The organism is Xenorhabdus griffiniae, assembly GCF_015163655.1.
GTDB lineage: Bacteria > Pseudomonadota > Gammaproteobacteria > Enterobacterales > Enterobacteriaceae > Xenorhabdus > Xenorhabdus griffiniae.
Map to the genome: position 1 here is coordinate 1 of NZ_JADEUF010000019.1, position 46555 is coordinate 46555.

Annotated in this window: 17 protein-coding genes; all 17 read left to right on the forward strand. The window is 44.3% G+C overall.

Annotation, left to right across the window (positions count from 1 at the left end; genetic code table 11):
- The first annotated feature begins 215 nt into the window (after positions 1-215).
- Complete coding sequence (locus tag IQ211_RS05030; protein ID WP_189759026.1) at positions 216-5342, forward strand: type I polyketide synthase; 5127 nt, start codon at positions 216-218, stop codon at positions 5340-5342.
- Between the two features lie 56 nt (positions 5343-5398).
- Positions 5399-5659, forward strand: coding sequence for a hypothetical protein (locus tag IQ211_RS05035; RefSeq protein WP_189759025.1), 261 nt, complete (start codon positions 5399-5401; stop codon positions 5657-5659).
- Position 5660: 1 nt separating this feature from the next.
- A complete protein-coding gene (locus IQ211_RS05040; RefSeq protein WP_189759024.1) occupies positions 5661-5915 on the forward strand; it encodes an acyl carrier protein in 255 nt (84 codons plus the stop codon).
- Positions 5912-6979, forward strand: coding sequence for a cupin-like domain-containing protein (locus IQ211_RS05045; RefSeq protein ID WP_189759023.1), 1068 nt, complete (start codon positions 5912-5914; stop codon positions 6977-6979). The genes IQ211_RS05040 and IQ211_RS05045 overlap by 4 nt, the downstream gene beginning before the upstream one ends.
- Before the next feature lie 129 nt (positions 6980-7108).
- Entirely contained in the window at positions 7109-7525 is a 417-nt protein-coding gene (locus IQ211_RS05050; RefSeq protein ID WP_189759022.1) for a DUF1801 domain-containing protein, read from the forward strand.
- Between the two features lie 17 nt (positions 7526-7542).
- Positions 7543-8433, forward strand: coding sequence for an ACP S-malonyltransferase (locus IQ211_RS05055; protein ID WP_189759021.1), 891 nt, complete (start codon positions 7543-7545; stop codon positions 8431-8433).
- A 205-nt stretch (positions 8434-8638) separates the two neighbouring features.
- A complete protein-coding gene (locus tag IQ211_RS05060; RefSeq protein ID WP_189759020.1) occupies positions 8639-18577 on the forward strand; it encodes an SDR family NAD(P)-dependent oxidoreductase in 9939 nt (3312 codons plus the stop codon).
- Entirely contained in the window at positions 18577-20505 is a 1929-nt protein-coding gene (locus IQ211_RS05065) for a phosphopantetheine-binding protein (protein ID WP_189759019.1), read from the forward strand. Before IQ211_RS05060 ends, IQ211_RS05065 begins: the two co-directional genes overlap by 1 nt.
- Positions 20506-20527: 22 nt before the next feature.
- Complete coding sequence (locus IQ211_RS05070; protein ID WP_189759018.1) at positions 20528-29533, forward strand: beta-ketoacyl synthase N-terminal-like domain-containing protein; 9006 nt, start codon at positions 20528-20530, stop codon at positions 29531-29533.
- Positions 29517-36839, forward strand: coding sequence for a non-ribosomal peptide synthetase (locus IQ211_RS05075; RefSeq protein ID WP_189759017.1), 7323 nt, complete (start codon positions 29517-29519; stop codon positions 36837-36839). The genes IQ211_RS05070 and IQ211_RS05075 overlap by 17 nt, the downstream gene beginning before the upstream one ends.
- A 36-nt stretch (positions 36840-36875) precedes the next feature.
- Positions 36876-37619 carry a DUF2306 domain-containing protein gene (locus IQ211_RS05080; protein WP_189759016.1) on the forward strand — a complete coding sequence of 248 codons (744 nt, stop codon included), beginning with the start codon at positions 36876-36878 and terminating at the stop codon, positions 37617-37619.
- 109 nt (positions 37620-37728) lie between these two features.
- Positions 37729-40080 carry an efflux RND transporter permease subunit gene (locus tag IQ211_RS05085; protein ID WP_189759015.1) on the forward strand — a complete coding sequence of 784 codons (2352 nt, stop codon included), beginning with the start codon at positions 37729-37731 and terminating at the stop codon, positions 40078-40080.
- 57 nt (positions 40081-40137) lie between these two features.
- Complete coding sequence (locus IQ211_RS05090; RefSeq protein ID WP_189759014.1) at positions 40138-40941, forward strand: outer membrane lipoprotein-sorting protein; 804 nt, start codon at positions 40138-40140, stop codon at positions 40939-40941.
- A gap of 19 nt (positions 40942-40960) precedes the next feature.
- Positions 40961-42190, forward strand: coding sequence for a hypothetical protein (locus IQ211_RS05095; protein WP_189759013.1), 1230 nt, complete (start codon positions 40961-40963; stop codon positions 42188-42190).
- Positions 42191-42303: 113 nt separating this feature from the next.
- Entirely contained in the window at positions 42304-43983 is a 1680-nt protein-coding gene (locus tag IQ211_RS05100; RefSeq protein ID WP_189759012.1) for an amino acid adenylation domain-containing protein, read from the forward strand.
- Between the two features lie 156 nt (positions 43984-44139).
- Positions 44140-44517, forward strand: a complete 378-nt coding sequence (locus IQ211_RS05105; RefSeq protein WP_189759011.1) for a VOC family protein — start codon at positions 44140-44142, stop codon at positions 44515-44517.
- A 523-nt stretch (positions 44518-45040) separates the two neighbouring features.
- The gene (locus IQ211_RS05110) at positions 45041-46357 is read left to right on the forward strand and encodes a cation:proton antiporter (protein WP_189759010.1); all 1317 of its coding nucleotides are present in this window, start codon (positions 45041-45043) and stop codon (positions 46355-46357) included.
- Positions 46358-46555: the final 198 nt, after the last annotated feature.

A 46555-nucleotide genomic window follows, 5' to 3' on the forward strand; every position in this document is an offset into this window, starting at 1 on the left:
ACATTAACCAATAATAAAAAGAAAATATCCATAAAAAATACAATCACTTGACTCATGGATTTCAACCAAAATTTGAATTTATCAGCTGAGTATAAATTATTTTATAATATGCTCACTTTTGAGCGTTTTTATTTTAAATAGAACTTATAGTCTCTTATGGATAGATGGTTCTTTATATTTGAGAGAGAAAAAGTTAAAGAAAGAGGGATACGTGCATGCATGACAGAGAAAAAATTGCTATTGTGGGGATATCTTGCCGTTTCCCTGGGTGTTATAACCAAGAGGAATTTTGGAAATTATATCAAGAAAAAAAATCAGCGATTGTTGAAATACCTGAATCCAGATGGTCGGTTAGTCAATATTACTCGCCCCATTTTGAAAAAAATAAATCTGCAAGCCGTTGGGCTGGCTTGGTAGAAAATTTTGACCGTTTTGACGCACCTTATTTTAATATCACGCCTCGTGAAGCGGAGTTAATGGACCCTCAGCAGCGCATTTCTTTGGAATTAGCGGTTGAATGTTTAGAAGACGCAGGATATGGCGTTTCTGATGTGAAATCCGCTGATATTGGTGTTTTTCTGGGGGTGTGTAATTTTGATTATAAAGAACGCCTGGAAAAATCCATTACGAATATTCAAGGGCATCTTTCAACCGGAACGTATACTACGCTCATTCCCAATAGAATCTCCTTCTATTTGGATCTAAAAGGTCCCAGTGTTCCTATTGATACCGCATGTTCAAGTTCTTTGGTGGCACTTTCTTACGCCGTGCAATCTATTCAGATGGGTGATTGTGAAGCGGCTTTTGTCGGGGGCGTGAGTTACCTATTTAGTCACACTTACTTTGTCGCCTTTTCCCAAGCCGGGATGTTGTCCAGAACCGGAAGTTTAAAAACGTTTGATAAACAAGCGAATGGTTATGTTCGCGGAGAAGGCGCAGGTATGCTCCTGATAAAACCGCTCGAAAAGGCGTTAGCGGATAACGATCGGATCTATGGTGTGATTGATGCAGTGGCCGTCAATCACGGTGGGAGTGTTGCGACGATCACTTCCCCCAATGCTTATGCTCAGGCGAATGTCATAAAAAAAGCACTTCAGAAAGCCAATATTTCTGCCAATTCAATTTCCTACATTGAATCTCATGGTACGGGAACACCAAAAGGCGATCCTATTGAGGTTAACGGATTAAAACGTGCATTCCGTGCCCATGCCAAAGAATGTGGAGAAACATTAGGTACAGCTTATTGTGTTTTGTCGGGTTCTAAGGCGAATGTTGGACATCTTGAGTCGGCTTCGGGCATGGTAGGTTTGATTAAGGGCTTGCTTTCTATTCAGAAGAAACGCTTGTTACCGATACTTAATTTCAGTGAATTAAACCCAAAAATCGCTTTGGAGGAAAGTCCCTTCCGTATCCTTACGGAAGAGTGTGATTGGCAACCAGCAGAAGGAGGAGTACGGCGCTTTGGTGTCAGTAGTTTTGGGTTTGGTGGTGTCAACGCTCATGCCATTGTTTCTGAATATCAGGATCAGAGAGTCTTTAAGCCTGAACCGACTACACATGTGTTTGCATTTTCAGCAGCCTCAGATAAGGCATTAAGAGCCTATGCTTTGTTAATTTCAACGTTTCTTCAAAACACACCTACCGCTTCAGTGAGTGATTGTGCTTACACCTTAGCCAGAAGAACAAATCTGCCATACCGTGTCGCTTTTATCTATCACACCCGGCAAGAGCTATTGGGGAAAATTATCTCTTTTGCCAATGGATTAGCGGCTGAAACACGCTCTGTCAGAGAAGATCCGGAATATGGAAAAGTGACTGCTTGGCTGAACGGAGAACAGGATAGCCTGAGAGATGTATTTTCAGCAGGTAATGACCGCATGACTTATGTTCCACCTTATCCTTTTCAGCACAACACGTATTTTCCTGCTGAGCTTGCAATGAAACAAAATGAAATAGTTGAAAATAAAATCATCAAGGATGAAAAACAGAATAACGTCAATCAGTTGTACCAGATTGAACCGTTATTTTCTTCCATGACATTATCTTATGATGCGCTAAATCATGAGAAAAACAGGGCGCCGATTATTTTTTCCATGCTGGATGAAAAACAATCTTCAGTATTGAGAAAACATGTTTCACCTGAACGATATTTTGAACTCCCCAAATTATCCAATGATGCGTCAGGAAGAGATTGGGTTAACTGGTATTTACATTTTCTGGGGCAACTGATCAGAGCCATCGAATTAACCAGACCTGGCTCATGGATACTATTATCTGACCAAGAAAACATCTGGACAAATACACTCTATGCACACGCCCTATCATTGGAAAAAGAATTCGGTTTGCCTTGTGGCTGGTATCAATTACACAATGTCACTGTTTCACAACATATAGAACAATGTTTAAAACTGTTACAAATGCCGGTATCGAGGTCTTTCTGCCGACGTTTGAACCGTGATGAAAAGGGATCATCGGCTCTTCGATTAGAAACTTTACACTATCACGTCAGTGCATTTCCGGCAGAATCAGCACAACACCGTGAAACGCTATTGGGTTTTAAACCGACTGTATTAATCAGCGGAGGCGCTGGCGGTCTCGGGCAAGTATTTGCCAAATATTTAGCCAATACGTTTGATGCAAATGTTGTGATCATGGGGCGGCGAAAGTGTGCTGAACTGCCTGCGGATTATAAGACATCAGAAAAAGGCACGATTGAATATATTCAGGCGGATTGTTGTGATCGTCAGGCACTCACCGCAGCCATTGAGCATATCGTCACACAATATAAAAACATCGATCTCATCATACACAGTGCAGGAAGTATTGATGATCGCAGTATGTTTTTAAAGACGGAACAACATGTCAGAAGCATTGTTGAAAGTAAGGTCATTGGGTGTCAATTGTTGGATGAACTTACCGCTTCACTTCCTGTTAAACAATTTATTGTGTTTTCCTCAATAACGGCGCTGTTCGGAAACCCCGGGCAAACGGATTATGCTGCTGCAAATCATTACCTTACTGCGTTTGCACATAACCGTAATAAGAAACAATCGGTAGGACTGCGAGCCGGACGAACGACGGTGATTTACTGGCCTTACTGGTTGGATGGCGGCATGAGAATCAATCAATCAGCCTTGTCCATGTTACAGGAAACAACGGGTACAGATCCTTTGTTAACCAATGATGGCATCCGAATTTTTAATCACGCGCTGATTCATCAGCCCGCAGAACTCTGCGTTGTGGCGGGAACGGGGAAGAAAATCGATGAAGTGCTTAATCGTCGACCTGTACATCAATCAAAATTAAAAGACAGGCAAGAGCGGGTTCCCGCTATTTTGTCGGTTATTACGGAGATAACCGGTTTACAGCCAGAAGATAAGGATTTCAAAACGCGTTTTTCTGATATGGGGATTGATTCTATTGCGATGCAGGGGATTTCGCGGGAACTCAGTCAGTTAACGGGGTTGACGATAAACAGCGTAGTTTTAGCGCAAAACCCTAGCATACATGCTTTGGCAGAATATCTGAGTCAATACGCTGAAAAACCGCATAATGACGACAATCTTCTAAAGAAGAAGCCTGAACTTCATACATCGTCACAAATAGATGTTGATAAAAAGGATGTGGGCGTCATTGGCATTGATTTACGTCTGTGTGGCGCTGAACACTGGCGTGATGTGTGGCCATTGTTCAGTCAGAAAATCCTGATGCCTGAAATTTACCCTGAATCACGCTGGCAGATGTTACCGGATGAATTAACCAGAAACATCGAAAGAGAAAAGATACAAGGGTATTTCATGAAGGACAGCCTGGCCTTCGACTATAAATTTTTTGGCCTATCCCGCCGGGAAGCCATGTTGATGGATCCTCAGCATAGAACACTGATAGAAAGTGTCTGGTCTGCCATCACTGATGCGGGTTATTCACCTGAACAATTTAACCAACGAAAGACGGCTGTTTTTGTTTGTATTGATGCGAATGATTACGCAGTAATCGCTGAATTTGATTCATCAATCGATGAGTTCTCAGTCGGCGCATCAACACCTTATTTGTCTGCCAATCGGTTATCCCATTTGTTTGATTTCAAAGGGCCAAGTGAAACGCTGAACGTTGCTTGTGCGAGTGTTTATTCCGCTGTCGAAAAGGCGAAAGCATTAATCAATTCAGGTGTCGTGGATCAAGCGGTTGTTGCTGCTGCGCAAATCAACTTATTACCTTCTCGTTTTACCGCATTGCAGAAAAGAAACCTGCTGAGTGTGGACGGTATGGTTAAGCCTTTTGATGAAGATGCACACGGGTTTGTTCGTAGTGAAGGGGTTGGCTGTATCTTGCTAAAAAATCTGAAATTAGCGGTGACGGATGGCGACGAGGTTTTAGTCAACGTAAAAAGTGCAGCAAGCTGGCACGGAGGGCAGGGAGATTCTTTTACTGCACCAAACGCCGCTACCCATATGAATGTCATGGAAAGCGCGTTTAGAACGGCACAGGCGGATATCGAAAAACTGCAATATATTGAAGCTCATGGTATTGCATCTTATGTCGGTGATCTCAGTGAAGCCGATGCCATTGCCGCATTTTTATCACAGTCAGCACGTGCATCCTGTGTGGTCAGTTCAATGAAGTCGAACGTGGGGCATCTTGAGGTCTGTTCCGGTATTGCAGGATTTGTACGGACAATACTAGCGATGAAACATCAACAAATACCGGGTATTTCTGAATTACATGAGTTGAGTGAAGATATTGATAGCAACCGGCTACACATCAAAAATACCAGTCAGCCTTTTAATCAGCCTGAAGGATTAGTGGGTTTACTCTCCTATGGATTAGGTGGCGTTTCAGCATTTGTCCTTTTAGAACCGGTTACCGCTCACGCTGAAAATCGAATGATTGAAGATAAAGAACAAGAGTATTGGTTCTGTCTGTCGGCCAATAATATTGAGTCATTAAAACGGTATGTGAATTCAGTCATAGAACAGATCCACCGGTATCGTCATATCACACCATTACCTCAGCTCATATCGACATTACGGTTTTATCGTAAACATTTAGATGTGCGATTGGTGGTGAAAGTCGGCAGTTATGAGGAACTGCTTGATAAATTGGCGGCATTTTTGGCGGGGCAGAGAGTGGATGAATTACAGACCTCTGTGAACGGTCAGGCTGATGTCATGCAGACAGCGTTGCCTGAAACATTACATAGGTGGTTAGCGAAAAAAAGCGGTGATGAAGCGATCACCCCCCCCATGAATAAACGGAGTTTCTGGCCGAAATATCCGTTTGATCACTCATCACCGCTTTATATTGTGTCAACGAGGGAAAATGCCGGACTGAATGAAAAATAAAATGATTCAGAAGAGCATATTATTAGCAATAAATAACTGTGTGGAGAACGTAAGTTATGGATAAAGTCGAAGACTCAGTCATAAATGCACTAAAAGAGATGATGGCAAAAGCTGTGATGTTCGGTTTGTCATGCTCTGAAAATAAAATGCAGATCAGCATCTTGGATGATCAGAATGTCGATATTGTATCGAAATTAATGTCGTTATATGAATCGACAAATTACTTTCTGGCCGTCTCGGGAATAGATAAATCAGTCGATGAAATACTCCCGTTGTATAAAGAAATCATATCTCAACTTCCGGAAGCGAGACTCTGATATGACGAAGTTAGAAGAAATTAAAGATTTTCTCAGCAGTGAAGTGATGACTGCAATGTATATGGCAGCCGATGAGTTAGATCAGGATGCTTTATTTTCAAGCTATGGTTTGGAGTCAATTACGTTGGCAAAAATAGTGGTGAATATAAATAAACAATTTCTGACCCACCTCGCTGTACAGGATATTTTACCTTATCAGAGCGTTAATAAGGCAGCTAACTTTATTTACTCCATACTTGAGGAGAAAGTATCATGACAACATCATATTCAAATTATGATTATGTGGATCTGCCTGAAAAAGAACGTCTGGAATATGAACGCATCTTTTTCTTAAGAAACTTTTTTTTACAGCCGGATTTGTTTCAGAACGAGTTGAAGCAAGCTGAACAAAATATGGTATTTGCATTACCGGTTTTAGAATCCGGCTATTCAGAAATAGAAACCTATGAACCAGGAGAACTGACCTGGCAGAAACTGGCGCAGATCTATGCGGAAGATATTCGTCCTGTAGTCATTAAAGGGTTTGCCTCCTCTTTCCCTTGCGGTCAGCTTTGGACACCAGAGTATTTCCGGGATAACTTCGGCGATTTTCAACTGTGGTATTCGACAACAGAAAAACTGTTTGAAGAAGATGGAACCTCGCTACGTGATTATATCAATGGTGTATTAAAGGGAGACATCAGCCGAGCCTATCTTGAAAACTTAAGTGATATCTTTAATAAATACCCGATCCTGCATCAACAAATTGGTATTGACCGTATTGGTAACTTCTTAGGTGATTTTGCCTCATATCACAAAATTGCCCAGCTTTTTATCGGTGGTCCGGGTACTGGTGCGGTTTACCATTGTGCTAATGAGCTGAATTGCTTCCTGAATATTTATGGCCGTAAAGAATGGATATTTGTTCACCCTAAATATTCTGCGGCTATGTATAGCTCCATGTTTAATAAAGGGATTTTTGTGGGTTCATTTGTCAAACACAATGCACCAGTAAGATATTTAGAAGAACATCAGCCGCTTTATAATCGAATTCCTAAACTGAGAATTACGTTAGAGCCGGGGGATATGTTAATTAATCCGCCGTGGTGGTGGCATGCAATTAATAATCAACCGCCTGTATCCATTGCTATTGCTTCCCGCTGGAAGATTGAAATGCCTTACCAACATCAGAATCCGCTCTATGAATTTGTTCAATCTCAAAGAATGGAAAGACTGACGCTGGAAGGAAAAAAAATGGCTGATAGTGATGTTGTTGTCCCTGACAGTGAATTACGTAAAAAATATGTCTCTTATAAAGAGATGGGATGGGTTGGTAATTGATTGCTAAAATTGATCTGTCTTTTGGATAAAATTCATAAATCGTAATACCATAAGGTTTATTTTTAATCTAAAGACCGTGTTGTGTGAGATAGCCACAACGTACAAATTAACGAATAAGGTAGCAATCTTATGAAAGAATTTCAGAATCAAGACGTTCACTCAGTATTTGATAATTATCCTGAACGATATCAAAAATTATTATTGACGATAAGAGAATTAATATTTGATGTCGCAGCAAAAACGGAAGGCGTTGGTTCAATTACTGAGACTCTGAAATGGGGGCAACCCAGCTACCTGACTCTTGAAACGGGATCGGGAACCACCGTCCGGTTAGATCGTTTCGGTCATTCGCATGTGGCTATCTTTTTTCACTGCCAAACCACACTGGTTGATACATTCAGAACCCTTTTTCCTGAACTGACTTATTCAAAGAATCGGGCCATTGTTTTAGACCCGGAAGACGATTTACCAACAAATGAGTTGAGGATATGCATTGAAATGTCACTTACTTATAAGTTGAGGAAAAAAAATAACCACTGCATTTAGAAAACAGGATGTGAACGATGAAAACATATACTGTCGCAATGTTTCCCGGACAGGGAGCCCAGTTTCAAGGCATGGGACGCAACCTGTTTGATAAATATGAATATCACATGAGGCTTGCACAACAGGTATTGGGATATTCACTCGTCCAGGTATGTGAAGGTGAACCCCACGTGCTTAACAGAACTGAATTCACTCAGCCTGCTCTGTTTGTCATTAACATTCTGCATTACTTAGACAACCTAGAAAAACACGGGACAGACGCTGAAATCTTTGTGGGCCATAGTTTGGGTGAATATTGTGCTTTGTTTGCCGCAGGGGCGTTTAGTTTTGAAACGGCGTTATCGATTGTTCAGGAACGAGGCCGGTGTATGGCCCTGTGCTCTGAGGGAGCGATGGCTGCCGTTATTGGCCTTAAATTGGCGCAGGTAGAATCTTTATTAGCGGATTCTGAATTGCATGATTTAACCATAGCCAATTTTAATTCACCCACTCAATTTATTATTTCAGGTGATCAATCCGAATTATCTCAATTTCAAGAAAAGGTATTAAAAGCGAAAGGTATTTTTCATCCTTTGCCGGTTAATGGTGCATTTCATTCGAAAAGAATGGCAAGTATTGCCAGAAAATTTAAAGATTTTCTTGAACGTGTTGAAATTTATTCACTGAAAGCTCCGGTGTTATCGAATGTGACAGCGGATTATTATCCAGTGAATAATCGGGAGCAACTCATCGATTTATTAGTTAAACAATTATCGTACCCTGTGCGTTGGCAACAATGTATGGAAAAGCTCTATTCCGATAAACCTATTTCCGATGAACCTATTATTGGTTTTGAATATGGCCCAAAACCGGTGGTAGGGCCATTAGCCAAGAAAACATTAGGTGAACATATTACATTGATGAATTAATGCATTGTTTTTTAATTAAATAAAATTAACTTAATTTAATTTTATCTGTGATAACGAATTAATTTGTTATCACGGTAACCGCTATTCTTAAATCTCTTATTTGCACGGAGAATTATATTTTTACTCTGTGCAAATGGGTTGGCTTTGTTCATTTAAAAGAAATTATTTTTTATTGTTTGCCAGAATACAAATAGGAGAGTTATTGATGGAATATTCTATCATCGGCGTAGCTGCACAATTCTGTGGAGGTTTGTCATTGTCTCATTATTGGCAGACGTTGGTTGAAGGCGGCTCTTTGATGAGGGTTATAAACGAAGAACGCTATCAACTTAATAATCGCCAAACGTCGGTTAAATGGGGGGGTAGGGAAAAGATACGCGGTATGTTTCTTGAAGATATTGATAGCTTCGACAGGCATATTTTTCCTCTCTCGGGTTCTGCCATTATGTTTGCAGACCCACGGCAGAGATTGTTTCTACAAACCTGCTGGCAACTTCTTGAAGATGCAGGGCTAGCCGCATCAACGCTATCAGGCAAGAAAGTCGGGGTATTTGTTGCTCAGGATGGCTGGTATTTAAATTCTTATGTCGACAGAATTCCAGATGAGCATAAGGAAAGTCAGGAGTTTATTGTGCCGGGAAACGATCCCTGTTTTCTGGCAAATCGGGTATCTTTCTTTTTTAACTTCAATGGCCCATCCATTGTTGTTGATACAACCTGTTCAAGTGCTTTTGTTGCTTTGGATATGGCCTGTCAGGCACTGGAATGCGGCGATTGTGACTACGCTATCGTGGGGGGTGTTTCGCTGTTTTTAAATCCCTGGAAAGCGGGAGAAACCACGGCGACACCGTTTGAAACTGGCGGAGAGGATATACACAGTTTTTCTGAAAAGGCTTCAGGATACAGAACCTCAGAAGGGTGCGCAGCTTTATTTTTGCAAAGAAACAGCGATGAAGTCAATCAACGCCACTATGTTTATGGTGTGGTGCAGGCCAGCGGCCATAATTCTGGCGGTAAAACTAATTCATTTGCCCAGCCCAATAAAGAACAACAAATCAACCTGTTTCAGACCGTATTAAAACGGGCGAACCTTTTACCTGAGCAGATTCACTATGTGGAAGCCCACGGCGTTGCTTCTCAAATGGGAGATGCGATTGAAGCGAATGCGTTGGTGGATGTTTTCGCCCGCTCACAGAATACTTCACCCTGCTATGTGAGTACGGTCAAACCCAATATTGGCCATAACCATGCCAGCTCAGGGTTTTACGCCATCATCAAGGGGCTTATGGCGTTCAGGTATAACCAGATCCCTCTGATTCGTGGGCTGAATAACGCGGAATTGAATGCCGACATTCCAGCCAATACTCAGGGAATTCAGTTCCTGACAGAAACAGTTGATTGGCCGCAATCTCAAGAAGGGGCACCCCGGCATATATTTTTCAGCAGTTATGGATTCAGTAACGTCAATGCGGCCATCGTCTTGCGGGAACCCGATAACCCTCCTGCCGCCAAAATAAGCCCTCTGGCGGAAACGGTAACAGAAAAGCCGGTACTTGTTTGTCTATCTGCAAGAAGTGATGAGCAGCTTTACCAACAGGCAGTCAACCTGTGTAAAACGGTCAGTGAGCCGGATTTTGCCGAGAATTTCAATCTGCATGAACTTGCCTGGACACTCAGTACAGGGCGAGAAGCGTTTACGCATCGTTGGGCAACGTTGGTTTCATCAATAGAACAGCTCAGATGCGCATTAGAAGTGTTTGTTGAATCCCCGGAAAAACAAAAAGCAACAATCTATCTGGGACAAAATGTACGGGAAACGGCACTAACGGCTCAACACGCTGAACTTGACGTGGCTGCAAACAATGGGTTCCCGACAGAGTCATTAGAAACCGTTGCGAAATGTTGGGTTGCCGGTGTTGATATTGATTGGATGCAGTATTGGGGCGGTGCGGAATGGCGGCGTATTCCTTTACCTGCCTATCCGCTTGCCAAAGCGCGTTATTGGGTGCCTGAAGGTGAAGTCAGTAGGCTATCGTCACAGGAAGTATCATCTCAGGAAGGGAGCAGCCAATTTATCCATCCGTTTGTTCACCAAAATACCTCTGATTTTGCAGAACAACGTTTTAGTACCACATTTTCCGGTGAGGAATTTTGTCTTAAGGGGCATGTAATTCATGGTATTCGCGTGCTGCCGGGAGTCGGGCATTTAGAACTGGCCCGTGTGGCTGCACATCACTCTTTCGGCACAACACCGAATTCCTCGTTAGCAGAGCAGGAAAAAACCGGGCTGACGCTGAAAAATGTCGTCTGGGCGCAGATTATCGGTGTTATTGATGAACCTCAGCGGATACATATTCGTTTTATCAATCATGGCAATGGCGAAGCAGGCTATCAGCTATACAGTCGTGCAGAAAAAGAGACGATCCATAACTCCGGCGTCGCGACACGAAAAGCACTCACACCGGCACCGGTCTATGATATCGACAGCCTGAAATCGCGCTATCTGCAAAACGCGTACTCTCCTAAGCAATACTATGACATGTATTACGTACTGGGCTTATACATGGCACCAGACTATCAGGGCATTGAAGAGCTTTATGTGGGAATGGACCACGTCCTGGCTAAACTGTCGCTGCCTGAATCTCTGGCGCCAACCAGAGAGCAGTTTGTTTTGCATCCTTGTTTAATGGATGGCGCGCTTCTTTCATCCGTCGGGCTTTTAATGCGTTTTGGTGATCTTAATCGTCCCATTCCACCTAAATGCTTAATCCCTTTTGCGCTTGATGAAATCGAATTTCATGATGAAGAATCCCAATTACACTGGGCGTGGATCAGTTATAGCGTGGACAGCAGCGCCTCAGATCCTTTCCCGAAAGTGGATGTCGATTGTTGTGATATTAACGGAAAGGTGTGTATCCGGTTTAAAGGTTTCAGTTGTCGGGGATTGGGGGCGCAGTCTGCGCCACCGGCAGAGACTGAACCTTATTTATTACAGCCTCAGTGGAAAAGTCAGGCATTGCCTTCGGATACTGTGTTACGTGTTTTCACAAAACGTATCGTGTTCCTGTGTGAATTAGAGCGTCTTCAATCTGAGTCGTTTATGTCAGATACCGACACATGTGAATATATTGTGTTACCAAAACTGAGCCGTGATGAAGTGCCGTTAAAAAGGCACCAGAACGTCATCACACTCTGCAAAAAAATTGATGAGATTATTAACCATTCTCCTGCAGAACCCATGTTTATTCAGTTGGTCTTGCCGGAAGCCCTTCCTGAATATGCCATCGTGACCGCGCGATTAAAAACAGCCTATCAGGATAATGCCAATCTGCTTAGCCAGACGATTTATTGTGATGATAAAGAGAGACTGGCTGAGAAATTGTCAGCGGAAACTTCACAGATAAAATATGACACAGTCCGGTGGCAATCGGAGGAACGTTGGGTTCCTCATTGGACTGTCTGGACGCCTGAAAACGGTTCTGCTGAAAATTTAACACCGCCGTGGAAAGAAAAGTCTGTTTACTTAATTATTGATGAAGACGGCAGTATGGGGCGCGTGATTGCCAGAGATATTACAACGCATACTGATTCAGCCATTGCTATTGTTTTGAATGAAACAGGTTTAAATGAAAGTGAAAAGAACCAATACCAAATCACAATAGCCTCAAAGACGACCACGATTAATGACGGCGTTATTTGTCTTGATGCCGCCACATTAGCGGCGCTTGTTAGCCGAATTGAGCAAAATTTTGGCGCACTGCGGGGGGGATTTTTCTGTGTGGGTAAACGTTCGCAACACGTGGAGAACGAAACCCTAAGTTCAATACTTGAACGTTATCAGGGACTGTCGCTGCTGGAGAAAGCAACTCAGGGTACGTTGCTTGATTTCTTTACAGTACTGACTTACCGGGATGGCGTATTAGGTTGTGCTGAGCATCCCCTGTTTTCTGCCTATTGCGCCGCGGCTAACAACTTTGTTCGTCACCATCAACAGCGTTCCCAAAGACAAACACTGTCATTGATACTGCCTCAATCTAGCGGAGCAAATGAGGAAGAATTTATTCGCCATAGGGCGCTTCAATCTTTGTATCAGGCACTGCATGAGAAATTTAGTGGTGAATTGATGCTAATGGAAGGAGGCGCGATAGAGCGTTTCAGAGCAGAAATGTTGGGTGTTCGTCCCTATTATGAACCCACCTTTCCGTCGAATTCAGAAAATAACGTCAACTCATTCGTCACTCAGGTCAGTCAGTCTCAGGCATCTTCCGACCTCAGATCCACCGCGGTAGATTTGATTAAGCGGGTTGTGAGCAAGGCGGTAAGCCTTCCCTTAGCCGAAATTGATGAAGATGCTGGTATGGAGAAATATGGAATAGATTCCATTTTATCCATCAAGATGACGGAAGCACTGGAGCAGAATTTCGGTGTCCTGCCAAAGACCCTGTTTTTTGAATATCTCACCATTCGGCAACTGGCGGCTTATTTTGTTAAGCATCATCATCTTGTTTTACTGGGACAGTCGCAAAATAATCCACAAAACATTCAGCCAACATCAACGATGGCTAGCTCTCGCCTGCCAGTACAACCGATTTCCGGCAGAACAGAAAGCCTTGCTGTTTCTCAGACAGGCAAGGCGAAGTATACCACAACCGAGTTAGATGACATCGCCATTGTAGGTTTGGCCGGACGTTTTCCTCAGGCAAGAAACATGCGTGATTTCTGGCAGCTCCTGAGAGAAGGGCAGGATTGCATTACCGAGATCCCTTCTCAACGCTGGGATAATTCACGCTATTTCGACATGGATAAAACCAAACGCGGCAAAACCTACGGCAAATGGGGCGGTTTTATTGAGGGTGTTGATGAATTTGATCCGCTATTTTTTAACCTATCACCCCGCGATGCGCGTGTGATGAGCCCGCAGGAACGGCTCTTTTTACAATGCGCCTACGAAACCATTGAGGATGCGGGATACAGCCACAGAACATTAGGCTCCCGTGACTGGACACGGCTACCGAAAAAGATGGGCGTGTATGTGGGGGTCATGTATGGAGAATATGAGTTTTATAGCATAGAGGAATTGGCAAAAGGGAATGTGCTTGAGCAGTCTATCGTGACCGGCAGTTTTGGCTCAATCGCCAATCGGGTATCGCATTTCTTTAATATCAATGGTCCCAGCCTTGCGGTCGATACCATGTGTTCTTCCTCACTGACGTCAATCTACCTTGCCTGTCAGGCACTCAGACAGGGGGACATTGAGATGGCTCTGGCGGGGGGCGTCAATGTTTCTATTCACCCGAATAAATACTTAATTCTGGGGCAGTCTAAATTTTTGTCTGACGAAGGACGATGCCAGAGTTTTGGCGAGGGAGGAACCGGGTATGTTCCGTCAGAAGGGGTGGGTGCGGTTTTACTGAAACCGTTGACGAAGGCGATTGAAGATGGTGACCACATTTATGGCGTTATCAAGGGCATCGCTGTTAATCACGGAGGGAAAACCAACGGTTACACTGTTCCGAATCCTATCGCGCAAGCCGACGTGATTGTTCAGGCCATCCAGTCTTCTGGGGTGAATCCGCGGGCCATTAGCTATATTGAAGCGCATGGAACAGGAACTTCACTGGGCGATCCTATTGAAATAGCCGGTCTCAATCGGGCATTCCAACAATGTTTACAAGGGAACGATATACAGGAGAGTGCATTCTGCGCCATCGGCTCAGTAAAATCCAATATTGGTCATTGTGAAAGTGCGGCGGGTATTGCGGGCGTCGCCAAAGTACTCATGCAAATCAAGCACCGTCAGTTAGTGCCTTCTTTACACAGCCGTGAATTAAACCCCAATATCGATTTTGACGCCTCACCGTTTTATGTGCAGCGTGAACTTGCAGATTGGAAAAGGCCGCTGTTGGGTGACAAACAAGAGCCATCGGAGCATCCCAGAACGGCAGGGATTTCATCATTCGGTGCCGGAGGAACCAATGCTCACTTGGTTGTGCAGGAATACATTCCGGCTAACGACTTACATTCCATCAAGAATACCGATTGGCCAAAATGGGCTGTTATCCCTCTATCGGCAAAAAACCACGAACAGCATCGTGAATTAGCGCAAACCTTATCACAGTATCTTAGAGAGCAGGCGAAATGGTGCTCAGAAACGTCCAAAGCAGAATACCTGCATAGCCTTGCCTATACCTTGCAGACAGGGCGGGAAGAAATGGAAGAGAGAGCCACCTTTATGGTCGATTCCCTTTCTACCCTGATTGATAGTTTAAAGGCATTTTCTCTGTCCTGTTTACCCTCAACGCATTTTTGGATGGGACGAGTAGAAAAATCTAAATCCACAAAACAGTTAATGACGTCTGTTTATGTCGGGAAAGATCAGCATGAAGAAGAATATGAGCAGTTAAAACAGATCGCCAGCGCCTGGACTCAAGGGCATGACATTGATTGGCAGGGGTATTACCAATCCCTTTCCGTACAGCCAACCCGCTTAAGCTTACCGACTTATCCGTTTGCCCGGGAAAGATACTGGATACCGGAATCGGAAGCGCAGACAGCCGTTTTGCCTGCCGCAGTTGTGGAAGACATTATCTCAACGGAAGAGACTAGCTCGACGGTGTTTTATACATCGGGTTGGGAACGATGCGATATCCGTCAGAATACGGCGTATGCAATGAAGCCCAAGCGCACCGACTCATTTGTGATTGGGAACGTCAATGAAACCTCACTGACAGAGCTGACTTCGTTGGCGGGTGTGGAAAATATCCATTATCTTCGCGCTGAGCCTGATCTGCATCCCAATAGCCAGTATTCAGTCTCTTTATCTGACCTTGTTTTACGATTAGTGGATTATTGCCAGCAGCGCATTCGCACTGGTCAGGCATTACCGGAATGCATCGCGGTTTTCGCACCGTGGAAAGAGAATGGATTACCTTATCGCGCTTTATTGGGGGCACTCAGAACCCTTAGCATGGAATTTCCGGCGGTACAGACGAAACTTATTTTAGATGCTGCACTGGATAATGCAGACGGTGAAACCTTCTGCCGACATGCGGAAAAAGAACTTCTTTCGTCAAATCAACTTTCTTCAGCGGTGTGCTATCAGGAAACAGGGCAGCGCTTTGTCTGGCGTCAAAAAGCGGTAGAACCGACCGCCTTAATGCATCTCCCGTCTTTGTTTAATCATGCATGCCGGACGATTTGGATTACGGGTGGTCTGGGTGGATTGGGATACCAGATTGCGCAATATATCGGCACAAAAACGGGCGCCCAGCTGGTGTTATCGGGGCGTTCTGTTCTCGATGCCGATAAAGCAGCGCAACTGAATGCGCTAAGAAAACGCGGAATAAAAGCCGAATATGAGCCATGCGATGTGAATAATCGTCAGGCACTGGAAAAAACCCTGCTACTTATTCGCCAGCGCTTTGGTGCTCTGCATGGTGTTATCCATTGTGCCGGCGTTATCCATGATGCGCTGACGGTCAATAAAACAGAGGAAGAGATTTACCGAGTGATCGCCACCAAAGCCTCGGCGGTCTGTTTGCTGGATGAAGTGACCCAACACGAACCGCTGGCATTTTTTGTTATGTTCTCTTCACTTGCCTCTTTGGGGAATATCGGACAGATAGACTATGCGGCGGCAAACGCCTTTCTGGATACATTTGCTGAGTATCGTGAAAATTTAGTTCAGCAGAAACAAAGAAGCGGGAAAAGTTTGTCAATTAACTGGCCTCTTTGGCAGGAAGGCGGCATGAACGTAACGCCGAGGGTAGAAAAACACATGTTTGATACCTTTGGTATTGTTCCTCTGGAGACAAAAACCGCGCTGGAAACACTGGAAATCGCGCTTCGTTCACCGTTCCCTCAGTTTGGCGTGATGAAAGGAGATGCGCAAAAGATTGGGGATTACCTGAGACTCTCTGACGCTCCTTCACCGGTTACACCGCTGTCCGCATCAGATAACGAAGACTTGGATTTTGTCAGCCCGAATGAATCAGATAACTCGGCAGACACTGTTGCGGATATTGTTGCGGATATTACTGCCGGCAAATTATCCGAATTATTGGGTATGCGTAGCGAGGCCATCGATATTCACCGACAGTTTGGCGATTATGGCATGGACTCTGTCGGGCTGATTGAGCTGGCTGAGTATATTAATTCCCGCTTTGAGGTAACGCTGTCACAGGCGAATTTTTTAGAATTCAACACATTACACCGTGTGGCAGAACACCTGATCAAACTGTTGCCAGAGCCGACCCTTTCAGCCCCTTCTGACACGTCATCTTCCGATATGTCATCACCGGTAATGCCTGCCTCTGTCAGCGAGCCCTCTTTTGCCATTGTGGGCTATGACTGTATGTTTCCGGGGGCTAAAAATGCGCAAGCGTACTGGCAGAACATGATCCAAAAAACCGTTTCTATTCAGGGGATCACGCAGGAAGCGTGGCAACAACGCCACATTCTCATCCCTTCCGATAAGGAAGATGCGGTAAAACGCATGCAATCATCCGGTTTTTTACAGGATATCGATCAATTTGATGCTGAATTCTGGGGGATTGATGCCGAAACGGCAAAACAGATAGATCCGCAGCAACGTCTGCTTATGCAGTGTATCTGGCGATGTGTTGAACACGCGGGTTATGATTTGGAAGACCTCACACAGCATAAAGTCGGGTTATTTGTTGCTGTTGATTCCACTGACTACAAGTCACTGATTAAAGACCATGCTCTGATCAACAACACCGGAAAAAGTGGCGGATTACAGGCGGGTCTGAGTCTGGGCATGATGGTGAATCAGATCTCCTATTTCTTCAATTTTACCGGCCCGAGTGAAGTGGTGGATAACGCCTGTGCCAGTGTGTTTGTCGCGCTGCAAAAAGCCCGACAGGCGATGCTACAGGGTGATTGCGACGTGGCGATTGTCGCAGGCGTTAAAGTCATCCTTGATTTTATGGAGTTTTATATCCGGGATCAGGGCGGCATTCTCAGCCAGTCAGGAAAAATGGCGCCTTTTGACTACACGGCAGATGGTTATATCCGGGGGGAAGGCGTAGGCGCCGTCATGATTAAGCCGCTGGAACAAGCGTGTCTGGAACATGATCCTGTCCGCGCCATCATCCGGGGTGTCGGGGTTTCTCATAATGGCCGGAGCGCTTTCTCGTCGATGGCACCGAGTGTTGAGAAACAGGAAGAAAATATCAGAAAGGCCTACCAATCCGCGGGGATCGATCCTTGCTCTGTTGACTACATTGAAGCTCACGGATCTGCGACGCAATTTAATGATGTCAGTGAAGTTGCAGCTTTTAAAAAGGTTTTTTCAGAAAATCAGGCCGTTTCACATCGTTGTGTCGTCAGTGCAGTGAAAGGCAACATTGGTCATCTGGAAGCCGCTTCTGGCATAGCCTCCCTGATTAAAGTGATTCTGGCCATGAAGCATGAGGTCATTCCACCGATTGCTTCTTTTTCTCAATTACCCCCCTCAATTTTTATTGAGAACACCCCCTTGTTCTTCCCGTGTGAGCCAGTTCTGTGGCAACAGGCTAGTTCAGACAAAACACAGCCAAGACGAGCTGGCTTGAACTCGATTGGGATCACGGGAGTCAATGCGCATGTCATTTTGGAAGCCCCTGATCAGCTTGCGATGCCGGTGCTTTCCCAAAGGAGAGAACACGCCCAAAGGAAAGAGCACGTTCTTATTCCCATCTCGGCGAAATCCGAGAAAACCTTAAAAGCTTATCTGAGTCAGTGGCTGGATTTTGTGCGTCAGGAAAAGTCAGTCGGCCATGATAACGCCATGACGTTAAGGAATCTGGCGTACAGCGCCCAGACGGGGCGCGCGGATATGCCATTCCGCACGGCGATCATTGTCAACGATTTAGAAAAACTTATCGCGACGCTGGAGTGGATGATTGCAGGGGAAAACGGAACACCGCCAGCGGGTGCGGTTGAGATGGGCGTCGTCCCGCCAAAAAGCCGCTCTGCCAAAAAACAGGTTGCATTTTCCACCACATTACCTGTGTTGAAACAACTGGCGGACGATTGGGTTGCAGGCGCCTGTATAGACTGGCGGGCTTTTGCTCAGGGGCACGGAGTCTACGTTGATATTCCCAGTTACCCGTTTGATGAACAGCGATATTGGTTCCTTTGATGAACCCGTTTTTTACAACCATAAACACGCAAATTGACGCCGTTATCTTGGATAACGGCACAACGTACGGCATTGAAAAAGGAAGTAAAAAGATGAATGAAGTCAATGAAAAAAATAAGTTATTGGAATCACTGAAAACCATAGCGAAAGAAATAGCGCAGCAGAGCGGTGATATTAACACTGAGGCACATATTCAGGATCTGGGATTTGATTCTAAATCGCTGGTTATGTTTACGGATAAGATTTCCGGTGTTTTGGATGAAGAGATACATCCCGGTGTGTTATTTGAATTCACCACGCTGGATAAATTTGCTGATTATCTCATGACCTATCAGGCATCAGCAGTGAAGCGGTTTCTGACCGCTTTATCCTCACCCACATTGACAGAGGAAGTATTAACCGCGACGGGAAAGACGTGTGTTTCTCAAGGGAATGAGAGCACCGGTCAGAAAAACTGTTGTACCAAAAACACAGCCGATCCCGCCTATATGGCGGGAATGATCCAGGGCATAGAACAAAACCTCCCGGTAATTATGGGGGGTGGCATTGCCGGTATGCTCATCAGCTATCAACTTACTCAGGAGAAGATCCCGCATATCATCGTCGGTAAGCCGGAAATCGGTGATATGCCAAAACTGGGTGAATCGATGACGGAAGTCGTGAGCATTGAATTTGCCCGCCGTTTTAAAAATCTGTCCCGCCATTTTTACCCCAAAGAGTTCACGCCATTTTTTATGGGGGAATTAGTTGCCGGGCTGCGGTTCCATTTTTTCGAATCGCTGGCTTCGCTTTTCATGGAAGAAGATATTCCTGAGCATTTTATTCATATCGACAGGCTCGGATTTGATAAGGCGCTATATGAGGAAATTATTGCGGCCCCTGAATGTACCTGGGTTGAAGCTTTAGTCGAACATGTTGAATATTCTGAGGATAGTGACAAAGTGTCATTACTTCATCTGTCCAATGGACAGATTATTCAACCGTCTTATGTGTGGGATTGTACCAACCACATCCGTTTATTAGGACGCAAAATCGGGCTTCCCTATACCGAGCTAGATAGCCGTCGGCAAGTGATTTTTACCCACTATTACCAAAAAGCGGGTAGCAAGCTTTGTGACTCCAATGAACTTCCCTGGATGCACGCAACCTCATTGCTGAGTGCAGATGAAGAGTTTGATCAACTAAAAGGCGTTTCCTGGCTGATACCGCTGGGCGATTATGTTTCCGTTGGTATCAGTATGCTGCCGGAAGATGTGAGAGATCGTACGGCAGAAGAAATTATTGCTTTGCTGACAAAAGCCTACCAGAGACGGGGATTAGATTACTCAACCCATTTCACCTGCCGCCGAGAAATCGTTAGCCTCCCGACTCAACATTTCATGTATGAACGATTTACCGGTAAGAACTGGGCGCTGGTTGGTGGAAGTGGAATCAGTACGTGGTTTACCTCCGGCTCAAATTTAAGTATCGCGACCCTGATGTCCTCTATTGCGTCAAAAATCATTCAATCACCAGAACTCTATGGTGACTATTACACCACGCATGTCCGTGGCTTTACGAAAACACAGACGATTTATGACACGTTCATGGAGTCGAATATTGGCGCCGTAGATGCGCTTAAGTTTTTAAGCGGTGTGGTTGAACAGGCAAGAAGTCGCATCACGTCTTTCTTCCTGCTTGATGAGATAGAAGGAAAAACCAGCGGAACAGTGGCACGTGAGCTTTGGCAGGAGAATACCGCTATTGATAAGGAATACTTTGATTTTCTGAGACAGATAGCCACTCATGCCCGTCCCGAAGATCGCCAGCAACAAACGGATTTGATATTCCAGAAGCTCATGCAGTTGAAGTCAATGGAACATCAGGTACGGCTGCCTTACTTAAAAGACAGCAAAGTAAGACAGGAAAAACCTGAATTATTCATATGATTATGTAATGGAAGGCATTTCTATGACCGATAAAACGACTTGGCTATTGCAACATCCGTACGCGGAGTTTGTTCTGGGATTGAAAGCAGCATGGGAGGATGATTGGTCTTCTGATGAATCGTCTTTTGACGCTTTCAATAATCTGTTTGCTCAAACCTGTGTGTGCCATATGCAGGGTAATGAGTTAAATAGTGCTCAGGCGTTTCAGGCATTTATTCAGTCTGTCAGGCTGAATACTGCCAATTTAAAACTGATCCCAGAAAGCGTGATTGTTCAGGATGATATTCTGCATCTTTTTCACCGTTGGAAAGCGGATCGCTGGCATGATGAGGTGATTTCCGGTGGCGAATATTCGAACTTTTGTCAGATCGCAATACGCATCAGTGACGGCAAAATCGTTGAATTATGGCAACAGTCACAGGACTTTCTTTTTCTGCTTGGTACGCCGCTTTCTGAAGAATGTCTGTCTTACCCGGCCTGGCAACAACGTGTGCTGATTAACGAAAATGGGAGGCTGCATACCGCCTGTGATGAACAGTCTGTACGAATGGGTGAACGGGCTAAACAGCTTGTTGATTGTGTCTTTAGTCAGGATCCGTTACGCCAAATTAACAGCCTGCTGCACCCGGAGCTGGTATTTCATAATGGCGATATCACTGGTCATGGAATTGCTGAATGGAAAAGTTTTATTTACGCATTACGGACGGCGATAGGAAAGGAGGGAGTCACGCTATTTGATGAGTTATTTATTCGCGACAAAAATACCTTAACGTTATTTGTCCGAATGGAATTAACTCAAGCGTCTCCCTTTGTTTTATCCCGCCTGAATGGCATGTTTTGTGTATTAAAGCTGGAGATGGATGAACACCGCATTACGAAAATTCAAACGTATCCTGAAAATTATCTGTTTTTCTTAGGCATTGATTTTCCTCAGCATGAAACGCGTCTTAAGCAGCTTTTTCGTGGAAATCGGCTGCCATTAGAGACAAAACCTCAGCTGAAACACGACGCAGAGATAAAAATTCCGTCGTCCCCCAAATCTGTTCAGGATGAGCAAGTGGTTATTGTTGGGATTGCAGGGCGTTTTCCGCAGGCAGATTCTGTGGGGCAATTCTGGAAAAACCTGCTGGAAGGAAAATCGGGTTTTTCCGCTTTTCCGGAGGATCGCCCGTGGTTATCGGCGGGAACTCTCATTCGTTCCGCCGGATTTATTAATGATATTTTCCGGTTTGATGAACAGTACTTCCAAATCCCGCCCGCCGTCGCTCAGTACATGGACCCTCAGCATCGTTTGCTGCTGGAAGTCATTATTCAAAGTATTGAAGACAGCGGTCATGCGAATCAGGACATGAGCGGCGATCGTACCGCGCTGTTTGTTTCGGCCTTAGCGAATGATTATGAAAAGCTGTTGAGAGACAAGGATGTAGAAACAAACTTCTATTATTGGGCCGGTAATGAACCGGCCATGTCATCGGGCAGGATAGCCCGATTTCTTGATATTCAAGGCCCGACCCAATTTATTAATACCGAATGCACGGGAGGCGCAACGGCATTGCTTGGCGCCTGTGATTTGATTCGCTCAGGGCAGGTGGATCAGGCCATTGTCAGTGCAAGCAGTCTTTTCCTGCATCCTTACGGCTTTATTGCGCGTGAGGATGGCATTCTGTCGCCAGCGGCGGCACCTGAATTGTTTAGCAAGCGAAGCAAGGGGCAACTCAGGGGAGAAGCGGTTGTCTCGGTGGTCGTTAAATCGTTGTCGAAAGCGCAACAAGATGGGGATGATATCTATGCCATTATTGCCGGCGGCGCGGCAAATAATAGCGGAAGGACATTTTCCCTCATCTCAGCCAATGTTGAACAACAGGCTAAAACCATCAGCAAAGCCTGGAAAAATGCGGGAGTATCGGCAGATGATTTCTCCGTTGTTGAATGTAACGCATCAGGTGTCAGAGCAGGCGATTTCACAGAAATCACTGCCCTGAAAAAAGTTTTCCTGCCCGATCAGCATATTCATTTATCCACGGTAAAAGGCGCTATCGGACATACCGAGGCGGTTTCCGGCCTGGTGGCACTGGTGAAGGTTCTGCTGCAATTGCGTTATCAGACCATTATCGGCACTCAGGGACTCAGCGAGATTGATGACAGTTTAGGCATCGATGGGTCGGGGCTTTATTTCAATCATCACCATAAAAAATGGGAATCCACCACGCGGGAAGGGGACACGTTACCCAAAATTGCCGGCATTAATTCATTTGCCGGCGGTGGGTATAACACTCATATTGTGGTTAAGGAGTTTCTCGGGCAAAAGAACACCGATATGAATCAAACAATAATGCCAAAAACAGAAATATCGGTGTTAATCCCGCTGTCATCGCACTCGGAAGCCTCATTACGTGACCATATCGTGCAGATAAAATGTTATTTACAGGAACAGGATTTACAGAAACAACCTGTTGATTTAGCGCGTTTGGCATTCACGTTGCAGTCCCGTGAGGCACGGCAATATCGAGTCATCTTGGGGGCTTCCCATTTATCTGAGCTGATATCACAGCTGGACAGCATACTTAATGGCGATATTGGTATTCAGAATGTCGAGGAACCTCAGCAGGTGGAGACATTAAGATCGGCATTACCTTCCTCACCCTCCTTCCTGATGGATGGAATGACGACGGAATTGATGCTGCGTTGGTTAAGGGGTGAGGAACCCGACTGGTCATGTTTATGGGAAAATAAATATCCGGTTCGCCTATCCGGTTTGCCGGTTCGTGCATTTTTAGGCGCTATCCATCACCCACCATTTTCCATTGATAAATCGGCTCCGCTATCAAATGACGCACTGAAATCCTATCAATTCCGGGTTAGTGCGGCTGAGCCTTATTTGCGTGAACATGTGGTCAATGGGCAAATGATGCTTCCGGGGGTGGTTCATCTTGAGTTTGTACGGCATGCCGCCATGTTATTGCTGTCAGACCGCGCCGCAACAAAACCGTTGAGTTTACGTAACGTAGGTTGGGCGAAGCCGGCTATCAAGGTAGAAGCAGAAAGCGCATTAACGTTGATGGTGAATATTCAACCCGAGACGTCACCGGCAGAAGAAAACGCTTTTCGTTTTGATATTGCTTTTGATAGCGCTTTAGGAACAGAAACGCATGAAGAAGCCGATAACAGTTATCTGGATTCATTGACCGTTGGCAGTATCGGTTTTTCGTCATTGCAACAAAGCCCTTCTCTGGATATAGAACAGTGTCAGCGATCCTGTCAGGAACGTCGGTTAACCGCCGAACAATGCTACAGCGTGCTTGAGCTGCTTGGCATTCAGATCGGCAAGAAACATCGGGCTATTCAGGAAATCGCAATAGGGAAAAACAGTCACGGAAACACTGTTGCACTCGCGAAGCTGGCATTTATAGCCGATAACACCCCGGTTTACGAGTTCGCCCATCAATCGATACCGTTCAAACCAACACCGTTCACGCTCTGTCCTGCCATGATGGATGGCGCGCTACAGGCGGCTTATTTGGGGTTACTAACACCAGAAGATCTCAAACAGAGGGCTGTCACACCAATTCCTTTTGCCATTGATGAAATCCGGGTTATTCGGCCGGTTAAAGGTGAAGCCTGGGCATGGGTAACAGGCGCTGCTTCGTCTATCAGGAAGAGAGATATCGTCATCTGTGACAACAAGGGGGATGTTTGTGTTGAGATTAAAGGATTTTCAACCCGGGAACAGCAGGCATCTGTAACACCTCCTGCCGTGGTACAGGCTGACGTTTTGCAAATAGAGCATGCGCAAAATCAGCCAGTACTCGAAACCCTAATCGGACAGATAAAAGCGATAATAGGTAAAGAATTAGGCATAGCCCCCACACAGTTGCGGGCTACTGAACCTTTGGATAAATATGGCATTGATTCAGCGATTGCCATACAACTGGTTGCGGTATTGGAAAAAACATTTGGTTCGCTGCCTAAGACCTTATTTTATGAGTACAAATGTATTGCCGATCTCGCTCGGTATCTGGCTCAAACGGTCACACATTATGCAGATCAATCCCTTCTTTCTTTAGATCAGAAAAAAGAATCTCACGCTGCCAATCAAGGGCAGAATACCTCTGATCATCGGCTGAACATTGCTATCATCGGGATAAGTGCAAAATACCCGCAATCAGAGAATATCGCCCAAATTTGGGACAACCTGAAACAGGGTAAGCGCTGTATTAGCGAGGTTCCTCAGAATCGCTGGGATTGGCAGCGTTATTATCATGGAGACAGTCAACATACGCACCTCAGCAAATGGGGCGGTTTTCTGGACGGCGTTGATGAATTTGATTTTGCGTTTTTCGATATCTCTGAAAGTGAAGCCGCGACAATGGATCCACAGGAACGATTATTCTTGCAGGAAGCGTGGAAAGCGATTGAAGATGCCGGCTACACTCCTGAGACACTGGCTGATGACAGGAAGAGCGAAAAAAATGGCATAAACGCGGTCGGGGTTTATGCCGGTTCAATGTACAGCGAGTATCAACTACATGACGTGACATCCGATGAACTGAAACAACCGGTTGGATTAGTCGGCAGTCAGGCCAGTATTGCTAATTGGCTTTCTTACTTCATGAATTTTCACGGACCCAGCATGACGCTAGATGCCATGTGTACCTCTTCTATGGTTGCGATGCAACTTGCGTGTCAAGATCTGAAACAAAGGCGTACCCACGCCGCTATCGTCGGCGGCGTTAATCTGACGCTTCATCCCAATAAATATTTAACCCTTAGCCGCCGAAAAATGCTGTCTTCATCGCCTGAACTTAACAGTTTTGGTGAAGGCAGTAGTGGTTATATCCCGGGAGAAGGGATTGGTGTTCTGGTACTAAAACGGTTAGAGGATGCTTTGAATGAAGGTGCGCACATTTATGGTGTGATTCAGGGCTGCGTGGTGAATCAAAATGGCCGATCAAATGGATTTGGTGCTCCAGACCCGAAAGCCCAGCAGAGGGTGATTGAGCAGGCCATGACTGAAGCAAAGGTTAATGCAGATGAAATCAGTTACGTCGAAGCACACAGTACAGGCACGCGATATGGCGATCTGATTGAAGTTGGCGCATTAACAAAAGTCTTTCAAAAACGCGCAGATAATCATCACTCTGTATGTCTGATGGGTTCGGGAAAGCCGAATTTCGGTCATTGTGAAGCGGCGGCAGGGGTGGGCAGTGTGATTAAAGTTCTGCTCCAAATGCAACATAAGGCGATTGCTCCAACACTTTATGGTGAAAGGCTTAATTCCGATATTATTTTCGAACAGACACCTTTCTGCGTAAATTCAACGTTAATGGAATGGAAACAGCCCCACAGGGAAGGGGTGAACATGCCAAGAATCGCCGGCATTTCTTGTTTTGGCGCTGGCGGAACCAATGCACATCTTATTCTGGAAGAGAGCAAACAGTCTAAGCGGCCAGAAATCGAGATAAATCTCCCCTGCGCTATTCTTCTTTCGGCGAAAACCGTTAGTGCATTGCAAGAACGCGTGAAACAGCTGTATGACTTTTTATCGCGCTATCAATCTGAGAACAGCGGTAACGAAACTGAGCTTGTACTGGCGCGTTTGGCGTTTACCTTACAGGTTGGTAGGGAAAATATGCCAGTACGTGCAGGCTTTCTGGTTCAAAGTCTGGAAGATTTATGCCAGCAGCTTAAACAGTGTGAGTGCAATAATGAAAACATCATCACGCTCAGCAATACCGATCAGTTTGAAGAAAGCGTGTGGCAAGAGAAGATTAATGGCTGGTTGGCGGAAAATAACCATCGCGAGTTACTCAATATCTGGCACAAAGGCGCAAATGTCAAATGGCATCGACTGTATCGGAATCGACTGCCTGAACGTATAAGCCTGCCAACTTACCCATTTGAACGTCATAAAATCGAATTAAAGGCGATTGAAACCGTACCGTTATTGTCGACTATGCCGACCAGCGTACAGGCAGCCGCCCATTTATCCGGTGAGGATGGATTTGCTTTTCTTTCCAATCGGACGATGGCGTTTCAGGAAAAAGCTGAGAGATTTGTTATCAGGACACTGGAAAATATTATCGGTCATGAAGTCCCGTCGGCGAATACGCCCTTTTCAGCCCTGCATCTGACATCACTGCATATCGTCCGTTTTCTGGATTTTTGGCAGGTTGTTTTCGGGGTATCTCTCCCATTTACGATTTTTTATGAACAACGAAATGTAAGAGCACTGGTTGGTGATTTGATGACCTGTGAGCGACTGACAGAAGAACAACTGTTCGCCGCGGCAGCGCTTTTGCTCCCTTCAGCAAAAGAAAGTGCAGCGCAAACCTTCCCACTTTCTGAACTGCAAGAGTCATTTGTGATTGGACGGGCACTCTCTACGTACGGTCAACGTGTGGGCAGCACACTCTATTTTGAACTGCATATCGCACAAGCCATCCCCCTTCAACACATCGAATCAGCCTGGAATCATTTAGTTGATCACCATGAGGCACTGCATACGGTTGTTAACAATGATTTTCAGCAACAGGTGCTGGAAGATTATGCCTATTATTCCTTCTCAGTCACTGAGTTATCGGAATATTCAGATTCAGAAAAAGCCGATTATCTGACAAACAGCCGGGCAACGTTGAATTGTAAGGTGTTTGACTTAGCGTGTTGGCCGTATTTCGACATCAACGCATTGATATTGGATGCGGAACATATCGTTGTGCAAATTGCACTGGATGAAGTGATCGCCGATGCCGCCAGTGTCTTTTTGTTGGTCGAACAGTTACGTCATCTGTCAGAAGATCCTGATTATCCATTGCCGGCAACCTATTCTTTGAAGAAATACCTCACCTTAGTTGAGCAGATCCGCACCGGTGAGTATTTTCAACAGAGCATGCAGTATTGGGTTGATAAATTAGGGAATATCCCGCCCGGACCGGATCTGAAACATCTTCCGGCGCAATACCCTGTACCACAGACGGTGCATTGTTTAAGTGCGGAACTGGCTCCCGAATGGTGGTCAGCCATAAAAACTCAGGCCAATATGTTGTCCTGTTCAACCGGCGCGGTGTTGCTGACTATTTTTTGTGAAGTGCTTCATCAGGTGACGGAACAGGCACGTTTTAGTCTCAATCTGACAAACTTCAATCGGTTAGCCATCAATCCGCAGATCAGCGGGCTGGTGGGATTGCTCGCCAATAGCAATATTTTTGTTTCGGAATGGGAATCGGAAAACACGTTTCAGTCCCGGGTCATTGCCTGTCAGCAACAGCTGGATAGGGATGCCAGTCATAGCTTTGTCGGGGCGGTTAATGTACTCAGAAAGTTGCGACAGAATCCGGCTAAACGTGCAGACATACGCTTGCCGGTGGTTTTTACGAATTTAATCTCTGCTGCATTTCAACAACCCAATCCTGAGGGGGGGTGGTCTGTTCAACACATGATGAATACAACGCCTCAAGTGGCGCTGGATCATCATGTCTTCGAAGTTAACGGACGGTTGGTCTACCGTTGGTATGTCGCCCATGCGGTACTGGAACAAGGTTCGGTCGTTGCTTTGTTTGATGCTTATCGTCAAAAACTGATTGCCCGGGCGCAGTCTATTTCAGAACAAGCGAGTTCAGAACCCGCTGTTTCAGACGGGCAGCAAGGGCACAGTTTAGAGAGAGAAAAAGAGAAAGCGCAGAACGCCTCTTTTCCCCTGCTTGGTATTCAAAAAGCTTTATATGCGGGGCAAATGATGCCCGTAAAACTGGGCGGGAAAACCTGTTGCTGCCATCTTGAGTTTGATATTGATGTGCTCGATATCTCTCGGTTAACCCGCTCCTGGCATGAGATTGTTGCTTATCATCCGGTGCTGAGAACGCGTTATCTGGCTTCATTGCATCAGGACGTGCGGGATAACGTACCGGATTATCCTATCCTGACCGACAATGTAATCGGGACAGAAGAAGCATTTCATCAGCGATGTCATGCAATACGTAATGAAATGTTGCTGACGCGTTATCCTGCGGGGGAATATCCCGGATATCGCATTCGGGTGTGTACGCTTGAAGGGCAGAAAAATCGCCTGTTTGTCAATTTTGATTTTGTTCTGATTGATGGAAAAAGTATTTTTCTGATACTTAATCAATGGTTTAATGCCTATAAATCAGAAACCTATCGATTGCCGACACAGAACATCACCTTTCAGGATGTCGTCCTGCATTATAAGCATCAGCAGAAGATCTCAGGCTGCGTAACGGCGAGGGATTACTGGCATGATAAATTCTCCCGGATGCAGCAGGGGCTTAATGGATTAACGCCATTCGCTCATCAGGCATCACTTCCCGCACCACTGACGCAGGTCTTGCCTTATTACCGCAGGATACAGGCGTTGGCTGAAAAGCTGGGTGTTTCTGTTGACAGTATCCTGCTGGCGGCTTTCGGTTTAACGCTTTTAAACTGGAACCGATTAAAAACCGGTAAGCATGAACCTATTACCATCGCGGTGGTTTCCTGGGACAGATATGCTGGCGTGCCTGAAACCACCACCGGAGTATTTACCCGTCTTAGCTGGGTCAGTTTTTCTGAGACCGATCCAACCCCAGAACCGCTTATTTACCGGGTTCAGGCGCAACTGGATAGTGATCGGCATCATGATTCTGTCGATGAGTTGGAAATGGCCGCGCATTATCCTGATTTACATTTCCCGATTGTTTACACCTGCCTGCTGGCTTACGGCAAGGATTTCCCTGAACCCGCATACAGCGTTTCCCAAACACCGGGGGTTGTCCTGGACAATATTCCCACCGTACTCAATACTTCCTCCCTCCGCCTCCAGTGGGACATACTGGAATGTGGCCGGAATGAATTTTCCGCTGTCTTTCAACAATATTGTTCCTGTCTCAAAAAATGGTTTTTTACGGATGAAATGCTCAATTTTGGGCATCAGGGGAAAGACCTTGCTGACTATGATGTGCAGAACTCTGTAACCGTGGACGAATGCCATCATGATGAGGAGAAACAGGGGAACTTCTATGGGCGGAAAATGTAATGTTAGCGATCTCAATGAATTCATTGAGATATTAATGGTTGAGCATTCGGTTGATTTCAGTCATGACCTGTTTGATCAAGGAATGACATCGAAATCAATCATGCAGGTGCTGATTCGTATTCGGGAACGTTTTGACGTTGATCTTAACCTTGATGAGTTTTTACGTACCCCCACAATGGCGCGCCTGCGCCATTTAATTAGCAGGCAGATTGAAAACAAGCAGCAGGATATCGGGGAGCCTGTCAGAGCAGGCGGCACTCTACAGCGGCTTGAGCAACTGATGAAAGGCAAGGCGTTCAAACCAAATCAGGATTTGTTTGAACATGGCTTTAATTCGCTGAATGTCATGGAGCTGGTTTTGGCCGTGAAGAAACAGTTTGATGTTGATATTGAACTGGAGACGTTACTGTCAAAGCCCACGTTAGAGACGCTGGCAGTGTTGATTGATCAACAGTGCGATCAACAACCTGTTTTGCCGGTGGCGGCTGAAGAAAAAGAACTGTCTGTACTGTCATCGTTATCAGAAAAACAGGCATTCAAAGAAAAACAATTCAACATCCGTCACTTGGACAGCAATTTTGACACGGTTCGTGCCAAAACACTCTCACCTGAGCAGTTCCAGCAGCACTATAACGCTCGCCGCACTTTCAGAGTATTTGATGATGCGCCCATGCCAAAAGACAGTGTCTTGGGCTGGTTGAGCGCACTCAACGCCATGCTGATTGATGGCAGAGATCGATATCTCTATCCATCGGCAGGCGGAACCTACAGTGTTCAGATTTATGTCGAGATAAAACCCGGCAGAGTCGGTGGATTTTCAACCGGCTTTTATTACTATAATCCGGTTGAACACAAGTTGGATAAAATTTCATCGGATGAATTGCCTCATAACAGCCATTTTTACTATAACCGCCCCTATTACGACAATGCGCATTGTTGCTTATATTTTGTGGTGGAGTACGACGGGATTCGCCCTCTGTATAAAGAGAAAAGTGACTTTTTTGCAGCGATTGAAATCGGTGCCATTATCCAGCTGCTTGCACAAAAGCAGGCGTACTACCCGATTGGTTCCTGCCCGTTATCCGGCGTTGATGAAACCGCGTTAGCCGGCGTACTGAAGCTCAAGGCGAGCCAGCGAACACTGCTAGGTATGGCTTTCGGGCTGGTGGAGAAAACGCAGTTTCAGGAACCTGAGATCAACAGTTCTGAGGCGCAGGGGCAGGATATTGCCATTATTGGTGTACAGGGGAAATACCCTGATGCGCCGGATATCGAAACATTCTGGCAAAACCTCAACGATCAGAAAAATTGTTTCTCCCGAGTACCTGATGACCGTTGGGGAACACAGGAACGTTTTGAACATTGGGGAGGATTCGCGCATTCGATTACGAATTTTGATGCTGATTTTTTTGGCATTTCAGCGACAGAACGGGAACGGATCTCAGCTCAGGAAGCCTGTTTTTTAACGAGTGTTTACGAGCTGTTGGACAGTGCCGGATACAACGGCGAAAATTTGCAGCATCTGGGGCCGCGTGTAGGCGTCTTCACCGGCGTGATGTGGAATGAACCTGCCGGTTCAGCCGAGGAAACTGGGATACTTGCGGAGTCAGTCAGTCGCTCTACCTTCTCATCCATCGTGAACCGGGTATCCTGGTTTTTCAATTGGACAGGGCCAAGTTTGGCCGTAGATACGAGTTGTTCGTCTTCATTAACGTCGATCTATCTTGCCTGTCAGGCGATTGCGCAGGGTGACTGCGATGTGGCGGTGGCAGGTGGTATCAATCTTTTTGCCCACGCTACCCATTTTACGGATCTCAAACGATTTAACATGATTTCCGAACGTTGCGATGCTCAGGTATTTGGCGAGGATGCGGCTGGAATTATTCCGGGAGAGGGGGTTGGCGTTGTGCTGTTAAAACCGCTTTCTCAGGCGGAAGCCGACAACGATCATATTTGGGGAGTAATCAAAGGCGGCGGCATTGCCCATAGCGGCAGAGTATCGGGCTATGGTGTTCCTTCAACAAAACAGCAGAGTGAACTGCTCAAAAGTACACTACAGAAAACAGGCTATGATGCAGACGCTGTCGATTATATCGAAGCCGCGGCGGCCGGCACAGTATTCGGTGATGCTTCAGAAATTCGCGCGATACAGACCGCCTTTGCAGAGCGCCATTCTCCGCTGTTTGTCGGCACGCTAAAGCCGAATATCGGGCATCTTGAATCCGCCTCTGGAATATCACAAGTAACAAAAGTACTGCTGCAAATGAAGCACGGGTATTTATTGCCCGTTATGCCTTATAACACCCTGAGTCCGTTGATAAAATTGGATGACAGCCCAGTAAGTATTGTGGCTGAACCACGTCAATGGCAGGGAACCCGACAACAGCCCAAACTGGCGATGGTGAATAGCTTTGGCAGTACTGGCTCATATGCCAATCTGCTGCTGCAAAGCTATCATCCGTCAGCGCAATGTTTGCAGAAGAGCGCGAATATCAGCCTGCCAGAATTGTTTGTTCTGTCAGCGAAATCACCGGATGGACTGCAACGCTATGCGGAACGCTGGGTGCATTTTTTTGAATCGGCATTGAAAGATAACAGGGAAATACCACTGCAACACTTATTTGCTGTGGTCCAGTCAGGACGGGAACACTTTAATCAGCGTTTAGCCATTCCCGCCAGCTCAGTATCCGCTCTGCTCACAAAGCTGAAACAATGGCTTGCAGATGGTGCCGGAGCCGGTATTTATCAGGGGCGCGTTGCGGGTTCTGACACCGCAGGGCAAGAGAGTTTGGTCTTCAATGCCGAGCAGAATCACGAGATTGCGGAAGTCTGGGTAAAAGGCCAATGGCAGAACTGGCAGCATTTTCACAGGGATGAACCGCTTCCCAAAATGCCACTACCTGTTTATCCGCTTTATCAATCGCAGCAGGATTTATCCCCTATGAATACGCAACCGCGTGAGTCTGCGATTAGCCATCGCCTGCCAGTGGACAGTCTTTCACCCGCACAGGCCGCCGATGAACGTTCGCTCAGTATAAAAGAACTTTTGCTTTCTCTGATTGCTCGCATCCTGCAACAGCCTTTAGAGCAAATTGATAGCAGCATGAGCCTGTTTGCATTGGGAATGTCATCATCTCAGGCGGTCAAATTCGTGCGGATGGTGGAATCACATACGGGCATGAATCTTCCGATTGCGATCCTGCTGGAGAAAAATTCAGTGATTGAACTATCGGATTATCTGACAGAACAATATGGTGAAAAACAGCATGCCAAAATAAAGGGGAATGACAGCGCGACATCCGAACTTCAAAAAATTATTCAGACCGTACAGGCTCAGGCGATAAATACTTTTACTTCTGCCAAGCAGGCAAGAAAACCGGAAACCTATCCGCTATCCGAAGGTCAGAAAGGATTATGGGTTCTCCATAAACACGCGCCTCAAAATAGTGCCTACAACTGTCCGGTCTGTTTTCGGGTCAATGGCCGGATAGATCCGCAATTATTTCAACAGGCGTTGAATTTACTGGTTAAACGCTATCCCATACTGGCAACCACTGTGTTCGAAGAGGAAGGGCTTCCCTATTTATTCAATAACCCCCAAAGTGCATTAAGGGTGAATGTTGAAACAGCACTGTCATTGACGGAGAAGGAACTTGAAGCCTATCTGTTGGAAAAGATAAACCAGCCTTTTGATTTTGATAACGATGCCTTATTACGGGTCAATTTGCTGTATCTGTCTGAAAAAGAAACCATCATTTTATTGTGTGCACACCATATTGTTGTGGATGCCATGTCTGTTAATCCAATGGTTTCTGCATTATTCAGCTTTTATCACCAATTATCAATGAATCAGCCACCTGTTGTGGAAGCAGGAAAAGACAATTGGTATGACTTTGTGATGCACGAGCAGGTGCTTTTGCAAAGTGACGAAGGAAAACGTCGGTTAGATTATTGGAAGAAGACACTGGCGGGCGCGCCTGTTTCCACCAAATTACTGGCGGACAGCTCATACCTGAATGTTGAGAAATATAAAGGTGAAACACTGACACGGACGTTATCCACCCATTTCTCCACAAAATTAAAAGCCTTCGCCGACACGCATTCTGTTTACTTGTCATCCGTTTTTTTAAGCCTGTTTCAGTTAGTGATCCATCGTTTTACCCGACAGGACGATATCGTCATTGGTATGCCGACGGATGCCAGAACGGAAGAACATCAGCGGGAAAAGGTGGGTTACTATGTTTATCCTATCCCTGTTCGCAGCCAGCTCTCGCAGGATATCGGCTATCTGGAATATCTGAGAACGTTACAACAGACCGTATTGGATGGTTTAGCCCATGCCTTACCTTTTCCTGTCGTGGTAAGAACCTTAAATCTGTCTCAGAGCATGGATGATTCCCCTCTGTTTCAGATGGCTTTTGTCTATCAACAGGCCATGCCGCAAAAGGAATCTCAGGCTTTAGGCAAGCTGATATTGGCAGAATATTTAACCCAATATTCTCAGACCGGGGAATATGAGTTTATGTTGGAAGTCGTTGAAGCGGCAGAAACCTTCACATTAAACATCAAATACAACCCTTCTTTATATCACCAATCCACCGCACTGAGTGTGATTGAACACTTAACACGGTTATTGCAGGAAGTCGTTGAACAGCCTGAACGGAAACTGATTGATTTTCCACTGGTGGATCAAAAAGAGTCTGTTCAAATCCTTAAGGAATGGAACCGTACCGCCGTCAATTTGGGGGAGGCGTGCTGCGTTCATGAACTGTTTGAACAACAGGCAGCAAAAACGCCGGAAGCCGTGGCCGTGGTATTTGAAGATCTCACCCTAACCTATCAGGCACTTAATGCGAAAGCAAACCAACTGGCGTACTGCTTGCAGAAACTTGGCGTTCAAGCGGGAACACGGGTCGGTATCTGCCTGGAGCGTTCCGTGGAAATGATTGTGGGTTTATTGGGCATCTTAAAAGCCGGTGGGGCTTATGTGCCGCTTGAACCTAGCTATCCTGCCCAGCGGCTGGCTTATATCCTGAAAGATTCGGGGGTTCCCGTTGTATTAACGCAGAAGCATCACCAATCGATTTTTACCCATTTCGACGGGAAGCTGTTGTTTTTAAATGCCCAGCGCACCGAGTTGCATTCTCACCATGTTTTGCCGAATCCTGTGGGGAACACGCCGGATAACCTTTGTTATGTCTTGTATACATCAGGTTCGACAGGCACGCCTAAAGGATGCATGTTACCGCATTCCGCTATCGTCAATCGGCTTCGCTGGATGCAGGATAAATATCGGCTGAATGTCACGGATAACGTCCTGCAAAAAACACCCTATAGCTTTGATGTCTCGGTATGGGAGTTTTTCTGGCCATTGATGGCAGGAGCAACATTAGTCTTTGCCATTCCGGAAGGCCATAAAGATCCTGATTATCTTATCCGGTTGATTGGTGAACAGCAGATCACCACCTGCCATTTTGTTCCTTCCATGCTGAATGTTTTCATCAACACGCGTGGCAGCGAGAAATGTGTTTCATTAGCGCGTATTTTTACCAGCGGAGAAGCGTTGCCGTATAGCGTCCTGGAGCGCGTCAACCAAAAATTGCAGGTCAAACTCCATAATCTCTATGGACCAACTGAAGCCGCCATTGATGTCAGTTATTGGGAAGCCGAAAAACGGGAAGATAAAAAAACGCTGATAGGCAAACCCATTGCCAATACGCAACTTTATATCGTCGATGATCGCATGAATCTTTTACCGGTTGGCGCGCCGGGAGAGTTATTAATTGGCGGTGCTGGTCTGGCAAAAGGGTATTTAAATTTACCGGAACTGACGGAGAAGTGTTTCATTCCTCACCCGTTCTCCTGTGATCCGACAGAGAAAGTCTACCGCACAGGCGACCTTGCCAGATGGTCAGTGGATGGCAATATTGAATTTTTGGGCAGGATTGACACTCAGGTCAAGGTCAGAGGATTCCGTATTGAATTAGGTGAGATTGAAGAATGCCTGAAAAGCTGTGATGGCGTTAAAGCTTGCGCCGTTCTTTTAAAGGAAGATGCGTACGTCGGTAATTTCATTAGCGCTTATGTGGTGTTGCACCAAAACATGACGCTCTCTATCAAGGAACTGAATGCTTTTCTGAAACAGCGCGTACCTGATTTTATGGTTCCCGCGCAAATGAATATATTGGATGAATTGCCAGTCACAAGTAATGGAAAACTCGACAGAAAAGCACTGTCTGCATTAGAGACAACTCCACTATCCGATAAAGCGTTTGTGGAACCCTCTTCTGCCATTGAGCAACAACTGGCGGATATCTGGAAAGAGGTACTCAATCGGAAGCAAATTGGTATTAACGATAATTTCTTTGAAATAGGAGGGCACTCGTTAACCGCAATCACACTTTTGTCCCGCATTCAGGATCTCTTTCCTGAAAATAAACTGTCTTTAATCCCGTTTTATCAGGCACCCACGATCACAGGCATGATCCCCTATTTATCCGGTACGGGAAGCGCAGAAGCTGAAAACGCTGAAAAGGGGTTTTTGTCGTTGCTGCATCGCAGTCAGGAAGAGAATCAGATAACGCTGGTTTGTGTGCCTTATGCGGGCGCGGCGGCTACGGTCTATCAGCCATTGGCGCAGGCATTAGCGAAAAAGAACGCCGGCTATTCAGTCTATGGCGTCACTGTCCCCGGTAATGCATTTGGCAGCAGGTATGAAGAAACTGGCATGGACTACAACATGCTCGCTGAATTATGTGCCAGAGAGATAGTGGAACACGTTCCAGGGAAAGTCGCCATTTATGGTCATTGCGTTGGCAGTTATCTGGCACTGGAAATTACCCGAAGACTGGAATTAAAGGGAAAACCTGCAGAATTTTTAGTGACGGCGGCGGCATTCCCGTTACCCCGAATTGTTCGCTATCTGCCTTTCAATGACCGATGGAAACATAAAAGCGATGGTTCCTTATTACAGCTACTCAAAAAATGGGGCATTCCCGCTGATGGGAAGTTGGAGGATTCTGTTGCCCGCTTTTTAGTTTTTCGTTTCAGGAAAGATGCAAAGTTGGCCTATCAATACGAGAAACAACGGGGCAATTGGCGGATAACAACGCCGTTGGTGAATTTAGTGAGTAAACAAGATCCTTTAACCAAAAAATACGCCTCTCAGTATCTGAAATGGAAACAGTGTGCTCATGACGTCAGTTTGATCACATTAGACGAGGGTCATCACTATTTCATTACTACCTATCCAGAACGGGTAGCCGATGTGATTGAGCAGCTCACACTCAACGCCAACGTCCTGTAGCTGCGGATCATTGGCAAAACGTAAGAAGGAATCGATATGAAATTACAGAACAAGATACTGGTTCGATTTTGCTGGTCATGGATCGCGCTGGTGTGTGTGGGAACGATCATCCACGGCATCTATCGAACCTGGTGGATTGCAGAAGGGGTAAGCGGCAATCTACAGCCTAACCTGTTAAACCCGAATCAGGTGAATGATATGGGGTATATAAAACATCACCTTATGTCCTATATGCATCTGGTTACCGGTATTGTGCTCTATATCTTAGGGCCTCTTCAGTTTGTTGATCGCATCAGACGAAAATGGCCAAAAGTCCATAAATGGTCAGGATATTGCTTCTTCACCACCATTATGGTGGTGGGAATAACCGGGATTTTAATGGGAATTCTGTTTCCCGTCGGTGGGACATCAGAAACGTCTTCATCGATTTTATTTTCTCTGGTCATGATCTTCTGTGTCTTAAGATCTATCGCAATGATTTTAAAGAGGAGGGTCGAGCTTCATCGCCAGTGGATGATCCGCAGTTATATGATTTCACTGGGCCCCGCCACAATGCATGCCCTTATTCCGCTGTTTATACAGATCGGTGGAAAAGACATTGGTGAAGCGCTGTCGTTGTCGCTGTGGATTGGATTCACGATCCATCTCATTTTGGCTGAGGTTTGGATCCACAACTCACGGCCGCCAGAAAAGGGACAATCTGCCGAATCGAAAAAACAGAAGGCTGCGGTTGCCATTCTGACCCCGACATCTCAGGAAAGATACGAAATTACACTTTAGGTCGTTGTTATTAGGTGATTGTTATCACTGTGGGCAGATTGCTTACAGGGAAAGCAAGATGTTTTTGTGTGGCGATTTATTAACCTTTGCGTTTATATAAGGACAGCGCATGAAATCTTCTAACTGGGTAGATAACGTTGCATCAGGTTATGCACGTTGGGTGGTAAGAAGGCGTTATCTCAATCTTATTTTGGTCTGTATTGCTGTGTTTTTTACCTTCAAGGGCATGGAAAACTTGGCATTTACCAGTAGTTATAAAGTTTTTTTTAGCCGGGAAAACCCATTTTTGAATGCGTATGAGTCAATGCAGAAGACTTATAGTAATGGTGATAGTGCGTTGATTGTACTGGCACCAAAGGATGGCAATGTTTTCAGTAAACAGTTTCTTTCTATAGTTGAAAAGTTAACAGAAGATGCCTGGCAAGTTCCAAATGCGTATCGTGTTGACTCTATAACTAATTTTCAGGTCACTAAAGCAGATGATGACAATCTGGAAATCAGGAAACTGGTTCCTGATGCGGCAAAGTTAACAAAACATGACTTGGTGGAGATCAAAAAGACAGCGTTGGATGAGCCTTTGTTAGTCAAACGCATCATTTCTGACAATGGTGATGTGACCGCAGTAAATGTGTCAGTACGCTTGCCCGATGGAGACGACAAAATTGTTGCTGAAGTCGCAGAGTACGTGCGTCAACTGAAAAACCAGTACACACAAATGTATCCGGATATTGATATCCACCTAACGGGTGTGGCAATGATGTCAAATGCCTTTCCTGAAATCAGCATTAAGGAAATGTCAACAACAATACCTATTGTATTTCTGATTGTACTTATTCTGACTTTTATGGTGCTGAGATCGTTTAGTGCAACTTTTGCTGTATGTTTGGTGATTATTTTTTCCATCATTGCGGCATTGGGTGCAGCCGGATACATAGGCATAAAACTGACTCAGGTTTCCGCCAATGTGCCGATCATTGTCATGACGCTGGCGGTTGTTGACAGTATTCACATTTTAGTGACTGTGATTCACCGTATGAAGCAGGGGGATAGCAAACATGACGCAATCAGGGAAAGTTTGCGGGTTAATCTCTCTCCGGTTGTGATTACCAGTGTGACCACTGCTGTTGGATTTTTAGGTCTGAACTTGAGTGATGCGCCACCTTTTCATGATTTGGGTAATATGACGGCAATAGGTATGGGAGCCGCACTGTTTTATGCCTTATTTTTACTGCCTTCACTGATTGCTGTTTTACCTGTCAGAGTGAAACCTGGTATCCAGAAAACGCAGTTCTCCATTGCATTTCTGGCGAATTGGATTATCGATAACAGGCGAAAACTACAGTTTGGTACAGTGGCGTTCGGGCTTGTCATGCTGGCCTTTATACCTAGACTGACGGTTGATGAAAACTTTGTTAAAAACTTTGCCAAAGGACTTGAAATCAGGGATGACTCTGACTTTACCCAAGATCATTTAACGGGACTTTTCAATATGGAGTTTTCGTTAGGAGCAGGGAAAGAAGGTGGAATCAATGAGCCTGAATATATGGCAAAAGTGGATGAGTTTGCGAATTGGTCACGTGCTCAACCGGGTGTTATGAATGTCAATGTGATCACTGACACCGTGAAACGCATCAACCGAAGTATGAATGGGGATAATGCCGCTTACTATAAGTTACCGACAGACAGAGAGGCCATTGCTCAGTACCTCTTGCTTTATGAAATGTCTCTTCCTTTGGGGCTGGATCTTAACGACCAGATTGATGTCAGACGTTCCGCAACCAAAATGACGGTAACTTTCTCTGATTTAAGTACCTTTGAAATGCAAAGGACAAAAGAGGCTCATGAAAAATGGCTGATCAATAATGCGCCTTCATCCATGCATACTCATGCTGCCAGCGCATCTTTAATGTACACCTACCTGATGAACACCAATATTAAAGGGCTATTAGTGGGTACCGTGATCTCGTTTCTGATTATTACGCTCTGTTTAGGCATTGTTTTTCGTAGTGCGAAATATGCATTGATTAGCATGCTGCCGAATATATTGCCCATTTTTATGGCCTTCGGCTTATGGAGCATTATTGACGGGGTGGTGGGGCTTGCAGCGGCAACCATCGCAACCATGACGTTAGGTATTGTTGTCGATGACACGGTTTACTTTGTTTACAAATACCTTCGCGCACGTCGTGAACACAATATGTCGCCAGAGGACGCCGTACGCTATGCCTTCTCAACGGTGGGTACTGCTCTGCTATCAACCAGCATCATTTTTATCTGTGGTTTCGGCTCGATGGTGCACTCAGATTTCTTAATGAATGCCCAAATGGGGATTTTTACCGTGATGACGGTGATTTTTGCCCTCTTGCTTGATTTCTTTTTATTGCCAACGTTGTTAATAGCAATAGACAGTAAGAAAAATAGACCTTCCGTTCCTGATGAACCCCTGATGATAAAAATATAACGATATGGCGTTGTTGGTATTAAACGAATAATTAGAATGTTTTTAGGAGAACATATAATGAAAAAATGCGTTGTCGGAATAAAAGGATTATCGTTGGTCTCTCTATTTATTTTAGGTTTATTCAGTTTCCCTACATTAGCTTCGGAAGAACGGGGGGAAAAAATTCTTCAAGAGGCTATCGCCAGAGATAACGGTTTCGGTGATACGATCACTGATCTTAAAATGACGCTACTGAATGCAGAAGGTCAGGAAAGTTATCGTTATTTAAAGATTAATACGCTGGAAGTGACAGGGGATGGAGACAAATTATTAACTTTTTTTGAGCAGCCCAGAGATATAAAAGGAACCGCTTTATTGGCCTTTACACATTTAGATCGGGATGATGAGCAATGGATATATTTGCCGGCGTCACGACGGGTAAAACGTATTTCTTCCAGCAATAAATCAGGATCTTTTATGGGAAGTGAGTTTGCCTATGAAGATTTGGCTTCTGAAGAGATAGAGAAATACAAAATGTACAATTATCTGGGGGAAAAACCGTGTGGACAACAATCCTGCTTTATTGTTGAGAGAAAACCCGTTGATAAAGAATCAGGCTATGTCCGGCAAATCGTGTGGATAGACAAAGAGTTCTACCGGTTTATCAGAATTGATTATTACGACCGCCGTAATGCGCTATTGAAAACAAGAACATTCGACGACTATCAACTTTATATGGATAAGTATTGGCGTTCTTTAAACATTACGATGAAGAATCATCAATCGAACAAAATAACGAAATTATCTGTGAGAAATATCCAATTTCAGGCTGGCTTAACCGATCGGGATTTTGATATTGCTGCCTTGAAGAGAACGAGATAGTGCCCGGAGGTATATTTTGATGCAGTCAATAATAAGGACAAAGGGGCGCGTTATTTCACAGCTGATCAGTGCGTTGGCCGTGTTCATTTGTTGGAATGTATCCGCCGGAAAACTCGATGTCTCTGTCGGATGGGAACAGCGGGTTTTCTTTGAGAAGGGCTTATCAGATAAGCAGGAAAGGGAAAGCCATTCCTTTCAGGTCGGAGGCAAATACTTTACAGAATGGGATGACGGTAAACAGCACGTCGTTATGGATGCACTGTATCGAAAAGACTCCAGCAGCAATAACCGAGAACCTTTTGAGCCACGAGATTTATATTGGGGGTATATCCATAATTCGTGGGAACTTTATGCGGGTTTCAGAAAAGTATTTTGGGGCGTGACAGAATTTAGTCACCCGGTAGATATCATTAATCAGTCAGATTTGGTCGATGATCCTTTTGGAAATGAAAAACTTGGTCAGCCAATGATTAATTTAACCAAAGTAAATGACTGGGGTATTTTTGATCTGTTTCTGCTTACCGGATTCAGAGAGAGAACGTTTCCCGGTCACAAAGCAAGGTTACGTGCCGAATTAGATGTTGACACGCGCAATACCGTTTATCAGTATGCGAATAAAAAATCAAAGCTGGACTTTGCTGTACGCAGCCATCATACATTCGGTAATGTTGATTTAGGATTATCCTACTTTAATGGCACTGAACGTACACCGGAGTTTGTTTTAAATAACCATCATCAATTGGTTCCCTATTATGGGCAAATTCAGCAGATTGGATTGGAATACCAATGGAACATTAATAATTTGATTGTTAAATGGGAAGGGGCTTATCGGCAAAAAGATCCTCATTTTTCGAGAAGCCCTAAAACATCATTTTTAGTTTATTCGGGTGGTTTGGAATATACCCATTATGGAGTTTTGGGAAGCAGTGCTAATTTGACTTTTTTTCTGGAGTATATGAAAGACACCCGTAATAAATTTTCAGATACGCCTTTTGAAAATGATATTTTTGCCGGTGTTCAATTTTCTGCCAATGATGAACAGGACTCAGTTTTGTTTTTAGGTGTAACTCAGGATATGCGTTACGGTTCCAGGGCATGGATATTTAATGGTAGTCGCCGATTGGGAGATAATTTCAAATTGTCATTGAATGGCGCTATTTTTGAAAATTTAGATTCTGAAGAGCTGTTATATGGCTTCCGTAATGAAAGTTATATTGGAATGAAATTCATCTATTTCTTTGGTATCTAAATAGCGTTTCAAAATGATAGGAGTATTCCTTACTCCGCGCGGGGTAAGGAACGCCAATATCTGATACTCTCAGTATTATGAAAACCTATTTAGCATTCATTAAAAGGTTAAAAATGGATAAAGAAAATTTTCTGAATATGTCTGAAAGACATCAACAGAAAGTATTATCACAATTACTTGGTTTAAGTTCTTCCCAGAATGATTCTGAGGATCTGGATGAGCGATTAACCCAGCATGATTTGGATAATATTTCACTGATTTCATGGTTTGAATCAATCGTTGAACACCATGATGAAAAAACAGCATTGGTATTAAATCAGGAGAGAATGAGTTACGGTGAGCTGAATAGGAGAGCAAATCAAGTTGCCCATTATTTAATTAAAAAAGCACCGGAAAGCAAATGTATAGGTATCTTTTTAGAACCCTCCTTTGATATGGTGATCAGTATTATAGGGATATTAAAAGCGGGTTACGCCTATTTGCCAGTGGATATTAATAATGCCGGTGAGAGAATAAAATCCATTCTTAATGATGCAAAACCGGATATTGTCATCACAAAATGTTTATATCTGAAAATGTTATCCGGCTTTTCAGTTGAGACTTTTTGTTTTGATCGTGATTATCCGGCACTTTTACCTTCATGGGCAGTAAATCCAAAGAAAGAAGTTAAAAGTACACAATGGGCTTATGTTATTTATACCTCAGGTTCAACGGGAGAACCCAAAGGCGTACCAATCGCACATTACAATGTAATTCATCTATTTCGTGCGGCAGAAGAACGGTTTGATTTTTCTGATAAAGATGTCTGGAGCTGTTTTCACTCGATAGCATTTGATTTCTCCGTTTGGGAAATTTGGGGTGCACTTTTGAAAGGAGGAACGCTGGTATTGGTGCCTTATAATATCAGTCGGAATCCGCCAAAATTTTATGAGTTATTGGTACGTGAAAAAGTCACGGTATTAAATCAAACACCAACGGCATTTAGGTTACTGATTCAAACTGATGATTATATGTCAAACAGAACAGAACCTCTTAGCCTGCGATACGTTATCTTTGGTGGAGAAATGTTGAATGTATCGAGCCTCCGTCAATGGACAGATAAGTATGGTTATGAACAACCTGCATTAATTAATATGTATGGTATTACCGAAACTACAGTGCATGTGACTTTTCATCAGATTAAACCCGATGATTTGGTCAGTAATATCAGTCCGATTGGTTTGCCTTTACCAGGTGTGATCATCCATTTATTAAATGAAGCCGGTCAACCAGTACAAGAAAATCAAGCTGGAGAAATGTATATTGCAGGTTTAGGTGTTGCCAATGGCTATTTAAATCGGCCAAAGTTAAGTCGCCAGAGATTCATTCCTAATACCTTTGATAAATCATCTTTAAATTTATATCGCACTGGTGACCTTGCTCGATATAAGGGAAATGGGGAGTTATATTATCTGGGGCGTATCGATAATCAGATTCAAATTAGAGGTTTTCGGGTTGAATTGGGTGAAATTGAGTCCGCAATGCGAAAATTAAGTTTTGTAAAAGATGCTATTGCCACAACCTATCGACAGGACTCTAATGACTTAAAAATTGTTGTGTTATATCAATCTAACACCGCTGATAATATTCAGCATAAAGAGATCAGACAGTTATTAAAAAAATACCTTCCTGATTATATGCTGCCTGATTTTACAGCAAACGTTGTGGAATTTCCGATGAATAAAAACGGAAAATTGGACTTAAATCAGATTGGATGGGGTAAAGATGACATAAATGACAATAGTGTAATTTAAACTTATAGTGATTATATCAATCAGATATTACATTAAGATTATCCCTGTTCTATTTTCATCATCAATTTATAGAGTGGAGTAATTAATTGCGGTTTTTGCTGGCCTCTAATAAAATAAATTTTGATATCTGTAAAAATAGAACATGGGGGAGTAAAAATGATTGGTTATATCACATTGGGTACGAATGATTTTTCCCGTGCAGCCGCATTCTACGATGAGCTGCTTGCCGAATTCGGTGCCCAGCGTGTCATGGAAACACCGGCTTTTATCGCCTGGGGCCCGAATTTTAACATGACGAATTTGTGCATTATTAAGCCCTTTGATGGCAATCCGGCAACGGTGAGTAATGGGGGAATGATCGCGCTCAATATTGATAGTCAGGAGAAGGTTGATAAAGTGTATAACAAAGCAATTGCTCTTGGAGCAACGGATGCAGGAAAACCGGGACCTCGTGGCGAGCATGGTTTTTATGCCGCCTATTTTAGAGATCTCGACGGTAATAAATTGAATGTCTTCTGTATGTTACAGGGATAATCTCTCTTACTAAGATGCACACAGGCAACTATAATAAAGTTGCCTGAGATAATTAACTTAAAAATAATCAATTATTATTTATCCTTAGTCATCATAATTGAAATATATTAAGGTACTCCCCAATATACTGTTTTAATGGCTAAGTTAAGTTTATTAGGAAGAAAGAAATCTTTAATAAATATCAGAGATAATTGTATATACCAATCTAACTTCAAGATGCGTGTGATTTCTCCCCGCAAAGCGGGGAGAAATCAGGTTTCATAGCGTGTTGTAAATTGCAACTTGAAGTTTAATGCGTATAGATAAATAGTGATAACGATATAAATAATCTAAATGTGGCGTGCATTTTAAATGCCAAATTAATTTTATTTATTGGGTGTGGCTCTGTTTATTAAAAAAGAGAGGCGAATAATTACAGTTACAAGCGCTGGCTGGGTTTCTATATGTTTTCAATAATGGTTTATTTATGAATGAATGGCCTTGGGTCTTTCATTCCATTTAACATTAAATGGAATTTATTGATATGAATGAAAAAAATAATACGCTCATTGACACATTGGTCAATGAGGGGGCGTCGGTTGTTCCTTCTTCAGCTGAAGATATTTTATTTAGATTGCTCTATCAGTTAATTATTATTTTTATTGTTACACGACTCTTTGTTTGGATTAGCCGCTCTTTTTTAGGGCAAACCGCCGTTGCAGGAGAAATATTAGCAGGTCTGGTTTTAGGACCAAGTGTGGCGGGCGCATTCTTTCCGGAACTGATGGGAAGTATTTTTCCAAAAGAAAGTTCAACGATTTTTATCGGTATTGCCCAGATTGGACTCATTTTATTGATGTTTGAAATAGGGCTTGAATTTGAATTCGGAGAGAAACTAAAGAAGAGTCGATTTTCGGTCGCTGTAATAAGCATTGCGGGTATTATTTTGCCTTTTACGGTGGGTTTCTTTTCTGCTGAATGGATATGGAACTCGATTGCAGCGTCTCGTCCCGATAAAACAGCTTTCCAATTATTTTTTGCTTTAGCACTATCGATTACGGCTATTCCCGTGCTGGGAAGGATTTTTATGGAGTTGGGATTGGCCCACACGCGAACAGCCGCTTTAATCATCGGAGCCGCCGCAATTGATGATATCATCGGCTGGATATTGTTGGGCGCTATACTGACGCTCTTTGTCTCCAATTATCAGTTTGATCAATTTATGTTTAACATGTTTGGCATAGTTATTTATATCATACTGATATTTTTGATTGTCAGACCACTTCTGCGTCGTTGGCTTTCTTCGAGGTTAAAAAAAGAAAAGCGGCTCAGTCATCCCGTTATGGCTTACATGATCATTGTTCTGTTTTTATCTGCTTCTGTAACAAGTTACCTTGGGATCTTTGCTCTAATCGGTAGCTTTGTTATTGGTATCATATTACATGACAATAGAGAGTTTGTTGTACGTTGGAAAGAAAGCATTGGTAGCTTGGTACATGTATTTTTTCTCCCTATATTTTTTACGTACACAGGACTTCGTACAGACATTGGTAGCCTGAACGGTTCCGATGAATGGATGATATGTCTATTGGTCTGTTTAGTGGCATTTGCGACAAAGTTTGGCGGAACCTATATTGCCAGTAGATTATTAGGTGAAAATCGTCGTATTGCAGCAACTATTGGTGTTTCAATGAACACAAGAGCGCTTATGGAACTTATTGTTCTCAATATTGGTTATGATTTGGGAATTTTACCGCCTAATATTTTTACCATGCTCGTTATTATGGCTATTTTGAGTACGTTTATTACAACGCCTCTGATCCGTTGGTTTATGGGGGAGACAAAAAGTATAAGGAATTAAGCTGTGATTATTTAATTTCAGGTCTAAATAGTTTTTAAAAATGGTAGGGGAATCAAAGAATCTATGGTTCCCCTCCTCTTTGCAATATTTATTCTTCCATATGAAAGGTTAAAACCACCGACTTTAGTCGGTCAGCTTTAGCTGCAATACTGTGTTGTACTGGAGGTGCAACATGGATTACAGATACGGCAGTCACAC

What these genes read in the sequence shown, in the direction of transcription:
- IQ211_RS05030 (WP_189759026.1), top strand. Translation starts at nt 216, where the DNA reads ATGCATGACAGAGAAAAAATTGCTATTGTGGGGATATCTTGCCGTTTC.
- IQ211_RS05035 (WP_189759025.1), top strand. Translation starts at nt 5,399, where the DNA reads ATGGATAAAGTCGAAGACTCAGTCATAAATGCACTAAAAGAGATGATG.
- IQ211_RS05040 (WP_189759024.1), top strand. Translation starts at nt 5,661, where the DNA reads ATGACGAAGTTAGAAGAAATTAAAGATTTTCTCAGCAGTGAAGTGATG.
- IQ211_RS05045 (WP_189759023.1), top strand. Translation starts at nt 5,912, where the DNA reads ATGACAACATCATATTCAAATTATGATTATGTGGATCTGCCTGAAAAA.
- IQ211_RS05050 (WP_189759022.1), top strand. Translation starts at nt 7,109, where the DNA reads ATGAAAGAATTTCAGAATCAAGACGTTCACTCAGTATTTGATAATTAT.
- IQ211_RS05055 (WP_189759021.1), top strand. Translation starts at nt 7,543, where the DNA reads ATGAAAACATATACTGTCGCAATGTTTCCCGGACAGGGAGCCCAGTTT.
- IQ211_RS05060 (WP_189759020.1), top strand. Translation starts at nt 8,639, where the DNA reads ATGGAATATTCTATCATCGGCGTAGCTGCACAATTCTGTGGAGGTTTG.
- IQ211_RS05065 (WP_189759019.1), top strand. Translation starts at nt 18,577, where the DNA reads ATGAACCCGTTTTTTACAACCATAAACACGCAAATTGACGCCGTTATC.
- IQ211_RS05070 (WP_189759018.1), top strand. Translation starts at nt 20,528, where the DNA reads ATGACCGATAAAACGACTTGGCTATTGCAACATCCGTACGCGGAGTTT.
- IQ211_RS05075 (WP_189759017.1), top strand. Translation starts at nt 29,517, where the DNA reads ATGGGCGGAAAATGTAATGTTAGCGATCTCAATGAATTCATTGAGATA.
- IQ211_RS05080 (WP_189759016.1), top strand. Translation starts at nt 36,876, where the DNA reads ATGAAATTACAGAACAAGATACTGGTTCGATTTTGCTGGTCATGGATC.
- IQ211_RS05085 (WP_189759015.1), top strand. Translation starts at nt 37,729, where the DNA reads ATGAAATCTTCTAACTGGGTAGATAACGTTGCATCAGGTTATGCACGT.
- IQ211_RS05090 (WP_189759014.1), top strand. Translation starts at nt 40,138, where the DNA reads ATGAAAAAATGCGTTGTCGGAATAAAAGGATTATCGTTGGTCTCTCTA.
- IQ211_RS05095 (WP_189759013.1), top strand. Translation starts at nt 40,961, where the DNA reads ATGCAGTCAATAATAAGGACAAAGGGGCGCGTTATTTCACAGCTGATC.
- IQ211_RS05100 (WP_189759012.1), top strand. Translation starts at nt 42,304, where the DNA reads ATGGATAAAGAAAATTTTCTGAATATGTCTGAAAGACATCAACAGAAA.
- IQ211_RS05105 (WP_189759011.1), top strand. Translation starts at nt 44,140, where the DNA reads ATGATTGGTTATATCACATTGGGTACGAATGATTTTTCCCGTGCAGCC.
- IQ211_RS05110 (WP_189759010.1), top strand. Translation starts at nt 45,041, where the DNA reads ATGAATGAAAAAAATAATACGCTCATTGACACATTGGTCAATGAGGGG.